The sequence below is a fragment of the Dactylosporangium sp. CA-233914 genome (genome assembly GCF_050942935.1).
Lineage (GTDB): Bacteria > Actinomycetota > Actinomycetes > Mycobacteriales > Micromonosporaceae > Dactylosporangium.
Genome location: NZ_CP192030.1, coordinates 3,751,177 through 3,808,361, shown reverse-complemented (window position 1 = coordinate 3,808,361; position 57,185 = coordinate 3,751,177). Strand labels below are relative to the sequence as shown.

51 protein-coding genes (2 of these 51 only partly in view) are annotated in these 57,185 nt (G+C 69.4%); 17 read left to right on the top strand and 34 right to left on the bottom strand.

Annotated features, from left to right (window positions below; all coding sequences use genetic code 11):
- The 3 genes from ACQPY0_RS17475 to ACQPY0_RS17465 all read right to left on the bottom strand — a co-directional run.
- Positions 1-1,290: the 5' portion of an ABC transporter substrate-binding protein gene (locus ACQPY0_RS17475; protein ID WP_432990032.1), read on the bottom strand. It extends 267 nt beyond the left edge of the window; 1,290 of the gene's 1,557 nt are visible here — the first part of the coding sequence; its start codon is at positions 1,288-1,290; its stop codon lies beyond the left edge, outside the window.
- Positions 1,291-1,383: 93 nt separating this feature from the next.
- Positions 1,384-2,751, bottom strand: coding sequence for a serine hydrolase domain-containing protein (locus ACQPY0_RS17470; RefSeq protein ID WP_432990030.1), 1,368 nt, complete (start codon positions 2,749-2,751; stop codon positions 1,384-1,386).
- Positions 2,748-3,689, bottom strand: a complete 942-nt coding sequence (locus ACQPY0_RS17465) for a dipeptidase (RefSeq protein WP_432990027.1) — start codon at positions 3,687-3,689, stop codon at positions 2,748-2,750. The genes ACQPY0_RS17470 and ACQPY0_RS17465 overlap by 4 nt, the downstream gene beginning before the upstream one ends.
- Before the next feature lie 208 nt (positions 3,690-3,897).
- On the opposite strand from ACQPY0_RS17465, the gene ACQPY0_RS17460 reads away from it, so the two are divergent.
- From ACQPY0_RS17460 to ACQPY0_RS17435, 6 genes are all read left to right on the top strand, one after another.
- Entirely contained in the window at positions 3,898-4,788 is an 891-nt protein-coding gene (locus ACQPY0_RS17460) for a N(4)-(beta-N-acetylglucosaminyl)-L-asparaginase (protein ID WP_432990025.1), read from the top strand.
- Between the two features lie 20 nt (positions 4,789-4,808).
- On the top strand, positions 4,809-5,609 hold the full coding sequence (locus ACQPY0_RS17455) for a M55 family metallopeptidase (RefSeq protein ID WP_432995283.1): 801 nt from the start codon (positions 4,809-4,811) through the stop codon (positions 5,607-5,609).
- Positions 5,610-5,635: 26 nt separating this feature from the next.
- Positions 5,636-6,442: an SDR family NAD(P)-dependent oxidoreductase gene (locus ACQPY0_RS17450; protein ID WP_432990022.1), complete on the top strand. Its 807-nt coding sequence runs from the start codon at positions 5,636-5,638 to the stop codon at positions 6,440-6,442.
- 83 nt (positions 6,443-6,525) lie between these two features.
- A complete protein-coding gene (locus tag ACQPY0_RS17445) occupies positions 6,526-7,206 on the top strand; it encodes a GntR family transcriptional regulator (RefSeq protein WP_432990019.1) in 681 nt (226 codons plus the stop codon).
- Complete coding sequence (locus ACQPY0_RS17440; protein ID WP_432990017.1) at positions 7,203-8,195, top strand: ornithine cyclodeaminase family protein; 993 nt, start codon at positions 7,203-7,205, stop codon at positions 8,193-8,195. The genes ACQPY0_RS17445 and ACQPY0_RS17440 overlap by 4 nt, the downstream gene beginning before the upstream one ends.
- Entirely contained in the window at positions 8,185-8,391 is a 207-nt protein-coding gene (locus ACQPY0_RS17435; protein ID WP_432990014.1) for an FAD-dependent oxidoreductase, read from the top strand. Before ACQPY0_RS17440 ends, ACQPY0_RS17435 begins: the two co-directional genes overlap by 11 nt.
- On the opposite strand, the gene ACQPY0_RS17430 is transcribed toward ACQPY0_RS17435, so the two are convergent.
- The 3 genes from ACQPY0_RS17430 to ACQPY0_RS17420 are packed head-to-tail and all read right to left on the bottom strand — an operon-like array spanning position 8,319 to position 12,928.
- On the bottom strand, positions 8,319-9,494 hold the full coding sequence (locus tag ACQPY0_RS17430) for an acyl-CoA dehydrogenase family protein (protein ID WP_432990011.1): 1,176 nt from the start codon (positions 9,492-9,494) through the stop codon (positions 8,319-8,321). The genes ACQPY0_RS17435 and ACQPY0_RS17430 overlap by 73 nt on opposite strands.
- Positions 9,491-11,707, bottom strand: a complete 2,217-nt coding sequence (locus ACQPY0_RS17425; RefSeq protein ID WP_432990008.1) for a thiamine pyrophosphate-dependent enzyme — start codon at positions 11,705-11,707, stop codon at positions 9,491-9,493. Before ACQPY0_RS17425 ends, ACQPY0_RS17430 begins: the two co-directional genes overlap by 4 nt.
- Positions 11,708-11,755: 48 nt before the next feature.
- Positions 11,756-12,928 carry a Glu/Leu/Phe/Val family dehydrogenase gene (locus tag ACQPY0_RS17420; RefSeq protein ID WP_432990006.1) on the bottom strand — a complete coding sequence of 391 codons (1,173 nt, stop codon included), beginning with the start codon at positions 12,926-12,928 and terminating at the stop codon, positions 11,756-11,758.
- A 108-nt stretch (positions 12,929-13,036) separates the two neighbouring features.
- On the opposite strand from ACQPY0_RS17420, the gene ACQPY0_RS17415 reads away from it, so the two are divergent.
- A complete protein-coding gene (locus tag ACQPY0_RS17415; RefSeq protein WP_432990003.1) occupies positions 13,037-13,948 on the top strand; it encodes a LysR family transcriptional regulator in 912 nt (303 codons plus the stop codon).
- Between the two features lie 90 nt (positions 13,949-14,038).
- Here ACQPY0_RS17415 and ACQPY0_RS17410 read toward each other — a convergent pair whose 3' ends face one another.
- The 3 genes from ACQPY0_RS17410 to hutH form a co-directional block, all read right to left on the bottom strand.
- On the bottom strand, positions 14,039-15,241 hold the full coding sequence (locus tag ACQPY0_RS17410) for an allantoate amidohydrolase (protein WP_432990001.1): 1,203 nt from the start codon (positions 15,239-15,241) through the stop codon (positions 14,039-14,041).
- A gap of 9 nt (positions 15,242-15,250) precedes the next feature.
- Positions 15,251-16,906, bottom strand: a complete 1,656-nt coding sequence (gene hutU / locus ACQPY0_RS17405) for a urocanate hydratase (RefSeq protein ID WP_432989999.1) — start codon at positions 16,904-16,906, stop codon at positions 15,251-15,253.
- Positions 16,907-17,013: 107 nt separating this feature from the next.
- On the bottom strand, positions 17,014-18,579 hold the full coding sequence (hutH, locus tag ACQPY0_RS17400) for a histidine ammonia-lyase (RefSeq protein ID WP_432989997.1): 1,566 nt from the start codon (positions 18,577-18,579) through the stop codon (positions 17,014-17,016).
- 79 nt (positions 18,580-18,658) lie between these two features.
- Here hutH and ACQPY0_RS17395 point away from each other — a divergent pair, with 79 nt between their 5' ends.
- On the top strand, positions 18,659-19,420 hold the full coding sequence (locus ACQPY0_RS17395; protein WP_432989995.1) for an IclR family transcriptional regulator: 762 nt from the start codon (positions 18,659-18,661) through the stop codon (positions 19,418-19,420).
- 63 nt (positions 19,421-19,483) lie between these two features.
- Here the strand turns inward: ACQPY0_RS17395 and ACQPY0_RS17390 are convergent, their stop codons facing one another.
- Genes ACQPY0_RS17390 through ACQPY0_RS17380 form a run of 3 tightly spaced genes read right to left on the bottom strand, consistent with a single transcriptional unit; the run spans position 19,484 to position 24,077 of the window.
- Entirely contained in the window at positions 19,484-21,466 is a 1,983-nt protein-coding gene (locus ACQPY0_RS17390; RefSeq protein WP_432989993.1) for an acetyl/propionyl/methylcrotonyl-CoA carboxylase subunit alpha, read from the bottom strand.
- A 5-nt stretch (positions 21,467-21,471) separates the two neighbouring features.
- Positions 21,472-23,052 (bottom strand): carboxyl transferase domain-containing protein, encoded by a 1,581-nt coding sequence (locus ACQPY0_RS17385; protein ID WP_432989991.1) that lies wholly within the window; start codon positions 23,050-23,052, stop codon positions 21,472-21,474.
- On the bottom strand, positions 23,049-24,077 hold the full coding sequence (locus ACQPY0_RS17380) for a hydroxymethylglutaryl-CoA lyase (protein ID WP_432989988.1): 1,029 nt from the start codon (positions 24,075-24,077) through the stop codon (positions 23,049-23,051). Before ACQPY0_RS17380 ends, ACQPY0_RS17385 begins: the two co-directional genes overlap by 4 nt.
- A gap of 104 nt (positions 24,078-24,181) precedes the next feature.
- On the opposite strand from ACQPY0_RS17380, the gene ACQPY0_RS17375 reads away from it, so the two are divergent.
- Positions 24,182-24,820 carry a PaaI family thioesterase gene (locus ACQPY0_RS17375; RefSeq protein ID WP_432989986.1) on the top strand — a complete coding sequence of 213 codons (639 nt, stop codon included), beginning with the start codon at positions 24,182-24,184 and terminating at the stop codon, positions 24,818-24,820.
- A gap of 3 nt (positions 24,821-24,823) precedes the next feature.
- On the opposite strand, the gene ACQPY0_RS17370 is transcribed toward ACQPY0_RS17375, so the two are convergent.
- Both ACQPY0_RS17370 and ACQPY0_RS17365 read right to left on the bottom strand, forming a co-directional pair.
- The gene (locus tag ACQPY0_RS17370; protein ID WP_432995280.1) at positions 24,824-26,032 is read right to left on the bottom strand and encodes a CaiB/BaiF CoA transferase family protein; all 1,209 of its coding nucleotides are present in this window, start codon (positions 26,030-26,032) and stop codon (positions 24,824-24,826) included.
- Positions 26,033-26,034: 2 nt separating this feature from the next.
- On the bottom strand, positions 26,035-27,249 hold the full coding sequence (locus tag ACQPY0_RS17365) for a CaiB/BaiF CoA transferase family protein (protein WP_432989984.1): 1,215 nt from the start codon (positions 27,247-27,249) through the stop codon (positions 26,035-26,037).
- 249 nt (positions 27,250-27,498) lie between these two features.
- Between ACQPY0_RS17365 and ACQPY0_RS17360 the strand changes: the two genes are divergently transcribed.
- Positions 27,499-27,696 carry a ferredoxin gene (locus tag ACQPY0_RS17360; protein WP_432989981.1) on the top strand — a complete coding sequence of 66 codons (198 nt, stop codon included), beginning with the start codon at positions 27,499-27,501 and terminating at the stop codon, positions 27,694-27,696.
- Positions 27,697-27,734: 38 nt separating this feature from the next.
- On the opposite strand, the gene ACQPY0_RS17355 is transcribed toward ACQPY0_RS17360, so the two are convergent.
- The 4 genes from ACQPY0_RS17355 to ACQPY0_RS17340 form a co-directional block, all read right to left on the bottom strand.
- A complete protein-coding gene (locus tag ACQPY0_RS17355; protein WP_432989979.1) occupies positions 27,735-28,856 on the bottom strand; it encodes a hypothetical protein in 1,122 nt (373 codons plus the stop codon).
- Positions 28,857-28,899: 43 nt separating this feature from the next.
- Entirely contained in the window at positions 28,900-29,937 is a 1,038-nt protein-coding gene (locus ACQPY0_RS17350) for a zinc-dependent alcohol dehydrogenase (protein WP_432989976.1), read from the bottom strand.
- 28 nt (positions 29,938-29,965) lie between these two features.
- Positions 29,966-31,129 (bottom strand): FAS1-like dehydratase domain-containing protein, encoded by a 1,164-nt coding sequence (locus ACQPY0_RS17345; protein WP_432989974.1) that lies wholly within the window; start codon positions 31,127-31,129, stop codon positions 29,966-29,968.
- 71 nt (positions 31,130-31,200) lie between these two features.
- Positions 31,201-33,234 carry an acetate--CoA ligase family protein gene (locus tag ACQPY0_RS17340; RefSeq protein WP_432989972.1) on the bottom strand — a complete coding sequence of 678 codons (2,034 nt, stop codon included), beginning with the start codon at positions 33,232-33,234 and terminating at the stop codon, positions 31,201-31,203.
- A gap of 239 nt (positions 33,235-33,473) precedes the next feature.
- Here ACQPY0_RS17340 and ACQPY0_RS17335 point away from each other — a divergent pair, with 239 nt between their 5' ends.
- A complete protein-coding gene (locus tag ACQPY0_RS17335) occupies positions 33,474-34,724 on the top strand; it encodes a cytochrome P450 (RefSeq protein WP_432989970.1) in 1,251 nt (416 codons plus the stop codon).
- 12 nt (positions 34,725-34,736) lie between these two features.
- On the opposite strand, the gene ACQPY0_RS17330 is transcribed toward ACQPY0_RS17335, so the two are convergent.
- The 4 genes from ACQPY0_RS17330 to ACQPY0_RS17315 form a co-directional block, all read right to left on the bottom strand.
- A complete protein-coding gene (locus tag ACQPY0_RS17330; protein WP_432989968.1) occupies positions 34,737-35,249 on the bottom strand; it encodes a helix-turn-helix domain-containing protein in 513 nt (170 codons plus the stop codon).
- 359 nt (positions 35,250-35,608) lie between these two features.
- A complete protein-coding gene (locus tag ACQPY0_RS17325; protein WP_432989965.1) occupies positions 35,609-36,646 on the bottom strand; it encodes an MBL fold metallo-hydrolase in 1,038 nt (345 codons plus the stop codon).
- Between the two features lie 16 nt (positions 36,647-36,662).
- Positions 36,663-37,928, bottom strand: a complete 1,266-nt coding sequence (locus ACQPY0_RS17320) for a M24 family metallopeptidase (protein WP_432989962.1) — start codon at positions 37,926-37,928, stop codon at positions 36,663-36,665.
- 58 nt (positions 37,929-37,986) lie between these two features.
- A complete protein-coding gene (locus ACQPY0_RS17315; protein WP_432989960.1) occupies positions 37,987-39,207 on the bottom strand; it encodes an aromatic ring-hydroxylating oxygenase subunit alpha in 1,221 nt (406 codons plus the stop codon).
- 159 nt (positions 39,208-39,366) lie between these two features.
- Here ACQPY0_RS17315 and ACQPY0_RS17310 point away from each other — a divergent pair, with 159 nt between their 5' ends.
- Positions 39,367-40,560, top strand: a complete 1,194-nt coding sequence (locus ACQPY0_RS17310) for an NAD(P)/FAD-dependent oxidoreductase (RefSeq protein WP_432989957.1) — start codon at positions 39,367-39,369, stop codon at positions 40,558-40,560.
- 4 nt (positions 40,561-40,564) lie between these two features.
- Here ACQPY0_RS17310 and ACQPY0_RS17305 read toward each other — a convergent pair whose 3' ends face one another.
- The 8 genes from ACQPY0_RS17305 to ACQPY0_RS17270 are packed head-to-tail and all read right to left on the bottom strand — an operon-like array spanning position 40,565 to position 50,399.
- Positions 40,565-42,139 (bottom strand): AMP-binding protein, encoded by a 1,575-nt coding sequence (locus ACQPY0_RS17305; protein WP_432989954.1) that lies wholly within the window; start codon positions 42,137-42,139, stop codon positions 40,565-40,567.
- A gap of 8 nt (positions 42,140-42,147) precedes the next feature.
- The gene (locus ACQPY0_RS17300; RefSeq protein WP_432989951.1) at positions 42,148-44,118 is read right to left on the bottom strand and encodes an acetoacetate--CoA ligase; all 1,971 of its coding nucleotides are present in this window, start codon (positions 44,116-44,118) and stop codon (positions 42,148-42,150) included.
- Between the two features lie 48 nt (positions 44,119-44,166).
- Entirely contained in the window at positions 44,167-45,804 is a 1,638-nt protein-coding gene (locus ACQPY0_RS17295; protein ID WP_432989949.1) for an AMP-binding protein, read from the bottom strand.
- 18 nt (positions 45,805-45,822) lie between these two features.
- Positions 45,823-46,635 (bottom strand): ABC transporter ATP-binding protein, encoded by an 813-nt coding sequence (locus ACQPY0_RS17290; protein WP_432989946.1) that lies wholly within the window; start codon positions 46,633-46,635, stop codon positions 45,823-45,825.
- Positions 46,632-47,393 carry an ABC transporter ATP-binding protein gene (locus ACQPY0_RS17285; RefSeq protein WP_432989943.1) on the bottom strand — a complete coding sequence of 254 codons (762 nt, stop codon included), beginning with the start codon at positions 47,391-47,393 and terminating at the stop codon, positions 46,632-46,634. Before ACQPY0_RS17285 ends, ACQPY0_RS17290 begins: the two co-directional genes overlap by 4 nt.
- A gap of 4 nt (positions 47,394-47,397) precedes the next feature.
- Positions 47,398-48,459, bottom strand: a complete 1,062-nt coding sequence (locus ACQPY0_RS17280; RefSeq protein ID WP_432989940.1) for a branched-chain amino acid ABC transporter permease — start codon at positions 48,457-48,459, stop codon at positions 47,398-47,400.
- Complete coding sequence (locus tag ACQPY0_RS17275; protein ID WP_432989938.1) at positions 48,456-49,322, bottom strand: branched-chain amino acid ABC transporter permease; 867 nt, start codon at positions 49,320-49,322, stop codon at positions 48,456-48,458. The genes ACQPY0_RS17280 and ACQPY0_RS17275 overlap by 4 nt, the downstream gene beginning before the upstream one ends.
- Positions 49,323-49,325: 3 nt before the next feature.
- Positions 49,326-50,399 carry an ABC transporter substrate-binding protein gene (locus ACQPY0_RS17270; RefSeq protein WP_432989936.1) on the bottom strand — a complete coding sequence of 358 codons (1,074 nt, stop codon included), beginning with the start codon at positions 50,397-50,399 and terminating at the stop codon, positions 49,326-49,328.
- Positions 50,400-50,651: 252 nt separating this feature from the next.
- On the opposite strand from ACQPY0_RS17270, the gene ACQPY0_RS17265 reads away from it, so the two are divergent.
- Positions 50,652-50,891 carry a hypothetical protein gene (locus ACQPY0_RS17265; RefSeq protein WP_432989934.1) on the top strand — a complete coding sequence of 80 codons (240 nt, stop codon included), beginning with the start codon at positions 50,652-50,654 and terminating at the stop codon, positions 50,889-50,891.
- A 342-nt stretch (positions 50,892-51,233) separates the two neighbouring features.
- On the opposite strand, the gene ACQPY0_RS17260 is transcribed toward ACQPY0_RS17265, so the two are convergent.
- The 3 genes from ACQPY0_RS17260 to ACQPY0_RS17250 are packed head-to-tail and all read right to left on the bottom strand — an operon-like array spanning position 51,234 to position 54,192.
- Positions 51,234-51,965, bottom strand: a complete 732-nt coding sequence (locus tag ACQPY0_RS17260; RefSeq protein ID WP_432989932.1) for an SDR family NAD(P)-dependent oxidoreductase — start codon at positions 51,963-51,965, stop codon at positions 51,234-51,236.
- Complete coding sequence (locus ACQPY0_RS17255; RefSeq protein WP_432989930.1) at positions 51,962-53,005, bottom strand: phosphotransferase family protein; 1,044 nt, start codon at positions 53,003-53,005, stop codon at positions 51,962-51,964. Before ACQPY0_RS17255 ends, ACQPY0_RS17260 begins: the two co-directional genes overlap by 4 nt.
- Positions 53,002-54,192 (bottom strand): acyl-CoA dehydrogenase family protein, encoded by a 1,191-nt coding sequence (locus ACQPY0_RS17250; RefSeq protein ID WP_432989928.1) that lies wholly within the window; start codon positions 54,190-54,192, stop codon positions 53,002-53,004. The genes ACQPY0_RS17255 and ACQPY0_RS17250 overlap by 4 nt, the downstream gene beginning before the upstream one ends.
- Positions 54,193-54,362: 170 nt before the next feature.
- Between ACQPY0_RS17250 and ACQPY0_RS17245 the strand changes: the two genes are divergently transcribed.
- A complete protein-coding gene (locus tag ACQPY0_RS17245) occupies positions 54,363-54,962 on the top strand; it encodes a TetR family transcriptional regulator (RefSeq protein ID WP_432989926.1) in 600 nt (199 codons plus the stop codon).
- Positions 54,963-55,096: 134 nt separating this feature from the next.
- Here the strand turns inward: ACQPY0_RS17245 and ACQPY0_RS17240 are convergent, their stop codons facing one another.
- Positions 55,097-55,576 (bottom strand): pyridoxamine 5'-phosphate oxidase family protein, encoded by a 480-nt coding sequence (locus tag ACQPY0_RS17240; RefSeq protein ID WP_432989924.1) that lies wholly within the window; start codon positions 55,574-55,576, stop codon positions 55,097-55,099.
- Positions 55,577-55,723: 147 nt separating this feature from the next.
- On the opposite strand from ACQPY0_RS17240, the gene ACQPY0_RS17235 reads away from it, so the two are divergent.
- The 3 genes from ACQPY0_RS17235 to ACQPY0_RS17225 all read left to right on the top strand — a co-directional run.
- Entirely contained in the window at positions 55,724-56,191 is a 468-nt protein-coding gene (locus tag ACQPY0_RS17235; RefSeq protein WP_432989922.1) for a CBS domain-containing protein, read from the top strand.
- 160 nt (positions 56,192-56,351) lie between these two features.
- Entirely contained in the window at positions 56,352-56,762 is a 411-nt protein-coding gene (locus ACQPY0_RS17230) for an Hsp20/alpha crystallin family protein (protein ID WP_432989920.1), read from the top strand.
- Positions 56,763-56,800: 38 nt separating this feature from the next.
- Positions 56,801-57,185 carry the 5' portion of a hypothetical protein gene (locus ACQPY0_RS17225; RefSeq protein ID WP_432989918.1) on the top strand. Its footprint extends 38 nt past the window's final position, so only the first 385 of its 423 coding nucleotides appear in the window; it begins with the start codon at positions 56,801-56,803; its stop codon lies off the right edge, out of view.

The window sequence follows — 57,185 nt, the reverse complement described above, 5'->3', positions numbered from 1 at the left end:
GGCACTGCCGATGCTGTAGCCGAACGCCTCACCCGGATCGGCGGACACGGCACCCCATACGCTGAAACCGGCTCGAATCGCCTTGCGGTCCGCACCGGTGACCTCGGCGGAGTTGGCTGCCGACGTCTGCACGTCGAGCTTCACGCGGATCCCGATCTCCTTGAGCTGTGCGGCGATCGCCTGGCTCGTCGTCGCGAAGGTCTGACCCGAGTCCGAGACCGACAGGGTCGCGTCTGCTCCGTTCGGATACTTCGACTGCGCCATCTCGGCCTTTGCCTTGCCGAGATCGAACGGGTAGTCCGTCAGCTTCGCGAGCGTGGCGTCGACGTCGTTCTTGCTCCCGAGCTGTGCGAGCAGCCCGGGCGAGATCAGCGTGTCCAGCGGCTGGGCGTACCCGCCGTACGCCTTGATCAAGGACTCCTTGTCCAAGGCGTAGGCCACCGCGCGCCGCACGTGGACGTCGTCCCAGGGTGCCTGGAGGACGTTCATGCTGAAGTTGCCCTGGTCGCCGGGGCCGGGAGCCGTCAGGATCTTGGTTCCGGCGGTGGATGCGAACGAGCGGTTGTCGAACGGGAAGGCCATGTCGATCTCGTGTGCGCGGAACGCGATCGCCTGGCTCGTCTCATTCGAGAAGAACTTGACAGCGATCCGGTCGATGTTGACGGGCCCGCCCCAATAGGTCGCGTTCTTCGACAGCTCGGCGCCTGCCGTCGGATTGAACGAGTCGACCTTCCACGGTCCGGTCCCGACGACCGCCGTTCCGGGATTCCCGAACGTTTCCTTGTGCGCCTCGAAATGGCTCTGCTCGAAGATGCCCATGGCCGCCCGAGTGGGCGCCGACGCCCATGCGGCGTTCGGCTCACTGAACTTGATCGTCAGCGTGTAGGGCTCGGTTGCCGTGATGCTCGTCAGCGTCGAGGGAAAGTTGTAGGCGTTGGTCGAACCGGGCTGGCGGTAGTAGTTGAGCGAGAACGCCGCATCGCTCGCCTTCAGCTCGTTGCCGTCGGTGAACTTCACGCCCTTGCGGAGCTGGTAGACGTACGTCGTGGCATCGGGCTGGCTCCACGACTCCGCGAGCCACGGCTTGATCTTGCCGTCGGTGCCCAGCACCAGCAGTGGTTCAAGCGCCAGACTGCCCACGCCCGATCCGTATCCCGCATTGTTCTTGGTGTAGTCGAGGGTCGACACCGGGGTCGATCCGAGGGTCAGCTTGGCGATGGGCCGAGACTTCGACGCTCCATCACCCGGCGCGCCGTCGTCGTTCGAACAGCCTGCCGCGAGGACAGCCACGGCTATGGCGGCGGCGGTGATGCCAGATCGCTTTGTCATGTGTTTCTGCCTTCTTCTTGAAAAGTGGGTACCGCACCGCGTGATGGACATCGGTCAGCCCGCCTGGTGGACGCGGAGCACCGCGCGGCGGTGAAGTCGTAACCAGCCGACGGTGCCGTCGCTGCGTCGCAGCAGGCTCGCCTCCTGCTCGGAAGCGGTCCCGGGCGACATGAGCAGCGTGTCGCCGGCGGCTCGCTCGATCGCAACGACCCAGGGCTCTGCGGAAGTCGGTGGGTCCATGTCCTCCAGCCAGTCCCCCAGCACGCTTCCGCGCAGGGTCCGGCCACTGTCGTCCTCGCGGATCTCATAGCGGTCGAGCATGGTCTCGTACACGCCGGTGCAATCCTCGATCGAACTGTCCGGCAATCGTGTGGCGTGCGCATCCTCGATGCCGAAGTACGCCTGCTTGACCCACGCGAGCAGTTCGTGCGCAGCCAGCCAGCCGCCGCTGCCGTTGGTGAGTACGGCGATCGCGAAGGAGCGCCCCGGCAGCATCGCGAGCAGGGCCGGCTGGCCGTTCGCGCCCCCGCCGTGCTCGACCACCCGGTCCGCACCGTCTCCGGCGAGCCACCACCCCAGTCCGACGCTCGCAGTGTCCGCCGCCGGACCGCTGGGCCGCTGGGCCGCGAGGCGAAGGCTGTCACCGAGGATGGTGCCGCCTTCGAGCTGGAAACGCGCGTAGGACAACACGTGTTCGACGCTGGCGACGATCCCGCCGACCGGATTCGAGCTGCGTGGCATCGCCCAGGGACGCGCGATCATCGTGCGCCCGTCACGGCGGGTATGACCTACGGCGAAGCTGCGGTGCAGGAGCTCATGGGCGAAGAAGCATGCGCCATCCAGACCGAGCGGTTCCAGGATCGAGCGACGGATCACCTGCTCGAAAGGCGCTCCTTCCACGACCTCGAGCACGCGACCCAGCGGATAGAACGCGGCATTGTTGTAGGACCACATCTGCCCGATCGGCGTCGTCTGGGGCAGCTCGGACATGCGGCCGACCATCGCGGCCAGCGCATCGTCGCCCCAGCCCGTGTTGGCGAAGAACTCCCCCTCCCATCCGCACGAGTGGGTCATGCAGTCGCGCAGAGTGACCTTTGCTGACACGTCGGCGTCTCGGACGGCGAAGTCGGGAATGAACCGGCGGATGGGATCGTCCAGATCGATGCGTCCCTGCTCGAGCTGCTGAAGCAGGGCCGTGACGGTGAAGGTCTTGGTGATCGAGCCGATCTGGAACAGCGTGTCGCCGGTGACGGGAAGGGGATGCTCGATGTTGGTGACCCCGAGTCCGACGCTCGCGGCGGCACCGTCGTGCAGGACACCGATCGCCATGCCCGGGACGTCGCCGCGCGACATGGCAAGCCGTGCCTGCTCGATCAGGTCGGGATCCAGCTCACCGCCGGCGTGCACGGGACGGCCGCTCATGGGAACGCCAACTCGAACACGCGCATCCAGTTCGCTCCGAGGATGCCGTTGATCTCCTGCTCGGCATACCCTCGCGCACTCATCCGCCGGGCGAGCGCATCGATCGACCGCGGATTCTCGATGCCTTGCGGGTAGTTCCACGGCGGTGGCGGGTAGTCGTCGGTGGTCCAGTCCCCGCTGTCGATCATCTCCTCGTAGTCGGCCGAGGTGATCGTGCAGTAGTCCAGCCCCAGGCCGACATGACCAGGGCCGACGAGGCTGTCGACGTGGACCATGTGGTCGATGAACTGATCGAGCGTGGGTGCGGCGTCGCTGGAGACGAAAGCGGGGAACCCGTTCATTCCCACGATTCCCCCTGATGCCGCGATGCCCTTGATGACCGAGTCGGGCAGGTTGCGCGGGTGGGCGTGCACGGCATGCGCGTTCGAGTGCGACGCGACGCAAGGCCCCGATGACAGCTCCAGCGCCTGGGCGCAGGAGCGCCAGCCGGTGTGGGCGAAATCAACCAGGATGCCCAGTCGGTTCATCTCGGCGATCATGCGCCGCCCGACTGTGCTCAAGCCTTCGTCGACCGGGTCGAGCGCCCCACCGGCGACCGGGCTGGTCCGGTTGTACGCCAGACCGAACATCCGCACCCCGAGTCGCCAGAACACCTCCACCAGATCGGGGTTCTCGCCCAGCAGGTGCGTGGTCTGGAAGTGCAGGAGGACCGCGAGCTGTCGTCGCGCGGCCGCGTGACGCATCTCAGCCGCGGTCAGCACCAGCTGGAGGCGGTCAGTCTCGCGGAGGCGTCGGTGGACCTCGCCCAGCGCCGCGACCGCGGAGTCCGGCGCGCTTCCACCGCCGACGCTCAGCACGCAGGCAGTGAAGCCGCCCTCGATCCAGTCCTGGTAGCCGGACCACCACTGGTCCGGCGTGCAGGTTCCGTCGACGATCACAGCGGCTCCCTCTTCCTGTGTTCTCCACCACGCTGTTGCTTCGAGGCCTAAGGTGTAATACCTTACTGGCACCACGTCAAGGGTTCTGCGAATACCGGCTACCGAGGCATCGCGAGGATCCGCCGGCGCAACACCGAGGACGACAAGGAATCCCGTGCAACCGGTAGTGATCGGCAGCGAGCGCAGTGAGGTCGGACTCCCACGCGCGATGGAGATCCTCGCCGCGGGCGGATCGGCGCTCGATGCTGTTGAGGCGGGCCTGATCCTGTGCGAGGACAATCTCGCGGACCACTACGTCGGCACCGGCGGCCTGCCCAATGCCATGGGCATCGTCGAGCTGGACGCCTCGATCATGGTCGGCTCCACGCGCCGGTTCGGTGCCGTCGGTGCCGTGCGTTCCTACCCCAACCCCATCTCGATCGCCCGACGCGTGTTGGAGCGCTTACCGCAGCACTGCCTCCTGGTGGGCGAAGGCGCCGAGCGGTTCGCTGACGAGAACGGCTTTCAGAAGGCCGAGCTGCTCACCGAGGAAGCCAAAGCCCTCTTCGTCTCCGGACTGAAGCCCTCGACCGACTCGGTCGAGGGCGAGGCCACCCCGGCGCAGAAGGGCGACGCCCAGTATCGACAGACGGCTCTGCAGCTCGTGCACAGACTCAACCCGCCCGACGGCCCCTGGGGAACCATCGACATCCTGGCACTGGACCGCGCCGGAGAACTGGTTGTCGGCGTCTCGACCAGTGGATACCCGTGGAAGTACCCGGGACGCGTCGGGGATTCGGCGCTCCCCGGCGCCGGCAACTACGCCGACATCCGGTACGGCGGAGCGGCCTGCACCGGCCGTGGCGAGCTGAGCATGCGTGCCGTGGGCGCTCACACTGTCGTGAGCGCGCTGGCGCGTGGCCTGGACCCCGACAAGGCCTGTCGCCACATGCTCGAGGATGCCGCGACACTGCCCGATGACTTCCGAGCGGAGCTGCGCTGCCTGGCGCTTACGCCGGACGGTCGCCACGGAGCCGCGGCGGGCAAGGCCGGCGGGTACTACGCCGTCATGACCGAGTCCTCCACCGGACCCGAGCTCCATCCCAGGACAATGCTGTGAAGGTGTTCGTTTCCTCCGACATGGAGGGGGTGGCCGGGGTGGTCGACTGGGAACAGGTCAGTGCCGGCGGCCCCCGATACGAGTACTTCACGCAGTTGCTGACCGGCGAGATCAACGCCGCGATCGAAGGCGCGATGGCGGCGGGTGCCACGGAGTTTGTCGTCAACGACGCCCACTCCAAGATGAGCAACATCAAACCGGACTCGCTCGCCGGCAACGCTCGGTACCTCTCCGGTCGATACAAGCCTATGTACATGATGGAAGGGCTCGACGCTTCCTTCGACGCGGTGTTCCTGATCGCTTACCACGGCTCCATGAGCGCGACCGGGTCGGCCCTGTCACACACCTACTTCCGGCCGGCGATCGCGGAGGTGCGCATCAACGGAGTCATCGCGGGCGAGTCGGGAGTCAACGCGCTGGTCGCTGCGGCGCACGGCGTGCCGATCGTTCTCGTGACGGGGGACGAGGCCACCGCCGTGGAGACCGCTTCCTTCGCGCCGGGGGTGCGGGCGGCGGTCGTGAAACGGTCGGTGAGTCGCTTCGCGGCCGAGTCCCTGCACCCCGAGTCGGCTCGAGACCTCATCCGCGAGGCCGCATATCGCGCCGTGTCCGATGCTGAGGCGGCAACACCACCGCAGTTCACGGCTCCTTTGACAATCGACATCGCCTTCCACACCTCCGACTACTGCGAGCTCGCGGCCCGCGTGGCGGGGGTCGAACGCACGGGTTCGCACACAGCGATCCTGCGCGCCGAGGATCCCCTCACGCTCTACCGCTGCTTCGTCACGGTAGTGCTGCTCTGTCGCGGGTTGGTCGAATGACGCCGGCCCGCTCCGAAAGGATCGTGATGACGCAACTCGCCGGACGCACCGCGATGGTCACCGGGGCCGGCAACGGGATCGGCAGGGCGATCGCGACCACGCTGGGCCGGGCTGGAGCGAACGTGGTCGTGGTCGACGTCCTCGGTGACGACGCGGAGCGCACCGCACGTGAGATCGCGGCCGGCGGCGGCGCCGCCATCTTCGATCAGGTGAACATCGCCGAACCCAAGCAGGTGGAGGGAATCGTCGAACGCGCAGTGGGCAGCTTCGGCGGGATGGACATCATCGTCAACAATGCGGGCGTCGGCGGCACCAAGGCGCGATTGCACGAGGTCGAGCCTGAAGACTTCGCGCGCGTGCTCGCGGTCAACATCGGTGGCACATTCAACTGCACGAAGTACGCCTTGCCTCATCTGATGTCCTCGAAGCACGGCGGCGCCGTTGTCAACATCGCATCGACGTACGGCCTGGTCGGGGCTCCGCTGGCGGCGGCCTACTGCTCCTCGAAGGCCGCGATCATCAACCTGACCCGTCAACTGGCTGTCGATTACGGCCCTGAGGGCGTGCGTGTGAACGCGATCTGTCCCGGATACATCGACACCGGGCTGGGCCGGCGTGGACCCACCCTGACCCCGGAGCAGTTCACGCTCGCCACTGAGATCCGGGAACGGGCGGCCGCACGACAACCGCTCGGGCGGCAGGGCACCGTGCAGGAGGTAGCCGACGTCGCATTGTTCCTCGCGTCGGACTCGTCCACATTCATGACCGGATCGATCCTTGCCGTAGATGGCGGCTGCCTGACAACGTTCAACTATGGCGATGCGAGCAACTGAACGGCGGGAGCCATGACATCGCTCAGGTTGAGCCGGCGGCAACCTGCACTCGGCCACAGACCATCGATTCAGAGAGGCTTGGCATGACCACACGTTCGATCCCGGGGCTGTCCGAGGTCGCCCGCATTCCCCTTCGGGACCAGTGCGGCCAGGCCCTCCGAGCGTTGATCATCTCCGGCGCGCTGCGCGCGGGCGACCTCCACTCGATCGGGTCCGTCGCAAACCAGCTCGCCGTCTCGATCACGCCGGTTCGCGAAGCACTGCTGGACCTCGCCCGGGACGAACTCGTCGAGATGGTGCGCAACCGGGGATTCCGTGTCGTGACGCTCACCGACGCCGACCTCGACGAGCTGATGGAGTTGCGCATGATGCTGGAGCTGCCCGGAGTCGCGCGGGTCGCGGCGATGGACCCGACACCGGACCTGACGGCGCTACGGGAGATAGCCGCGGAGACCACCGAGTTCGCGGTGCAGGGCGACATGGTCAACTTCGTCGCGCGGGACCGTGACCTTCACCTGGGGATCCTGGAGCTCACCGGCAACGCACGACTCGTCAAGACCGTGGGCCTGCTGCGCGACCAGGTGCGCCTCTACGGTCTTCAACAGGTCGCCGGTTCACCCGCGTTCCTGCACTCCGCTCATGAGCACCCGGAGCTCCTCGATCTCATCGAGGCCGGCAAACCCGATGCAGCCTCGGATCTGATGAGGAGGCACTTGATGCACACGCGTGGCCTCTGGGCGGGCCGTGACGAGAGCCCGCAGTGAAAGAAGGCAGTGCTATCAGCAACGTTCAGGCGATCGGTCAGCCAGCCACCCTTGCGTTCCTCACGTCGCCCTCCGTACGAGCGCAGGTCTCGCTCAGTGCGGCCTGCGCGGCCGTACGCGAGGCGGTGATGGCCAGCGCGGACGGCGTCATCGAACAGCCCCTGCGCCTGTCCCTGGGAGACGGACGGCTCCTCGTGATGGCCGCCCGGAGCTCCGTCGACGGACACGCGATAGTGAAGGTGCTGCGGATCAGCGCGCACGCCGACACCGAATCGGCCCGGCTGCCGACTGTCGACGGCCTCATCCTCTGGCTCGACGGCTCGGGCAAAGCGGTCTGGAGTGCTGACGCGGCCGGGCTCACCCTCCTGCGCACCGCCGCCATGGTCAGTCTCGCGACAGACGTGCTCGCGCCCCCCGGCGCGACCAGACTCACGATCCTGGGCGCCGGCCACCAGGCCGGCGAGCAGCTGGCGGCGATCCGCCTGGTGCGCCCGATCAGCGAGGTGCGTATCTGGAATCGCACGATCGAGCGCGCTGAGCGCATGGCCGCTGATCTCAGCGCGAGCACTCCCGGTGTCACCTTCGAGGTGATCCGCGACGCCGACGAGGCCGTGTCGACCGCGCAGGTCGTCTGCTGTGCGACGGCGTCCACGAGGCCGCTGTTCGACGCCGCGTCCTTGGCGAGCGAGGTCCACGTCAACGCTATCGGGTCCTACCGTGCCGACATGGCCGAGCTGCCCACTGATCTGCTCGCCCGAGCGACCGACATCGTCGTCGACGACGTACGCGGTTGCCTCGCCGAGGCCGGCGAGATCATCGCCGCGATCCGCGTCGGCGCCCTCCGCCCCGACCAGCTGCGCTCGCTGGCGGCCGCGCTCGCCCAGCCGCAGCAGCGTTGCGGACAGACGGTGTTCAAGTCGGTAGGCATGGCGGTGTCCGATCTCGCCGTCGCGCAGTTGCTCGACCCGGGCCTCGGCGATGACCGATAGCCGGGGCGTCGTCGTGGGAGGCGGGATCGTCGGGCTCTGCACGGCCTGGTTCCTCCAGCCGGCCGGTTTCGAGGTGACCGTGCTGGAGAAGGAGACAGTGGGCGCTGGGAGCTCCTGGGCGAATCACCGGAACGCGCTGTGTCCGGTCAGAGCCCGTCCGATCGTCAGCTGGTGGATTTCCGCGGTGCCCTCGTAGGTCAGTACGGACTCCAGGTTGTTCGCGTGCCGCATGATCGGGAACTCGTGCGTGATTCCCGCCGCGCCGAGGATGGTGCGGCACTCGCGGGCGATGGCGATGGCCTCGCGGACGTTGTTGAGCTTGCCGAGACTGACCTGCTCGGCCCGGAGGTCTCCGGAGTCCTTGAGCCGGCCGAGGTGCAGCGCGAGCAGCATGCCCTTGCCCAGCTCGAGGGTCATGTCGGCGAGCTTGAGCTGCGTCGCCTGGAAGGCGGCCAGGGGACGACCGAAGATCTCCCGGTCGCCGGCGTAGGCGAGGGCCGTCTCGAGGCAGTCCCGTGCGGCGCCGAGCGCGCCGAAGACGATGCCGTACCTGGCCTCGTTGAGGCATGACAAAGGCCCGGACAGGCCCCGGGCGCCGGGCAGCATCGCGGAGGCGGGCAGCCGCACCTCGTCCAGCACGAGCTCGCTGGTCACCGACGCGCGTAGCGACATCTTCCGCCTGATCTCCGGCGCCGAGAATCCGGGCGTGCCGGTCGGTATCACGAACCCGCGGATGCCGTCCGGCGTCTTCGCCCACACGACGGCCACGTCCGCGATGCTGCCGTTGGTGATCCACATCTTGTTTCCGTTCAGCACCCAGTCCGCGCCTTCCTGCGGCCCGGCCCGGCGAGCCGTGGTACGCATGCCGGCGGGGTTCGAGCCGAAGTCGGGTTCCGTGAGGCCGAAGCAGCCGACGGCCTCGCCGGCCGCCATGCGGGGCAGCCAGGCGTCCTTCTGCTCCGGCGAGCCGAACCGGTGGATGGCGAACATCGCGAGCGAGCCCTGCACCGACACGAGCGAGCGCAGGCCGGAGTCGCCGGCCTCGAGCTCGAGGCAGGCGAGCCCGTACGCGGTGGCGCTGGTGCCGGCGCAGCCGTAGCCCTCGAGGTGCATGCCGAGCACGCCCAGGGTGCCGAGCTCCTTGGCGAGCTCGCGGGCCGGCAGGGCGCCGGCCTCGTACCAATCGGCGATCCCCGGGCGGATGCGGTCGGCGACGAACTGCCGTACGACATCCCGAATGGCCGCGTCTTCGGGGGAGATCAGCGTCTCGGCGCCGAACAGCGCGAGTGGGCTCGTCATGTCGTGTTCCTCTCGACCAGAAGCGTGTTCGGGGACTCGGCACACAGGCTGCGGGCCGCCGCGAGGATCTGCGGTTCGGACAGCAGGACCGCATTGGCCGCTGGTCCGAGGGGGATGAAGGAGTCGTCGCTGTTGACCCGGGCGACGCGGCCCTGGTACCCGTTGTCGTTGAGCTCGGCGACCACGGCCTCGGACACGCCACCGGCGCGGCGCGTTTCGTCGACGACCAGCACCCGGGTGAACCGCCGTGCTTCCGCCACGATGTCGGCGGCCGGCAGCGGTGCCAGCCAACGCAGGTCGAGGACGGTGCAGTGGATCGACTGCTCCGCGAGGCGCCCCGCGACCCGCAGGCTCATCGGCAGGCCGTTGCCGAAGGTGACGATCAGCAGGTCGCGGCCCGAGCCGTGCAGACTGACCCGGCCGAACGCGTCGCCGCCCGGCGAGACCGGCGCCGCCGAGCGCGCCACGGTCCAGCGGTTGTCGCCGGGCCGATGCAGGTCGCGGGTGTGATAGAGGGCGATCGGTTCGAGGAAGACGCACACCCGGCCCTCGTCGCGAGCCAGGGCGACGCAGGTGCGCAGGAGTTCCCCGGCCTCGGAAGGATGGCTTGCCACGGCGATCACGACGCCCGGGATGTCGCGCAGGACGGCGACGGAGTTGTCGTTGTGGAAGTGACCGCCGAACCCGCGCTGGTAGGCGAGCCCGGCGATCCGCACGACCAGACCGTTGCGGAACTGACCGTTGGAGAAGAAGGCCAGGCTGGCCGCCTCACCGCGCAGCTGGTCCTCCGCGTTGTGCAGGTACGCCAGGTACTGGATCTCCGGTATCGGCAGCAGGCCCGACAGCGCGGCGCCGAGCGCGGCGCCGAGAATGCTCTGCTCGTCCAGGATGGTGTCGAAGACCCGGCCGCTGCCGAAGCGTTTCCGTAAGCCCCGGGTAATCCCGTAGACGCCGCCCTTCGCGGCGACGTCCTCACCGAAGACCACCGCCTCGGCCCGCTCGGTGAGCACGTCGGCGAGGGCCGCGTTGATGGCCTGGGCCAGCGTCGCGGTCGGCTCGCCGTCGGGCGCCGGCGCGTCGAGCGGCCGGCGGGGCGGCGCGGTGGCGGCGACGGGCGGGAACGCGATCGGGGCCATGACCTGCGCCGCGTCGTCCAGCCGTTTCCCACCGAGCAGCGCACTGGCTTGGGACATCACCTCGGCGCGGGTGGCCTCGTACCGCTCCAGGATGCCGGTCGGCGTTGCGAGCCGGCGCTGAACGAGACGGCGAGCCGTGGCCAGCAGCGGGTCACGGGCGTAGTCGTGGACGATCTCGGTTCGCGACCGGTAGGCAAGCTCTGCGTCGGAGCCGGCGTGTCCCATGTACCGCACCGTCTTCAGGTGGAGGATCGCCGGGCGCCGCTCGGCCCGAACCGCCGCGGAGACGTCGCGGGCCATGGCCAGCGTCAGCTCCGGCTCGGTCCCGTCGACACTGGCGTACCGGATGCCCGGGTAGCGGGCCAGCGCGTGCTCCATCCAGCCGGGCGGCGACTTGGTGCTGATGCCGATGCCGTTGTCCTCGCAGACGATCAGCAGGGGCACGGGCAGTCCCTGGTGCGTGCACCAGGCCGCCGCGTTCAGCGCACCGACCGTGGTCGAATGGTTGGCCGAGGCGTCACCGAAGCTGGTGACGACGACCGAGTCGGCCGGCCACCGAGGCGTGACGCCGAGCGCCGCGGCCCGGCAGATCGAGAACGCCAGCCCGACGGCCCGCGGCAGGTGCGAGCCGATCGTCGAGGTCTGGGGGATGATGCCGTAGGCGGGATGGCCGAAGACCTTGTGCCGCCCACCGGAGATCGGATCGTCGGCCACCGCCATCAGGCCGCGCAGCACGTCGGCGATCGGCGTCGATCCCGGAACCTGACGGGCCCTGGCCGCGAAGAACCCGCCGGACCGGTAGTGCAGCAGAGCCGGGTCGGTGGGGCGCAACGCCATGGCGACCGCGGCGTTGCTCTCGTGCCCGGCCGAGCCGATGGTGTAGAAGCCCTCGCCCTGCTCCTGCAACCAGCGCGCCGCGAAGTCGAGATGGCGGCTCTGCACCTGCGCATCGAAGTAGGCCCACAGCACGTCGGGCGACGCGGCCGCACGGTCGCCGTCCGGGCGGTCGGCGCCGTCCGGCTCGCTCGTCCACGACGTGACCTGCCGGACGAAGTGCTCGTCAACAGAGTCGGTCATCGATGGGCTCCGGGTGCCTCAGGCCAGCCGGCGCGAAGCCGGTCCTCGTCAGCCGACATCAGCGCCCGCCCGGATCCGTCCCTTCAGGACCATCGCCCGGCGGACCCGGCTCTGCGCGAGATTGCGCGCGGCCTGGTGCGGCGTGATCGCCTGCTCTGCCGCCAGGTCGAGCACCAGTTCGGTGTTCGCCCGGATCTTCTGCGCCGCCATGGTGTGCGCGACCCGCGGGTCGGGCGGGAAGGACGACGTCCGTGCGTCCATGGCATACGCGGCGGCGATAGCGCCGCCGGCGTTGGCGATCATGTCCGGAACGACGGTGACGCCGCGCCGGGCCAGTTCGGCTTGCGCCTGCGCGGTGGTGGGGAGGTTGGCCCCCTCGACCACCAGCGTGGCCTGTACCCGTTCGGCGTCCCGGCCGTGCAGGACATCCTGTACCGCGGCCGGGATGAGCACGTCGGTGGCGACGTAGAGCACGTCCTGCGCGGGCAGCGGCGTGGCATCGGCCCGGCCGTCCACGCAGGCGTCGCCCAGCTTGGCGGCGTCGGCCAGCAATGCGGCCACGTCCAGTCCGTCGGCGCGATACACGCCGCCCCGGACGGTGGAGACGGCCACCACGGCGGCGCCCAGTTCGACCAGACGGCGCGCCGCGGCCCGGCCGACCGCGCCGAAGCCCTGGATGGCGACCCGGGCACCGGCGAGCGGGCGGCCCAGCCGCGTACAGGCGGCGTCGGCGGCCTCGGCCACGCCGTAGCCGGTGATGCCCAGCTCGTCGTAGGGCAGGCCGCCGAGCTCGGCCGGGGTCCCGACGGCCGCCGCCCGGCCCAGCTCGTCGGCCACGATCGCGGCGTCGTTCTCGGTCAGGCCCATGTCGAGTCCGAACACGTACTCCCGCGGAACCTCGTTGTGCAGGCGCCGCACGAATGAGCGGAGGATCTGCTCCTTGTCCGCCGACGCCGGATCGGCCCGGATGCCGGCCTTGGCCCCGCCGAACAGCAGGTCCACGGCGGCCCACTTCCACGTCATCGTGCGGGCCAGGCGGGCCACCTCGGTGACGGTGAGCGTCGGGCTCATCCGGGTGCCCCCCTTGCCCATCCCCCGCGCGGTGTTGTCGATGACCAGCACCCCGCGCATGCCCAGCCGCTGATCCTGAACGCAGACCACCTTCTCCGGGCCCCACTCGTCCATCTCGGCGAGCATGTCGCCGGTACTTCCGTCGCGCATCGTCCAGCCTCCAACGGTACTGCTCGTCCGGCCACGCTCTCAGTCTCCGGCGGGTTCGGGGAAGACTCGGAGCCGACGATCTCGACCTGGTGAGCGTAAGGTGTGCTTATGCTGAACGTGCACCATCTGCGCACGCTCGCGGAGGTGGTGCAGAGTGGGTCCTTCGCCGCGGCCGCGGAGTCGCTGGGATACACGGCCTCGGCCGTGTCGCAGCAGATGAGCGCCTTGGAACGGGCGGCGGGCGTGGCGCTGTTCGAGCGGGGACCGCACAGCGCCCGTCCCACAGCGGCCGCCCATCGGCTGGCCGGGCGCAGCGCCGGCCTGCTGAGCCAACTGGAGTCCGTGGAACGCGATGCCCGGGCGCTCGCCGCGGGGGCGGCGGGCGTCATCCACCTCGGGAGCTTCCCCACCGCCGGTGCCAGCATCGTCCCGGGGGCGCTGGCCCGGCTGCTGCGCCGCCACCCCGAGGTGGCGGTCCTGCTGGACGAGGGTGAGCCGGACGAGCTGCTGCCCGCGCTGCTCAGCGGGGCGATCGACATCGCCGTCGTGTACCAGTACCCGCTCGTCCCGCGGTCGTGGCCGGCCGGGCTCACGGCGGTACCGCTGCAGGACGACCCGCTCATGATCATGATCAGCCGGGCGCACCCGGTCGCGGCCCACGCCGATTGGGGCCTCGCCGATCTCGGCGACGAGCAGTGGATCGCGAGCAAGGAAGGCTCCGCCGGCTCGCGCAACCTGGTGCGCCTTTGCGCCGATGCCGGGTTCAGTCCGCGCATCGCCTTCCGCAGCAACGACTACAACGTGGTTCGCGAACTCGTGCGGGCGGGCCTCGGGGTCGCGGTCGTGCCGGCGCTCGCCCGCGGCGTCAACGACGGCCTTGAGCTACGCCAGGTCCTCGGGCCGGCCGCCGAGCCCGCCTCGCGCCAGGTGTTGGCCCTGTACCGGTCCGACCGCCGCGACCCGGTGGTGGAGCCGGCCGTCACGGCGCTCCGGCAGTCCGCACGATCCCGGCGTCGCTGACATCGCGGTTCGACGCGCACCGGAACCATGCCGGCTCATCACCAACCCGATCGATCACAGCGCTGCCTCCGGGGCAGCGCTGTGTCGCGGTCATCCGGCCAGCTCCCGCACGGCGCGGGCCAGCGCGGCCACTCCGGCGTGGCAGTCGTCGCGTTCGGCGAACTCCTCCGGTGAGTGTGAGACGCCGGTAGGGTTGCGCACGAACAGCATCGCGGTCGGAATACCGGCCGTGGCGAGGATGCCGGCGTCGTGACCGGCGCCGGTCCCCAGGCGTGGGACGTGCTCGCCGAGCAGTTTCGACAGCCGGTCGGACAGGGCCGCGTCGAACGCCGTGGTCGGGGTCCAGGACTCCTCGGTGAGCGTGGCCCCGTGTCCCGCCGCCACCCTGGCGATGTCCTCGACGGTGCCGCGCACCGCCGCCTCGACCGGCCCGCGGGCGTCGAGCCATCCGGTCACGTGACTCGCTATGGCGTTGACGCCGCCGGGTCGCACGGTCACCTTCCCAATCGTCGCGACGCATCCGTGCCGGGCCGCGGCGCTGCGGGCGGTGAGCACCGCCTCCGCGTACCCGAGCATCGCGTCATGGCGGTCCTCGAGCCGGGTGGTGCCGGCGTGGTTGGCGGTGCCGGGGAAGTCGAGGCGCCAGCGGCCGTGCGGCCAGATATCGGTGGCGACGGCGATCGGCTGACCCAGGTCGACCAGGCCGCGGCCCTGTTCCACGTGCAGTTCGATGAACGCCCCGATCCGGCGAAGCGCCTCGGCGTCCGGCCCGAGTGCCGCAGGGTCACGACCCGCCCGGCGCATCGCCTCGGCCATGGTCACGCCATCCGCGTCGGTCAGCCCGCGCGCCCGGTCGGCGTCGAGGGCCCCGGTGATGACCCGCGAACCGGCACACGCGACCCCGAAGCGGGCCCCCTCCTCGTCGACGAAGTTGACCACGCCGATGGGCCGGGCGGGCTGGAAGCCCTGTGCCCGCAGGGCGTCGGCCGCGGCCAACGCGCTGACCACGCCGAGCGGCCCGTCGAAGGCGCCCCCGTCGGGCACCGAGTCCAGATGCGACCCGATGACGATACCGGGATCGCCGGCGGCGACGGCCGCGTCCGGATCGCCCCACCACGCCCACTGGTTGCCCATCCGGTCGGTGGTGAGGTCCAGCCCCCGGGCCCGGCACTCCTGGCCGAACCACTCGCGCAGCTCATGATCACAAGCGGTCCAGGCGTACCGGCGGTAGCCGCCGGTGCCCGCGTCGCGGCCCAGCGGCTCGATCGCCGCCCACATGCTCTCGAAGGTCATCGCGTCGGCTCAGCTCTCCCGCATCGGGATCCGCACGCCGCGCTCCTCGGCGATCTGCTCGGCACGCTCGTAGCCGGCGTCGACGTGGCGGATCACACCCATGCCCGGGTCGTTGGTCAGCACGCGCGAGAGTTTCTCCGCCGCCAGGGTGGTTCCGTCGGCCACCGAGACCTGGCCGGCATGGATCGACCGGCCGATACCGACGCCGCCGCCGTGGTGGATCGACACCCACGAGGCACCCGATGCGGTGTTGACGAGGGCGTTGAGCAGCGGCCAGTCGGCGATCGCATCCGAGCCGTCGAGCATCGACTCCGTCTCCCGGTACGGCGAGGCCACCGAGCCGGCGTCCAGGTGGTCGCGCCCGATGACGATCGGCGCCTCCAGCGCTCCCGAGGCCACCATCTCATTGAACTTCAGGCCGGCCCGGTCCCGTTCACCGTAGCCCAGCCAGCAGATGCGCGCGGGCAGGCCCTGGAACGCGATCTTCTCCTGGGCGCCGCGCATCCACCGCTGCAGCCGGTCGTTGTCGGGGAACAGGTCCATCACGGCACGGTCGGTGGCATGGATGTCGGCCGGGTTGCCCGACAGCGCGGCCCAGCGAAACGGGCCTTTGCCCTCGCAGAACAGCGGGCGGATGTAGGCAGGCACGAAACCCGGGAAGGCGAACGCGCGGTCGTACCCGCCCAGCCGTGCCTCGTCGCGGATCGAGTTGCCGTAGTCGAAGACCTCGGCGCCGGCATCCTGGAACTCCACCATGGCCTGGACGTGCTTGGCCATGGACGCGCGAGCCCGGGCGGTGAACTCCTCGGGCTCAGCCACCGCGTAGTCGCGCCACTCCTCGACCGACACGCCCTCAGGCAGGTACGACAGCGGGTCGTGAGCGCTCGTCTGGTCGGTGACGATGTCGACGTCGACACCCCGGCGCAGCAGTTCCGGGAACACCTCGGCGCAGTTGCCGACGAGACCGACCGAGAGCGCCCGGCGCTCCGCCTTGGCCCGCAATACCTTCTCGATCGCGTCGCCGATGTCCTCGGCGACCTCGTCGAGGTACCGGTGCTGGACGCGGCGGTCGAGCCTTTCGCGGTCCACGTCGACAATGAGGCAGACGCCGCCGTTGAGGGTCACCGCGAGCGGCTGCGCACCGCCCATGCCCCCACAGCCGCCGGTCAGGGTCAGCGTGCCGGCCAGGGTACCGTTGAAGCGTTTCGCGGCCACGGCCGAGAACGTCTCGTACGTGCCCTGCACGATGCCCTGGGTTCCGATGTAGATCCACGAGCCCGCCGTCATCTGGCCGTACATCGTGAGACCGAGGCGCTCGAGGCGGCGGAACTCCGGCCAGGTGGCCCAGTCCCCCACGAGGTTGGAGTTGGCCAGGATCACCCGCGGCGCCCACTCATGGGTGCGCATGACGCCGACCGGCCGGCCGGACTGCACCAGCAGGGTCTCGTCCCGGTCCAACGTGGTCAACGTGCGGACCATCGCCTCGAAGGACTTCCAGTCCCGGGCCGCCCGGCCGGTGCCGCCGTAGACCACCAGGTCGTCGGGGCGCTCGGCGTTCTCCGGATCCAGGTTGTTCATCAGCATCCGCAGTGGGCCCTCCGTGGCCCACGACTTCGCGGTGAGGGTCGTGCCGCGCGCCGCACGGACCGGGCGTGCACCTTCCATGACGATTCTCCTCGGTGTGATGGGCGATCAACTGCAGCGGCCCGAGCGCGGCAGAACGTTCGCGACGGCGGAGGTCACCGACGCGGGATGTGACAGGCGTGCGGTGGCTACCGGAACGCGCCGGTTACCGCCTCGGCGGCGCGCAGGGCGGCACCCGTCGCGACGAACTGCACGGCGGCTTCGATCTCCGGAGCGAGGAAACGGTCCACGCCGGGACCGGCTACCACCTGCCGCAGGGCGTCGATGACCGCGCCGGTGGCGGGTGCGGGCGCAAGCGGCGCCCGCAGCTCGATGCCCCGGGCGGCCGTCAGCAGTTCGATGGCGAGCACGCGGGTCAGGGCGTCCACGGCGCGGCGCAGCTTGCGGGCGCCGGACCAGCCCATCGACACGTGGTCCTCCTGCATCGCCGAGCTGGGGATCGAGTCGACGCTGGCAGGCGCGGCGAGGCGCTTGAGTTCGGAGACGAGGGCTGCCTGGGTGTACTGGGCGATCATGTAACCGGAGTCGACGCCGGGGTCGCCGGCGAGGAAGGCGTTGAGCCCGTGGTTGCGGGCCACGTCGAGGAACCGGTCGGTGCGGCGCTCCGCCATCGAGGCGACATCGGCGGCGACGATGGCCAGGAAATCGATGACGTACGCGATCGGCGCGCCGTGGAAGTTGCCGTTGGAGGACACCCGCCCGTCGAGGGTAACGACGGGGTTGTCCACCGCAGCGGCGAGTTCACGGGACGCGACCAGGGCCGCGTGCACGATCGTGTCGCGGGCGCCGCCGGCGACCTGGGGAGCGCAGCGCAGCGAGTACGCGTCCTGCACCCGGGTGCAGCCGGGGTCGCGGTGACTTGCCATGATCGGGCTTTCGGCGAGCACCGCCCGCAGGTTGGCCGCCGATGCGGCCTGACCGGGGTGGGGACGCAGCGCCTGCAATTGCGGGGCGAACACCGCGTCGGTTCCCAGTAGGCCTTCCACGCTCATCGCCGCGGTCAGGTCGGCGACCTTGAGCAGGTGTCGCAGGTCGGTGATCGCGAGCACCAACATTCCGAGCATGCCGTCGGTGCCATTGATCAGAGCCAGGCCCTCCTTCTCGGCCAGCGTGACCGGGGTGATGCCGGCCTCGCGCAGCGCGTCGGCGGCGTCGCGCGGCTCCCCCGAGGCGTCGCGCACGGTGCCCTCCCCCATCACGGCGAGGGCACAGTGCGCCAGCGGCGCCAGGTCGCCGGAGCAGCCGAGGCTGCCGTACTCGTGGACGACGGGGGTAATGCCGGCGTTGAGCAGTTGGGCGTACGCCATGGCGGTCTCCTCGCGTACCCCGGTGCGGCCCGTCGCCAAAGTGGACAGTCGCAGCAGCATGAGGGCACGGACGACCTCGCGCTCCACCTCGGGGCCGGAACCGGCCGCGTGGCTGCGGACCAGGCTGGACTGCAGCTGCGTGCGGAGCTCGACGGGGATGTGCCGGGTAGCCAGCGCGCCGAAGCCGGTGGATACGCCGTAGTGCGGCACGACGTCGTCGGCCAGCGCCTCGATCACCTCGCGACTCTTGCGGATCTCGGCCAGGGCGGCGGCTGAGATCTCGACGGGTGCGTCGTGGCGGGCGACGGCGACGACGTCGACGATGCTCAGTGCGTCGATGCCCACGGTGACGACGTCGCCGGCGTGGACCTGGTGGTCTGCGTCCATGCACCTATTGGACCGGACAACCGGCCCTGGTCATACGACCCTTGATAGGGTTCCGTCTCGCATCTGAGACACTTGACCCGTGCCCAACGTCCCCGCCGCCGCGCATGCCATCAGCCTGCTCAAGCTGCTGGCTCGGCACGCCGGCCCACTGCCGGCGGCGTCGATCGCCCGGGAGCTCGGTCTCCCGCGGTCCACCGTCTACCACCTGCTGGCGGTGCTACGTGACGAGGGGTTCGTCATGCACCTGGCCGAGGAGCGGCGCTACGGGCTGGGCGTCGAGGCATTCGCCCTCGGCTCGGCGTACTCACGTCAGGCGCCGTTGCAGCGGGTCGCCCGGCCACTGCTCACCCGACTCGTCGAGACCAGCTCGCACAACGCGCATCTGGCCATCCTCCACGGCCGCGAGGTCTTCTACGTGATCGAGGAACGCGCACCGGGCCGCCCCCCACTCGTCACCGACGTCGGCGTCCGGCTGCCGGCTTCGTTGACCGCAACGGGCCTGGCGATGCTGGCGGCACTTCCGTCCGCCCAGGTGCGTGCCCTGTTCCCGAACCGGGACGCGTTCGTGCAGCGACACGACGTCGGGGTCACCAGCCTGACCCGGCTGCGCGCGGAGCTGATCCGCGTCCGGCAGCGCACCTACGCCATCGAGGAAGGGCTCGTCACGCCGGAGTTCTCGTCGGTGGCGACGGCGGTGGTCGACCACACCGGCCACCCGGTCGCCGCCGTGGCCGTCACCTACCCCGCCGATGACGTCGACGACGACCAACGCCGTGAGCTGGCGCGCCTGGTGACCCGTACCGCCGCAGACCTGACCCGGCGCATCGGCGGCCGGGCGTAACACTGCAACGACAGATTGTTACATGAGCCAGCGACGTGGTAAGCGATTGACCGGTCGGCAGGATCAGGATCCTCCCGGATCAGGAGTCACCACAAACAGCCGCTTCCCGAGGGATACCTGATCACCGACGGCCGCGTTGACCAGCGTGACGATTCCGTCGAACGGCGCCCTGAGCGCCAGCTCCATCTTCATCGCCTCCAAGATGCCGAGGATCTCCCCCGTGGCGACGACCGCGGTCTCGGCGACGTTGACGACGCTGATCGAGCCGGGCATCGGGGCGACAACGTGCCCGTCGGAGATGGCCTGGATCGGCGCGGCGGCTCGATCGGAGCATCGCAACGCGGTGACGGACGCATTGTGCGTGACCGTGACAACCGGCGGCGCGGTGCTCAGAATGAATCGTTCGACCACGCCATCGATCTGCAGCACGAGGTCGGTGAGTCCGTCGTGGTCCGGCCCGCAGCGTTGCATCTCGAGCACCGACCAGCTGTGCTCCCCGGCCGTGACCATGCCGTTGGTGCGGTCGACGATGGCCAGCCTGGTTGATGTTCCGTGCTCGAACGAGACGACGACCGGGGCCGCCGTACCGCCGATGCGCCAGCCGTCGGGCACGTCGAACGGGCCGCTTCCGGAACGTGCGGGTGGTCCACCGATCAGCGACCATGCGGCGGCGCAGATCGCGAGCGCGGAGTCGCTCGTCGGCAGCGCGTCGATATTGCGGTCGAGCCAACCAGTGTCTATCTCGGCGTCCCGGAAGGCGTCGGAGCCGGCCAGCCGACGGAGAAAGCCGACGTTGGTGGTGAGTCCGAGGATGACGGTCTCGTCGAGGGCGGCCATCAGCGCGGTTCGGGCAGCCTCCCGAGTGTGGCCGTGGACGATGATTTTGCCGAGCATCGGGTCGTAGAAGGTGCCGACTGCTTGTCCTGAGACCAGCCCGGCGTCGACACGGGCCCTCGCCGGCCAGCGGACGGCGGTCGCGGTACCGGCTTGTGGCAGAAAGCCGTTGTCGGGGTCTTCTGCGTAGACGCGTACCTCAATGGCATGTCCGGTCGCGGTCACGTCGTTCTGCGTGAAGGGTAGGGGGTCACCTTGCGCGACGCGGAGTTGCAGGTCGACCAGGTCACGTCCGGTAATGAGCTCCGTCACCGGGTGTTCGACCTGAAGGCGGGTGTTCATTTCGAGCAGGTAGGCCGCTTCCCCGTCGACCAGGAACTCGACGGTGCCGGCGTTGGTGTAGCCGGCTTGTCGTGCCAGTGCGATCGCCGCAGCGGTGACCGTGTCGCGCACCTGCCGGGAGATCTTCGGCGCGGGGGCTTCTTCGAGCACTTTCTGGTGGCGGCGTTGGCTGGAGCAGTCGCGTTCGAACAGGTGCAAGACACTGCCGTGGTGGTCGGCAATGATCTGCACCTCGACGTGGCGTCCGCGTTCGACGTACCGCTCGATCAGGACCGTGTCGTCGCCGAAGGCCGCGGCGGCCTCTCGTTTCGCCGCCGCCAGGGCGTCGGGCAACTCGGCGGCCGTACGGACGATCCGCATCCCCTTGCCTCCGCCCCCGGCCGCGGCCTTCACCAGCAGCGGGAGTCCGATCTCGTCCAGGGCACGCCGCGCGAGGCCGGGGCCGCCGCTGGCCTCGACCGCGGGGATGACCGGCACGCCGGCGGCGATGGCGACCCGGCGAGCGGAGTCCTTGCGGCCGAGCAGGTCGATCACGTCAGCAGGCGGACCGACGAAGGTGAGGCCCGCATCGGTGCAGGCGCGCGCGAACGCTGATCGTTCGGACAGGAACCCATAGCCCGGGTGTACGGCGTCTGCTCCGGATCTTCTGGCGGCCTCGAGCAGTGCCGCGATGTTGAGGTATGACTCGGCGGCCGGCGCGGGACCGATCCGCACGGCCGTATCGGCCGCGAGCACGTGTTGCGCCTGGGCGTCGGCATCGGAGTAGACGGCAACCGTGCGGAGGCCTGACGCGCGCGCGGCGCGGATGACGCGCAGCGCAATCTCCCCGCGGTTGGCCACCAGCAGCGTCTGAAAGTGCGGTGTCGGCATCTGGGTCACATCCGGAACACGCCGTAGGACGGCTGGGACATGGGCGCGTTGGCGGCTACGGACAGGGCCATACCCAGGACCCGCCGGGTGTCGATCGGGTCGATGATGCCGTCGTCCCAGAGCCGTGCGCTCGAGTAGTAGGGCGAGCCCTGTTGCTCATACTGGTCACGGACCTCGGCTCGAAACCGCTCCTCTTCGGCCGCGGGCCATCGGCCGCCCCGTGACTCGAGGCCTTCTCGCCGTAGGGTGGCCAGCACCGCGGCGGCCTGGTCCCCGCCCATGATGGAGATCCGTGCGTTCGGCCACATCCACAGGAACCGCGGATCATATGCGCGGCCGCACATGCCGTAGTTGCCCGCGCCGAAGGAACCGCCGATGACGACGGTCAGCTTCGGTACGACCGAGCAGGCGACGGCGGTGACCAGTTTCGCGCCATCTTTGGCTATTCCTCGGTGCTCGTACTCGCGGCCGACCATGAAGCCGGCGATGTTCTGCAGGAAGAGCAGTGGTACGCCGCGCTGGTTGCACAACTCGATGAAGTGCGCGCCCTTGACGGCGGACTCGCTGAACAGGATGCCGTTGTTGGCCAGTATCCCGATCGGGTAGCCCCAGATGCGAGCAAAACCGCAGACCAGCGTGTCGCCGTAGAGCGGTTTGAACTCCTGGAGGCGGGAGGCGTCGACGATGCGTCGAATCACCTCGCGCACGTCGTACTGGGTACGGAGGTCGCCGGGCACGACGTCGTAGAGGCCGTCCGGATCTTCGAACGGGTCCTGGCTCGGGGCCGGATGCAGCGACGGCGCGTCCGAACGTTCGATGGTCCCGACGATGCCCCGCAGCGTCATCAACGCGTCCGTATCGTCGGCGGCAAGGTGATCGGCCACACCCGACCTACGGGCATGCACGTCGCCCCCGCCCAGGTCTTCGGCGGTGACGACCTCTCCGGTCGCCGCCCTCACCAGCGGCGGTCCGCCGAGGAAGATCGTGCCCTGCTCGCGGACGATCACCGTCTCATCGGACATCGCCGGGATGTAGGCACCACCCGCGGTGCACGACCCCATGACTGCCGACAGCTGGGGAATGCCGGCCGCCGACATGGTCGCCTGGTTGTAGAAGATCCGTCCGAAATGCTCCCGGTCCGGGAACACCTCATCCTGCAGCGGCAGGAACCCGCCGCCGGAGTCGACCAGATACAGGCACGGCAGCCTGTTCGCGGCGGCGACCGCCTGCGCCCGCAGGTGCTTCTTCACCGTCATCGGGTAATAGGTACCGCCCTTGACGGTGGCGTCGTTGGCGATCACGAGACACTCGCGGCCGGCAACCCGGCCGATGCCGGTCACGAGGCCCGCCGACGGGACCGCACCGTCGTACATGCCGTAGGCCGCCAGTGGCGCGATTTCCAGGAACGGCGAACCGATGTCGAGCAGCCGGTCGATCCGTTCCCGTGGCAACAGCTTTCCCCGCGCGACATGCCTCGCTCGCGAGCGCTCATCACCGCCCTGCCGCACCGTTGCCAGGCGCTGCCGAAGGTCGGCCGCCAGCTCGCGCAGCGTGGCGTCGGGCGAAGCCGGCGCATCGCCGTTCAACGGGCGCTCACCGGTCGTGCCGGCATCGCCTCAAGCAGTTGCGGCGCGAAGGCGGCGACCACCCTGGAACTGCTGGGGCGGCCGAGGCGTCCGGCCATCCACCGCGACGTACGCACGAGTGCCGGAAGGTCGAGGCCGGTATCGATGCCCATGCCGTGCAGCATCCATACGAGGTCCTCGGTGGCGAGGTTTCCGGTGGCGTTGCGGGCGAAGGGGCAGCCTCCCAGGCCACCGGCGGAGGCGTCGAATGTCGTCACGCCGGCCTCGAGTGCGGTGGCCGCGTTGGCCAGCGCCTGACCGTAGGTGTCGTGGAAATGGACCGCGAGCCGGGACATGGGGATGCCGGCGGCGGCGAAGGCCTGCAGCAGGGCCACGACATGGCCGGGCGTGGCGACACCGATCGTGTCGCCGAGCGACAGTTGATAACAGCCCATGGCGATGAGTTGCTGCCCTGTTCGTACGACCTGCTCGATCGGTGTCGGTCCTTCCCAGGGGTCGGCGAAGCACATCGAGACGTATCCGCGGACGCGGCGGCCGTCGGCGAGGGCTGCGGCGGCGACGGTCTCGGCGTCCGCGAGGGATTTCGCGATGCTCGTGTTGAGGTTTCTGGCCGAGAAGCTCTCGGTGGCGCTCACGAACAGTGCGATCGTGTCGATGTCGGAACGGTCGCGGGCCCGCTCGTAGCCGCGTAGGTTCGGGACCAGCACGGGGAGCGATACACCGCGCGTGGCGTCGCCGGCGGCGAGGTGATCGAGCACCGCCTCGGCATCGGCGAGCTGCGGCACCCATTCTGGACGCACGAAGCTCGTCGCCTCGATCGTTCGCGCTCCCGCCGCGGCCAGCCGCCGAATGAACTCGGCCTTGGTGGCGGTGTCGACCGTCACCGGTTCGTTCTGCAGCCCATCCCGCGCACCGACCTCGTACAGGGTGACCGCCGTCGGTCGTCCGGCAGCGGGGACGGCGAACGGAATCGGCGCCCAGGCCGGCTCCGTGTCTGTCGGTGGGACGCTCGCGACCGTGTCCATGGTGGGGAGCCTGCCTGGTCGAGATCGAAAATGCAACACTAGTGGTTCAACTTCTACACTGGTAGTTTATTCACACTGCTGGGCGCCTGGAAGGACGGTCAGACGTGGCGTTGCCGGACGGTGGGGTTGAGCACCCTGCCAAACTGAATATCTGGCTCGGCCGGCAAGGCATCGCCGGCTACGACGCCGAGGCCGAGTTCGTGCGGCTGACCGACGCACTGCGACTGGTGCAGGATCATGCCGCCGCCGCGCGCCCGACGCCGGCCGCCGCCGCGAATGCCGCATCGATGCTCGAACACGTCGCGGCGATACTGCGCGAGTTCGAGGTCGGCGAGGCCGATCAAGTGGCGGCGCGCATCCACGACAACGCCGGCCGCGGACAAACCTTGCTGCCACCGTTTCACGTCGACTCGTGGGGGCCGACGTGGATCGAAGGCCGGGTCCGGTTCACGCGATTCCACCTCGGCAGCAACGGCGCCGCCCACGGCGGATCGATCTCGCTGCTGTTCGACGACCTTCTCGGACAGCTGGCCAACGCTCCCGGGAACGATCGCGCTCGCACGGCCCGCATCGAGGTCAGCTTCCGTCAGATCACCCCTTTGGACCGCGACCTCACGGTGTCGGTTCGTGCCGCGCGCCGGGACGGCCGCAAGCTGGTGGTCACCGGCGAGCTGCGGGACGCCGCCACCGTTCTCGCGACGGCCGAAGGGCTGTTCATCGCGCTGCGCCCGGGCCAGCCCTGACGCTCAGGCGGTATGCCCGGCCTCGCCGGTCCCGGCCGGACCGGGCATCCCCACGGCGCCGCTCGCGCTCAGCCACCGCCGCCGCTGCTCGTCGTAACCGAGCTCGCGCAGCACCGCGTCGGTGTGGTCACCGGGCTGCGGCATCCAGTCCGCCGTCGGAATCCGGCCGTCCACGCGGATGGGTGTACCCAGTTGTTCGATCTCACCGAGCGTCGGGTGCATGACCCCGGTCACCATCCCGCGTCCTGTGACATGCGGATCGTCGAGCAACTCGGCGAAATCCAGGACCGGGGAGATCCCGAGATCGCGTGCCCGGTTCAACTCGTGCCATTCGTCCCGGGTGCGGGTCGCGAACACCGTCGCCAGGCGGGCACGGATCGACGCCGCCTCAGCCGCCGTGACCTCGTACGCCTCAGCCAGATCGTCGAGGCCGACAGCCCGGCACAGCGCCGCCCAGGCCCACGGCTCCACCGCGCTGACCTGCACCGACCGGCCATCGGCGGTGCGATAGACCCCCACGCCGGGATGCCCTCCGAACTCGCGCACCGCCCGGGGATCACGGACCCCGGTGCGCCACAGGTACTGCGCGTTGTAACCGAACAGCGACAGCACCGAGTCCTGGACGGAGATGTCGAGGTAGGCTCCGCGTCCGGCCGCCTGCCGTTGCCGCAGCGCCGCCAGCACCCCGATCACCGAATACAGGCTCGACACCGAATCGCTGACCGGCAGCGGCGTGATGTCGGGATCCCGGCCGGCGCCGCCCGCGGCTGCGGTCAGACCGCCCATGGCCTGGTAGTTCTGTTCGTGTCCACCGAGCGAGGCGTTGGACCCGGTCTGTCCGTAGCCCGAGACGCTGGCGTAGACGATGTCGGGTCTGCGGCCACGCACCGTCTCGTAGTCGATGCCCAGCCGCTTGGCCACGCCCACGGCGAACCCCTCGATGATGGCGTCCGCGGTCTCGACCAGGTCGTAGAACACCTCACGGCCCGCGGCCTGCTTCAGGTCGAGCACGACGCTGCGCTTGTTGCGGCTGTGCCAGAGCCACCGCGGGTGTTCGGTGGAATCCAGCAGCGCCAGGTCGCGCCGAGCTGAGGCAGGCTTGTCGATCTGAATGACGTCCGCGCCGAGATCGGCCAGCACCATCGTGCCGAACTTCACCGGCGAGAACGCTGCGACGTCGAGAATCCGCACGCCGGCGAGCAGCGTCTCCATCGTCACGTCCCCATTTCTGTTGTCGGTCCAGGTCGATCAGCGACGATGACCGCTCCGTCGCGTACCAATTCCTCGATGCGGCCGTCGTGGATTCCCCAGTCGCGGAGGGCGGTGCGTGAGTCGGCGCCCGGAGCCGGCGGCGGGAACGACAGTCTCGCCGGGGTTCGGCTGAAGCGCGGGGCCGGCGCCGGCTGGAGCAGTCCGTGGTGGCGCAGGAAGGTTCCGCGGGACGCCAGGTGCGGGTTGGATTCGACCTCGTCCACTTCGAGAACCGCCGCGACGCACGCCTCGCGGCCTTCGGCCAGCGCGCACCAGGCGTCGCGGGTCCGCGTGCGGATGACCGCCGCGAAGCGTTGCTTGAGCGCGGGCCAGGCCGCACGGTCCTCCTGGTCGGGCAACGGCTCGTCGGCCAGCCCCAGGATGTCGAGCAGGGTCCGGTAGAACCGCGGTTCGACCGCGGCCACGCTGAGCCACCGACCGTCCGCGGTCTCGTAGGCGTCGTAGTACGGCGCTCCACTGTCGATCATGTTCGTGCCGCGCTCCCCGGACCATTGGCCGGTTGCGGCCCAGGCGAAGAACGGTGCCGCGAGCACCGCGGCACCGTCGACCATCGCGGCGTCGATGACCTGTCCCTCTCCGGTGCGCTCGCGGCTCAGCAGGGCCGCCAGGATCCCGTACGCGAGGATGAGCCCGCCGCCGCCGATGTCGGCGACAAGGTTGAGCGGCGGCGTCGGCGGCTGTCCGTACCGCCCGATCAGGGACAGCACGCCGCTCGCTGCCAGGTAGTTCAGGTCGTGTCCGACCATGCGAGCCGACGGACCGTCCTGCCCGTATCCGGTCATGCGGCCATAGATCAGTCGCGGGTTGCGCTCGAGGCACGGCTCCGGGCCGATACCGAGCCGCTCCACGACCCCCGGACGGAAGCCCTCGACCAACGCATCCGCGCGTGAAACGAGGTCCAGCACCACTGCGACGGCGTCCGGACGTTTGAGATCGAGGCCGACCGATCGCCGTCCCCGGTTCAGCAGTTCGGTGGCGTGATCCGCGCCCGGACCGACCGGAGCGCTGTGGACGCCCGGGGTGACGCGATCGATGCGGATCACGTCGGCACCCAGGTCCGCGAGCATCATGCAGCAGAACGGCCCAGGCCCCAGAGATCCGATTTCGAGGACCCGGATGCCGGCCAGCGGGCCGGTTCGCGCCGACACCGCGCTCACACCGCCACCTCCTCAGGAAGCCACCCGGAACGCGTGGCTCTACACTCACAGTGCACGTTCGCACAGCCAGTCGACGGAGTCAATGACGCACCACCGGTCGCTCGCAACGACTTTAATCTCGGTGTTTTCCGGCGATCGACCGCCATGGGCACCGCTCGGAACCCCTCACTCAGGTCGCAGATATTGCACCACCAGTACAAGCACTGATATCGTCGCGGCATCCGCAACGCCGAGGTGGACAGGAGACACATGCCGACACTGAAGGTTGATCGCGGCCTCTGCGAGGGATACGGCAACTGCGTCGTCCAGGCCCCCGACGTCTTCGATCTCGGTGATGACGACATCGTCACGCTGCTGCGCATCGACGTGCCTCCGAGCGACCGGACGCGGATCGACGAAGCGGTCCAGAGCTGCCCGGTCGCGGCGCTCGCGATCGTCGACGAATAGCAAAGGCGGCCAGTCGGCCGCCTTTGTCGTACCGTGCCCTAGAACTGGCGTGGGTCGGCGCGGTCGCCCCGCAACAAGGCTCCGCCGGCCGCGATCTGCGCGTGCAGGGCCGCGATGCCGGCCGAGTAGATGGTGGCGTCGCGGCGCTCGACCAGCGTGACACCCTGCTGATGGTGGCTCCCGTCGATGATGCCCCCGTGCACCAGGAAAGGCTTGAGCACCCGGTCCTGCGGCGGCACGATGACGAATACCACGCCCCTTCCGCCGCCGACGGCAACGGCGTCGACAACGAGGCCGTCCGGCGGCGGAAAGACGCACCGCGCGATCGCCTCGACGATCCGCTCGGCCGAATCACCGACGACGAACGGGGTCACGCCGGCGACCCGGCCATGGTGCTCGGCCAACCCCAGGACGAGCAGTCCACCGTGCACCGCGTTGGCGAACGCGCAGACGTCGAGCACCACGGCATGCCATGGCGAGCCGGCGGTGACGTCGAGCCCCGGCCGGGGCTGGAACACGGCCGTGACCGGTGTCCCGGCCAAACCTTCGACGTCGCCCGCCCGCACCATGGTGACGAGCTGGTCGACGGATTCGCCGTTGTAGCGGTGCGTCTCGGCCACACGCGCGGCCCGGCGGGCGAACTCCACGGCATCGGCCACCGCCAGAGCCGCACTGTCCCGGACGAAACGCGCGTTCCACACGTCGGGCAGGGATCGGCCACGGTCGTTGTACAACCCGGCCAGCTTCCAGCCGCGGGCCCCAGCCCACTCCGAGAGCACCGCGCTGACAGCGTCGCCGGCACGCGGGTCGGCGCGCACATCCGCCCCGACGAACTCGATCTCCACGGCGAACGTCCCGTCCGGCCAGACTTGGAGCTCGAACGGCTCGCGCATGGACAGTTCCGAGTCGAACCGGTCCGGCGGATCCGTCGACACGACGAACTGTGCCGCCGGATATGCCCCGCCCCTCCACTCGGCCGCCCCGATCTGGGTGGCGGGAACCGGCGGGCGGCCGACGGCGAGGACGGCGTCCACCAGTTGCCGCGCGGTCAGTTCCGTGAGCGAGCCGACCGAGGCGAAGTACAGGCGCGGGTACAGCGCATCCACGTCGATCGCATCGTTGAGTATCAGCCGGTCGTGTCGTTCGTCCTCGTCGGCCATGTGCTGTCTTCTCCTGCCTGCGGGTCCTCGGGTGCGCGGGGTCTCAGGGTAGGGCGACAACGCGGCGGACCGGCTCGCTCTTGTCCCTGAGCATGCGCAAGGCGGCGTCGACGTCCTCGAGGGCGACGCGGTGCGAGACCGACGACCCGAGATCGAGGCGGCCCGATGCGACAAGTTCGAGCAGCCGTTCGATGGTGTTCTTGCTGAACCCACCCGAGCCCATCAACGACATCTGGCGCATCGCGAACGAGCCGGACGGTGGCAGGGTGATCGGCTCGTCGCCAAGTCCGACGACCACGGCGCGCCCGCCTTTGGTCAGCGACGCGAACGCCGCCTCGATGGTTGCGGCCCGGCCGATGAACTCACCGGCCACGTCGACCCCGCGTCCGCCGTTGGCCCGGCGGACGGCGGCGGCGACGTCGCCCGCGGTGGCGTCGACGGTCCGATCGGCCCCGAGGCGGCGGGCCAGGTCGAGCTGATCGGCGCGCACGTCCACGGCGATGATCGGCGAGGCCCCGGCCAGGCGCGCGAGCTGGATCGCGTGCTGGCCCAGACCGCCGACGCCGAAGATCGCCACCGACTCCCCCGGTACGAGCCGGGCCCGTTCCAGCAGCGCGTGGTAGGGCGTCGCGACGGCATCGGTGACGAGCGCGCCAATCTCGGCCGGGACGCCGGAGGGCAGCCGCACCAGCGCCCCGGCCGGCGCCGTGACGTACTCCGCCAGCGCCCCGTCGCGGCCCAGCCCGAAGACGGTCGCCGCGTTGCAGTTCTCACTCGCGCCGCGGTCGCAATACCGGCAGTGCCCGCAGGTGATGATCGGCGAGGCGACGACGCGGTCGCCCGGCTGCCAGCCCGAGACTCCGGGGCCCACCGCGGCGATCGTGCCCGCGGTCTCATGCCCCAGCGTCAGCACGTCCTGCGACACCATCCGGTCGCCGGCTCCGTAGGCGATGCTCACGTCGGTGCCGCACAGCCCGGCCGCCTCCACTCGGACCAGCACCTCACCCACGGCCGCCTCGGGGGCCGGCACGTCCTCGCACCGCACCCCCTGCGTACCCCGCCGGTAGCGGACCGCTCTCACCTCGCCGGACCTCCCATGCGGCAGTGCCTCACGCGGCGGCCTCGCCGCCGCTGAGACGACCGTAGTCGTCGAGCAGGATCTCGGCGAGCGCATCGGCGGTTCGCTCGCCGAGCTGATTCACGGCCGACAGCGTGACGTGGACGCGCGGGCTGTCACCGACCTCGTCGACCGCGGTGACCACGCCGCCGATGCGCACGACATCACCGAAGATCTCCGGCCGGCGCAGCCGGACATCGAGCCGGGACAGGAACGCGCTGTCGCCCATCCAGTTGGTCAGGCAGTGGGCGAACCAGCCGACCCGCTGCGGCCCGTTGTTGTACGCCCCCGGCATACCCAGTTCCCGCGCCGCGTCATGATCCTGGTGCCCGATGCTCGGCAGGACCCGCTCGCCGAAGTAGCTCGGGTCGTAGTTGGTGGGCAGCCGGTCGATGTCGGTGAATGCCCACTTGCGGTACTTCCACGCCATCTCCACCGACTTGTAGCCTGGGCTGCCCGGGCATCCGGCGTAGTACGCCGTCATGTCGATCCGGCCGATCGGACCTTTGACGACCGGCGGGATCGCCTCGCCGACCCGGGGCGCGGTCAGGACGCCGGCGCCCCGGCGGTACTCCGACACGGCTTCGTCGCGGATGGCGTCGAGTTCGGCGTCGGTGAAGCGGTGGGCCGCCCGCGGTGCATACGCCAGTCCGGTCGAGGCGCGTCGGCGGGGCACGCGGAATGTCCGTGCGTCGGCTTCGGCCAGCAACCGGCCGTCCTGGTCCTCGTAGCGGCACAACGCGGACTGGATCGCCATGTCCTGCGCGTTCTCCCCCGCGAGCCGGCGAACCGGACCGAACGTGGCCGAGGCGCGGATCCCGTCGCCCCGCCGGACCCTCCGGTGAAACCGCCAGTTCGTGCCGGCGTACATCGGCTGCACACCCGGCAGGCCGGCGCCGACCGCACCGTCGAACGCGGTGTACAGAAACGTCGGCGGCGCGATGAGCGTGCCGTAGGGCGTCGCCGTGCCGTAGGCCGGGTCGCAGAACAGCGGGTTGTCGTCGCCCAGACCGAGCGCGTAGTGGCGCACACTGTCCCAGCTGGCCTCGTGGTTCCACTGCTCGACCCGGATCGGGGTACCGTCGAGCGCCTCGATCGAGGCGTAGCCCTCCGCGTCGATGTCGCCGGCAAGCTCAAACGTTAGTTCGGTGTCCATTGCCGCTGATGGCTCCTGTTCTGTTCCGGCTGTGCCTATGCGGCAGCCGAGCTGGTCGGGTGAGATGCGCGCTATTCGCGCGCGATGAGGTCGACGACACGAACTCCCGATGTCCCGATGATCACCGGATTCATCTCCACGAATGAGATGTCCGCGGCGACCGCACCGAGCGCGGTCGCGATCAGATCACCGAACGCCGCGAGGTCGTATGCGGTGCCGCCACGGTATCCGTCGAGGAGTGCGCCGATGCTGCTCTCGCGCAGTACCCGGTCCCGCTGGGCGCGCGGCCAGCCGCCCCACACGACGGCCTGCCCGGACATCGACTCGACATACGTTCCCCCTGGCCGCACGTAGGCGACCGGCCCGTATTCCCGGTCCCGCACGGCGGAAACGAGCACCTCGAAGCCCCCGGGCACGAACTGCTGGGCAAGCACCGCATCACCGGCGGGGTCACAGATGGCCCGCAATTCCTCGAGGACGCGCGCGGCGGCGGCGCTGTCGCGCACGATCCGGACCGCCCCGAACTCCGTGCGGTGAGCGATCGTACGACCCGCCGCCTTGAGCACGATCGGCAGGCCAAGTTCCGTCATGGCCAGGTCGAGCTCGGCAGCGTTCGCGACCACCCGCCAGGGCGCCCACGGGAAATCGGCGGGCAACCGGGTGGCGGCCCACTCCAGGCCGAGGCTCGCGTCGTCGTGCTCGCCGACCGGCCGCGCGGGCGGCAGGCCAGCATCGACACACGCTGCCACCGCGTCGACCGCCCGCTCCACCGTCGGCAGGTACGCGATGCCCGCCAGGGCCAGCGTCGCGGCGATGTCGGAGGGGATCTGGTCGTCCTCCGACAGCGATGTGAGCACCACCGCCGTCTCGTGCTGGGCCGAGATGAGCTTGGCCGACAACTCCTGCCGGTCGTGGGCCAGGCCGGACTCGACCGCGAGCACGACATCCGCGACGTCGGATACGGCGTAGGCGGTGACCGCCCCAGCGAAGGCCGCCGTGTCGTCGATGAACGGGACGTCCAAGGGATTGGCCGGATGCAGCCGGGCGTCGAGGCGGCTGGCGAGCCGCGTGGCCGCGGCCGGACCGATCGGCGCCATCGTCAGCTGGCGGTGCCGAGCCACCCGGTCCGACCCGATCACGCCGGCGGCGCCGGAGATCGACACCAATGCCGCTCGCGACTGCGGCGTACGGACCAGCGTCGGACAGGTGCCCGCCACCACCAGCGCATCGGCCAGCGCCGAGAGCGACGACACCTCGCGGGCGCCCACCTCACGCAGGATCGCCTGCGAAGCGGCAGCCGATCCGACGATCCGCCCGGTATGGCCGGCGGCGGCCTGCCGCCCGGCCGAGGTGTTGGCCGCCTTGAGGACGAACAGCCGCTTGCCGCCGCCCCGCAGCACGTCCTCCAGGCGCGGTAGCCAATCCAGGTCGCTGATGCCCTCCAGGAACAGCCCCACCGCGTCGGTGCCGTCCTGGCTCAGCAGGCCGACGGTCAGTTCCAGGGCGCCGACGTCCACCTCGTCGCCCGAGCTGATCCACTGCGACAGACCGACGTGACGACGGATCAACGTCTGCAGCAGGCTGTTGCCCAGCGCGCCGCTCTGGGTCACCAGCCCGACCCGGCCTGGCCGCGGCTGCTCGGCCCGCAGCACCGAGGAGAACGTCAGGAATGCGGCGTGGTGGGCGCCGACGGTGCCGACGCAGTTGGGGCCGACCACCCGCATCCGGCTGTCAGCGACGAACCGCTCGAGGTCCCTGCGCTCGGGCGAGGCACGGTCCTCGAAACCGCTGCCGATGACCACCGCGACCTCGACGCCGATCTGCTCGGCGTCGGCCAGCGCGGCGACAACCGAGGCGGCCGGAACGGCGATCAGGGCGGCGTCGACGCTGCCGGGCTCGACCTCGCTCAGCCGGGCGACCGCGGGGATCCCGCCGATCACGCGGTGACGCGCGTTCACCGGAACGATGCCACCACCGAACCCGTACCGTCTCAGGTACTCCACCGGCCGGCCCGATATCCGGTCCGGATCGGCGGAGGCACCCACCACGGCAACACAACGCGGCTGCGCGAGCACAGCGACGAGATCCGATCCGAGCAACCTCATGGTGTCAGTGCCACCTCTCAGCCGTCACGTCGGTGCACCTCTCGCGCCACCGACGTGCAGCGACAGTATCAGCGATTGTATTGTCAGTACAAGCAGCACTGGCGACCCGGTACGGCAGATGGCGCCAATACTGGTGGCGTGAACGGGTCCGGCCGGTCCTTGACAGTACCCGGCCCCACTGCGAGTCTGAACCCACAGTTCACGTCCCTGACACCACCCCTGCCGAAGGACGGACCGCCATGACGGAGCCGACACGATCGACCCGCCATGCGCCGGTCAAATCCCTGCCGACCGCTTGGGCGCGCGACTACGACCTCTACGACCCGGCGTACCTCGAGAACCCGGCCGCGGTGTGGGACGGGATGCGCGGACAATGCCCGGTGGCACACACCGAACGCCGCGGCGGCGGATACCTGCTCTCACGCCACCAGGACATCACCGCCGTGGCTCTGGACCCCGCGACGTTCTCCTCCCGCGCCGGCGAGGTCACCGGCCCGGTTCCCGAGCCCGGGCGTGAGCTCAGCCTGCCGCCGGTGACCTCGGATCCGCCCGCCCACGCGGCGGATCGCCGGCTGCTCATGCCGCTGTTCACCAAGCCCGCGGTGGCCCGCTACGAACAGCTCACCCGCGACACCGCGGCCGAACTCATCGCCGGCTTCGGGGAGCGCACCCTGATCGACGGCGCCGGCGAGTACGCCCGCGACATCCCGGTCGTGGTCACGTCCCGCATGCTCGGCCTGCCACCGCAAGACCAGGCGCGCTTCCACACCTGGACGGTGCGCATGCTCAAGGACGGCGCCGAGGACCACAAGGTTCGCGCCGAGGCGGTCCGCGCCATCCGCGACTACCTCACCGACCTCGTCCGCAGCGGGAGCCTGGCCGGGAGTGACGGCGTGATCGGCCACCTACTGGCCCGGCAGCCGGACGATCCCACACTCAGCCACGAGCGGATCGTCGGCATGTCGTTCCTCATGCTGATCGCCGGCATCGACACGACGTGGAGTGCCCTCGGATCGATCCTGTGGCATCTCGCAACACACCAGGAGCACCGCGCCGCGATCGCGGCCGACCCGGGGTCCGTCCCCGCAGCCGTCGACGAGTTCCTGCGCCTCTACGCACCGGTCACGATCGGCCGGATCGTCACCGCGCCCGCATCGATCGGCGAGACCCGCGTCTGCCCCGGCGACCGGATCGTGCTGCCCTGGGCCGCCGCCAACCACGACCCGGACGTCTGCGACCGGCCCGGCGAATTCATCGCCGACCGGCCGCGCAACCGGCATCTCGCCTTCGGCGTCGGAATTCACCGATGCCTCGGCGCGCACCTGGCCCACATGGAGTTGCGGGTTTCGCTGACCGAATGGCTGCGCCGGATTCCCGACTTCGCGCTCGCGCCGGGCGCCGTCGTCGAATGGACCGGCGGCAACACGCGCGGACCGAAGGCGCTTCCGCTGGTCATCCACCGGGCAACCCACACCGGCACCGGCGGCTGAGGCCCAGGCCGATCAGAACGTGGGCGGCGTGATGATCCAGATCGCGACGAGCGGCTCGGAGCCACGATTTTCCCACTGGTGCGGGATGTGGCTGGAGAAGTAGATCGAGTCCCTCGGGCCGAGCACGCACTCGGTGTCGCCGACCTTGAAGTTCATCTCGCCCGAGATCACGACGCCGCACTCCTCGCCCTCATGCATGTGCGGGTGCCCGCCGCTGCTGGCGCCGGGCGCGGCCTCGACCCAGATGATCTCCATCTTGCGTTGCAGGCTCGGTGACAGCAGCTCGTTGGCGATCGACGAGCCGGGATAGACGATGCGGCGACGCTGGCCGGCCCGCAACACGGCGATGTCGTTGTCGACGCGGACCACCTCCGCGGTGCCGTCCGCTGCCTCGTCCTCCAGCAGCGATCCCACGCTCGATCCGACCGCCTCGAGCAGCGACTTCAAGGTCGACAGCGTCGGATTGGCCACGCCCCGCTCGACCTGGCTGACAAAGCTCGTCGACACACCGGCGACCTCGGCCACCTGCGCCAGACTCAGCTTCTGGGCCATCCGCCGGGTGCGGATCATCTCGCCCAGGTCATTGGCGTCCAGCTCCGGCCTCCTCGGGTGATTGTGCGGCATTCGCGGCCAGGTGTATCCGCAGCATGCCCTGGCCGACCTCGCTCGACCGCCAAATCTACACTGTCAGTTCACCAGTTGCATTTCGGGAGTGAGTCACCACTGCTACTGCATCCCGACGGTTCGGTTGCGCATCCTCGTGCAATGGTCCCACCGGCCACGGAAGACAGAAGCCACTGTCCAGAGTCAGATACCGGCTGCCCTCAACCAGCCGACGCCCCCAGAGCCGCAGGCGGGCGGCGGGCAGGCCGTGGCCTCGGGCATCAGCCGGTGCTGGGCGCATAGCGGACGATCTCACCGTCCTCGGTCGCGACGACCCGCCGCTGGTCCGTGAGCAGACGCAGATGCCACACCGTCTCGACGACCGCGAGCATCTGATGGAACGGCGGCAGCTCCTCGAAGCGACGCTCCCGGCCGGTCCATCGCAGCAGGTTGCTGACCTCGAACGCGGTGCTCGCACCGCGTTCGATCGCCGCGGCGGTGAGACTCAGCCGGGTGTCGTGGTGCTCGAACAGCTCGTCGATCCGCGCGTGCGTGCTCGCGGTCACCGGTCCGTGCGCCGGGAGCAGACGGGCATCCGGAAGTGCCCGCACCGCGTGCAGCGAGCTCAGGTAGTCCCCGAGCGGGGACCGACCGGGTGCCGGCTCGAGGCCGATCGACGGCGTGATGTGCGGCAGCACATGATCGCCGGCGAACAGCATCGCACCGGCCCGGTCGAGGTACACCAGGTGCCCCTGCGTGTGCCCGGGCGTCGCCCGCGCCTCCAGACGCCGCCCCCCGGCGTGCAGCAGCGTGCCCGGCTCGATCCACTCGTCCGGCGCCTCCCATGCCTCGTGCGGCAGAGCCTCCTCGGGCAGCACCGACAGCACCGCTTCGGCGACCGCCGCCGCCCCGTTGGCCCGCAGATCCTCGAGCTGCCGGCGGTAGGCCTGCGTCGACGGGTCCGACATCACGGCGAGCGACGCCCGCTCGCCGACGCCCAGGCCCAGGTGTGCGCCAAAGTCCCGGCGGAGCGCCACCGCCTGGGTGTAGTGATCCCGATGCACGTGCGTGACCAGGAACCGTCGCACGTCGCCCAGGCCCGCGCCGAGTTCCTTCAGGGCCTGGGCGAGCCGATCCCGGACGCCGTCAAGGACCACACCCGAGTCGATCAGGGTGAAGCCGTCGTCATCGGCAAGGGCATACGCGTTGACCGCCCGAAGTTCGTCGGGCAGCGGCAGCGGGATGCGGAAGACGCCTTCCGCCAGGGTGAACACGCCCGGCTCGTACCACGGCCGGGCCGGATCGTCGTCAACAGGCACCGTGGTCCGCCGCCGATCAGAACGATCCGGCGACGATGATCTCGTCTCGCGGGAAATGGTCGATCAGCTCCGGACCGTTCTCGGTCACGACCACCATCGATTCGGTGCGGACGCCGGCCTTGCGGTGCACGCCCTCGATGCCCTCGATCGCGATCACCATGCCGGCCTCGATCTCCTCCGGGTACTGCAGCGACCACTGACGGTTGATGATCGGGTAGTTGTAGTGCACGAACCGCGAGCCGACGTTGACCAGCCCGATGCCGTGCGCGTACTCGATGGTCAGCAGTTCGGCCTCGTCCCGGTAGCCGAACTTGCTCGCCGGCGCGAAATGGGCCGCCGCGTCGGCCGTGGTGCGCCCCGGACGCAGCTCACCGATCACCGCGTCCATGCGGTCGCGCAACTCGGTGTACCAGCTCGTCTCCTCCGCCGTCGGTTTGCGCCCCACCACGAATTGCCGGTAGAGGCAGGCGGTGTAGCCGAGGAACGACGTGCCGCAGGTGAGCACGTAGGCCAGGTCACCGTATTCGATGCGCCGGTCGCTGCCGCTGATCCCGCGTTCGAAGGCGAGCGGGCCGGCCATCACCTTCGACGCCCCGAACTCGGCGCCGGCGTCCTCGGTTGCCCGTTTGACGTCTTTGGCGACCTTGCTCTGCAGCACCCCGGGCCGCAGCGAATCCACCGCGGCCATGAACCCGCTCGTGCTGATCGAGGCGACCATCTTCAGGCAGCTGATCTCGTCGGGAGTCTTGAGCCGGGACGCCTCCATGAGCAGCGGCAGGCCCGGTCGCACCTCGACCCCGCTGGACCGCAGCGCCTCGATCGCCCGGTTGTCGAACTCGCTGACCGCGAGCGGCTCTCCGGTCAGGCCTCGCTCGGCCAGCTCGGTGACGATCCCGGCCGCGAACAGCTTGGCCTCGTCCGCGGCCGCGCCCTCCATGACGGTGCCGCCCATCCAGGACCGCGCGATCCGCCAGTGCGGGATCCAGGGCGCCTGGTCCGGCATCTGGTGGTACGAGCCGGCGGGCGCGAACACAACCGGATCGTGATCGGCGAAGAACAAGGCATAGGCCGCCTGCAACTGGAACTCCGACCACCAGAACCCCACCGCGTACCGAACGTTCTCGGCGCCGGTCACCAGCATGGCCGGGATGCCCTGCGCCTTGAGCACCGCGCGCAGCCGAGCGGCTCGGTCCGACCGCAGGCGCGCGAGGTCGATGCCCTCGTGCACGTCGTTCGAGGTCGGCCCGAAGTGGAGTTTGCTGGAGTACTGAATGTCTGCCATGGCTGGGTGTCTCGTCCCTTCGCTACATGCATGACTCGGCGGGCGGGCCGGTCAAACGTCAGAGTGCGCCGGCATGCCGCAGGGCGGCCTCGATGCTGCGGTGGTGGTGTTGCAGGGCGGGCTCATTCCGGCCGAACACCAGGGTCGGCAGGCCACCGGTCCGCAGATTGCGGTGGACTTCCTCCGCCATGGGGATGTCCTCCTCGGTGAGGATCCACTGCGTGTTCAGGAATCGCTTCGCGTGGACCTCCTCGACGTCCCACTCCGGGTACCGGAAGTACAGGTGGTTCATGATGTTCGTGTCGACCGTGGTCCCGGGCATGATCTGGGAGTACTCGACGTGGTCCTGCATGACGGACAGAATCACGTTCGGAAACAGCGTGTAGATGAGCTGCACGTGCCGCATCAGGGGCCAATCGGCCTCCGGGATCGACCCGAGCTCGTCAATCTTGCGGCCGAGGAACCCGCTCATCGCGTTCGGCCCGTAGGCATCGAACGTCGCCTGGTTGGAATTGTTGTAGCGGGCCACGGTCGTCTTGTGCAGCGACGCGAAATGGTACGGCTCCAGGTATCCGTCGACCGCGAGCTTCCAGTTGGACGCGGTGACCACCGGCTCGTGGATCGATGGGGCCGCCAGTCCCGTTTCGAAGCCCCATTCCTCGAATTGCGGCGCGAGCCCGCACAGCACCGCCTCGATGTCGATCGGCTCGGGATTCTGCCGCAGCGGCGTGGCGCGGACGTAGATCAACCCGTAGCGCTCCGCCACCGCGACCTCGGTGAGGCCGAAGCAGCCCGTTTCGAGATCGCCGAAGTTGTCGCCGCCGCGCACCTTGCGCAGGCTCCCGTCGAGGTCGTATGCCCAGCCGTGGTACTTGCAGACGAACGTGCGCGCCGACCCGGTGCCGTAGGCGACCGCCGCGCCGCGGTGCCGGCAGATGTTCAGGAAGGCCCGCAGCGAGCCGTCCTCCTGCCGCGAGACGACGACCGGGGCCTTGGGAATGTCGAGGGTCTTGAACGAGCCGGGCATCGGCACCTCGACGCTCAATCCCGCGAAGATCGGGGCCCGGCGGAACAGCACATCGATTTCGGCGTCATGGCGGGCGGCGTCGAGGTAGACCACCGCCGGTTGCTCGTAGATCGACGCGGCCCGCTCGTTCGACCGGGTGGTGACCAGGTGCAGACCCCGGCGGGCGACATCGAGCGCCTTCGAGTGCCGCTGGCGCGGTCCATACCGACGTCCGGCAGTTGTCGTCGCCGCTGGGTCAGGCGTATCGGACATCTTCTCTGAACCCCTTCCACCATTGCGCTCACAGCCGGGATTACACTGTCAGTGCAGCCTCGCAGACATCTGGAGGCGTGTCAACAGCGCACTTGTTCTGACAGTACAAACGCCCCTATCATCCGGGAGTCTTTACCGGCCGGTTGAACGGAGGCGTCCATGCTCGACACCGCCCTCATCATCGGGGCATCGGTCGCCGGTACGCGGGTGGCGACAGATCTGCGCCGGCACGGCTACCGCGGGCGGGTGCTGCTCGTCGACGCCCAGGACGAACTGCCCTACGACCGTCCGCCGTTGTCGAAGTCCGCGCTCACCGGTGACCGCATCGCACCGGTCCGCCTGCTCACCGCCGACGCCGCGGCGGCCGCCGGGATCGAGCTGCGCCTCGGGGCGGCCGCGGGAAAGCTCGACACCGACGCCGCGGTCGTGACCCTGACCGACGGAACCGAACTGCGCTTCGACGAGTTGGTCATCGCCACCGGCGCCCGAGCCCGCCCGACGCCCTGGCCCCGGCACGAGCGGATCGTGGAACTGCGCACGCTGGAACAGGCCCGGCACCTGCATACGGCGCTGCGCTCCAGCCGCCACATCGCGGTTGTGGGCGCGGGCTTCATCGGAGCCGAGGTCGCATCGGCCGCCCGGTCCCTCGGCCTGCGAGTCTCGCTCATCGACCCCGTCGAGGTGCCCGTCGGGCGGCTGTTCGGTGACGCGCTGGGCCGCCGGTTCCACGACCTGCACTCGGCGAACGGCGTGAGCTGCCACTTCGGCATCGGCGTCGAATCCCTCGAGCCGCACGACTCCCTCGTCGAGGTCACCCTCGGCGACGGCACACGGCTCACGGTCGACATCGTCGTGGTGGGCATCGGGGTCGAACCCGACATCGACTGGCTCGCCGGATCGGGAGTCGTGCTCGACGACGGCGTGCTCTGCGACAGCCGGTGCCGCGCGGTCGGTCACCGGAACATCCGCGCGGCCGGGGACGTGGCGCGCTGGTTCCATCCGCGGCACGGCAAACCGATCAGGGTTGAACACTGGACCAACGCGGTGGAGCAGGCGCAGTTCGTGGCCGCCGCGATCGCCCGGCCCGACGACGGCGACGAGTTCGCCCCGGTCGAATATGTCTGGAGCGATCAATACGACTGGAAGATCCAGATCGCCGGTGTACCGCAGCGGCAGCACGAGCCGATCGTGATCCCCTCCCCCCGTCCGGCGGCACTGTGCGCCCTCTGGTGCGACGGCCACGGGGTCGTCGTCGGCGGGCTGTCCGTCAACTGGCCGAAGGCCGCGATCCTGATGCGTCGGGCGATCGCCTCCGCCGGGTCGGCCGAGGCGATCCGAGCCGCACTCGCCTGAGCCCTCAGTTCTCCGTGCGGCGGTCCTGCTGGGCTTGCCGACGGAGCACGTGCTTCTGCAGCTTCCCGGTCGAGGTTTTCGGTATCTCGCCGAAGACGAAGCCCTTGGGCACCTTGAAGCCGGCGAGGCTGCCGCGCACGAGCATGGCGAGTTCGCCGGACGAGACGTCGCAGCCCGGCCGCAGGCAAACATAGGCCACCGGTACTTCGCCCCAGCGGTCGTCGGGGACCCCGATCACCGCGCTCTCGAGCACCGCGGGATGGCTGTCCAGGACGCGTTCGACCTCGACGGACGAGATGTTCTCGCCGCCCGAGATGATGACGTCCTTACGCCTGTCGGTGATCTCGATGTAGCTGTCGGGATGGCGAACCGCGAGATCACCGGTCAGGAACCAGCCGTCGACGACCGCGCCGGCCGTCGCCTGCTCGTCGTGGTAGTAACCGAGCATGACGTCGTTGCCCCGCACGGCGATCTCGCCCACGGTCTCGCCGTCGGCCGGGACATCGTCGCCCTGTGCATCGACGACCCGAACGGGCGTCGCGATGACGTTGCCGACGCCCTGACGCGCCTTGAGTCGCGCGACCTGGTGCGGCGGGTACGCGTCCCAGCGACGCTGCCAGTCGTTGACGACCACCGGCCCGAAGGTCTCGGTGAGCCCGTACAGATGCTGGACCGACATGTTGAGCCGCTGGAAACGTTCGAGGAGCGCGGGTGACGGTGGGGCACCTCCGGTGTCGACCCGCACGGTGGAGGGCAGCGGCGGCCCAGCGGCTTGCGCCGCTTCGGCGACGAGCCTCAGCACCACCGGCGCGCCGCTGAAATGTGTGATGCCGTCGGCGCGCAGGGAGCGCCAGATGAGCGCCGGGTCGACCGCGCGCAGGCACACGTGCGTCGCACCGGCCGCGGTGACCGCCCAGGTGAAACACCAGCCGTTGCAGTGGAACATCGGCAGGGTCCACAGGTAGCGGCTGTCCGAACGCAGGCCGGCGTGGAAGGCCATCGCCATCGCCTGCAGGTAGGCGCCGCGGTGGTGGTACATCACGCCCTTGGGCCGCCCTGTCGTGCCGCTGGTGTAGTTGATGGCGAGCAGCCCTCGCTCGTCCGCGAGCGGCACGGTCGCGGGCCTGGCGTCGGCCAGCACCGACTCGTAGGCGTCCTCGGTTCCCCCGGCCAGCAGCAGCCGGACCCCCGTGGAATCGGCCACCTCCCGGGCGAGCGCCGCGAGCTCGTGCGTCGCGACCAGCAGCCGGGCACCGCAGTGCCGGACGATGAAGATCAGCTCCTCGGCCGCGAGCCGGATGTTCAGGGGCACCAGGACCGCCCCGCGCATCGGGACGGCGTTGTGCAGTTCGAGCATCACGTGGCTGTTGGTGCACAAGGCCGCCACGCGATCACCAGGCCGGACGCCGTACGCCGCGAGGACTCCGGTCAGCGCAAGGCTGCGCGCCCCGAAGTCGGCGTAGCTGAACGCCCGGTCGCCGTCGATGATCGCCGTACAGTCGGCGAACACCTGCATCGAGCGCCGCAGGAACGAGGACGGGGTCAGCGCCTCGAAGCCGAGCTGCAGGTCTCGCGTCACCGCCGGCCTCACGCGGTCGTCGCGGCCGCGGTCCGCCGCCGAGCCAGTTCGACGAAGGACTCCAGCGCCTCGGGGTTGGCGAGCGTCCCGCGGCTCGTGACCGTGTCGGGATCGGCGCCTTCGAGGATCCGGCGCACGGGCACCTCGAGCCGCTTGCCGGTGAGGGTCTTGGGCAGGTCGGGGACGGCGTGGATGACGTCGGGGACGTGCCGGGGCGACAGACGCTTGGCGAGCTCGGCCTTGACCTTGCCCTCCAGCTCGGGGTCGAGCGGGGCCCCTTCCTCGAGGACCACGAACAAGAAGAGCTCTCCGTCCTTGCTGGATCCGGTCTGGACGTGCACGATGAGCCCCTCGCGGATCCCGGGCATGGCGTCGAGGACGGCGTAGTACTCCGACGGGCCCAGCCGCACGCCGGCCCTGTTCAAGGTGGCGTCCGAACGGCCGATCACCGAGCACGAGCCGTCCTCGTAGAAGATCGCCCAGTCCTGCTGGTCCCAGACGTCGGGGAAGGTGTGGTAATAGGTCTCCCGCAGCCTGGAGCCGTCGGGGTCTGCCCACAACGCCTTCGGCATCGACGGCAGCGGTGTGGTGACGACGAGCTCACCCGGCACGCCGATCACCGGCTTACCGGACTGGTCCCAGGCCTCGACACGAACGCCGAGGTAGACACAGGCCTGGCGGCCGGAACGCACCGGAACCAGCGGTGAGCCGCCGATGAAGGTCCCGGCGACGTCCGTCCCCCCGCTGGAGCAACCAACCAGGATGTCGTCGCGTACCTCCCGATAGAACCACTCCCAGCCCGCGGCCGGGAACGGCGATCCGCCGACCATCGCCACGCGCATCGGCGAGAGGTCGAAGTCGCGCCCGGGATGCATCCCCGCGTCCTTACAGGCCAGGACGAACGCCGTCGAAGCGCCGAAGTGCGTGATGCCCAGCTCGTGGATCATCCGCCATTGCTTGTCCAGGCCCGGGTGGGTCGGGCTGCCGTCCATCACGACGATCGAGGCGCCCGTCGTGAGTGCCGACACGCTGATGTTCCATACGACCCAGCCCGTGGTGGAGAACCAGAACAGCCGGTCGCCCTCGCCCAGATCGGCCTGGAGCCCCAGCCACTTGTGGTGCTCGAGCAGGGGCCCGCCGTGCGAGTGCGGAACCGCCTTGGGCAGGCCTGTCGTGCCAGAGGTGAACAGGACGTAGAGCGTGTGGTCGAACGGCACGGCGGCGAACGTGACCTCACCGGGTTCGGCGAACACCTCGTCCCACGACCTCGCCGTAGGCGGCCGCTCACCGGTGCCGAGATAGGGCAGCCACACGGCCGTCTCCACGCTGGGCAGCGCCTCCAGGATCTCCCGCAGCTGATCGCCGCGGTCGTAGTCCTTGCCGGCGAACCGGTACCCGTCCACCGCGATGAGCACCTTCGGCGCGACCTGGCTCAGCCGGTCGACCACGCTGTTCACGCCGAACTCGGGCGGGCAGACCGACCAGACCGCGCCGAGGCTGGCCACGGCGAGGAAGGCCGCGACGGTCTCCGGGATGTGCGGCAGATAGCCCGCGACCCGGTCACCCTTGCCCACGCCCAGCTCGACCAGCCCTCGCCGGATGCGACCCACCTGGTCGCGCAGCTCGGCGGCGCTCACGTCGTGATTCCCCCGGGTTTCCGAAACGGCGCGGATCACGATGTCTTGCGGCATGCACCGGAAGACGTGTTCGGCGTAGTTCAATGTGGCGCCGGGGAACCACTGCGCGTCGGGGACCCGCAGGCTCGTCAGCGCCGTCTGCGGCGGCGTGTCGAACCGGACCTCGGAGAAGTCCGCCAGCTCGGTGTAGAACGTCGCGACGTTCTCCACCGACCAGCGCCAGAACGAGTCGTAGTCGCCCAGCACGACGCTGTGGCGCTGCTCGATCCGCCGCATCAACCGGCCCATCTTGGTGCGCTCCACCGCATCCGCCGCCGGCGTCCACAGCACGTCACCATCCATCGGGCACCCCTTCGCTCCTCGTTGGGTCTGCTTGAGCAACGGTCCTGTTCACGCTTTCACCGCGGCGTCGCCGACGGTCCGGGTCTTGCCACTGAGACGGATGCCCGCCTTCTCCCGGTCCCAGCACCCTTCGGTCCCGGCTGACCGGATCTTCTCCTTCTGCATCTTGCCGCTCGGCGTGAACGGCAGCTCCGCGACGAACTGGACATACCGCGGAACGGCGAAGTACGGCATGTGCGCGATGCAATGCTCGATCAGGTCCAGGTAGTCCAGCGACATCCCGTCTTTCAGCACGATGCTCGCCTTCACCTCCTGCTCGGCCATGTCGCTCTCGACGCCGACCACCCCGACCTGCAGCACGGCTGGATGCCGGACGATCGCGGTCTCGACCTCGTAGGATGAGATGTTCTCGCCGCGACGGCGCAGGTAGTCGTCCTTGCGGTCCGCGAAGTAGAAGTAGTCATCCTCGTCTATGCTTCCGAGGTCCCCGGTGTGGAACCACAGGTTGCGGAACTTCTTCGCGGTCGCCTCCGGCTCCCCGAAGTATCCCTCGAAGATCGAGTGCGGCTGCATCGGCCGGATGACGACCTCGCCGATCTCGCCCCGGGGGAGCTCGAAGTCGTTGTCGTCGAAGATGCGCACGTCGAAGTACTCCCTGACGATCTTCCCGGACGATCCGGGACGCAGCGGGATGTCCGGACCGGTGCGGGACACCGGTGCGGCTTCGCTGAGCCCGTAGACGCTCTCGAACTTGCATTTCCAGCGCTCCTGCATCGCCGGCTGCAGTGCGGGCGGCGGAGCCGGTACGCCGACAACGGTGTCGATGCCCTCGTCGTCGGACGGCTCCCGGGTCCACAGCAGCATCGCGACCGACCCGAGCATCAACGTCGCGGTGCAGTGCTCCTGCCTGATCCGCCGCCAGAATCCCGAGACGCTCAACCGCTCGTCCTGCACGCAGCGCACGCCGCGCCTGATCGAGCCGAGCACGGCGATGCCCTTCGCTGCCAGGTGGAACAGCGGACCGCAGGAGTAGAAGGTGTCCTCGGGACCGCGGTACCAGATCTGAGCCTCGATCTCGGCGAAGTTGCACAGATAGTTCTGCGTCATGGTCGCACCCTTGGACGGACCCGTCGTGCCCGACGTGAAGGTGATCGTCGAAGGGTCCGTCCACACCGGGTCGACCAGGTCGCAAAGCGGTCCCGAGTCATGATCTCGCAGCGCCGCCATGGTGCTCACCGTCAACGCCGCGCCCCCCGAGGGGATCGAGTCCCCACGCACGACGAGGTGCCGAAGGGCCGGTACCTCGTCCAGCACCTCCAGGACGGTGTCGACCAGCGCCGGGTCGACCACGATCGCCTCGGCTCCGCTCACCCTGAGCTGGTGGGACAGGAACGCACGCCGGTAGGCGGTGTTGATCATGACCTCGACGGCGCGCAGGCGCGCCGTCGCGAACTGGATCGCCACCTGGTCCGCGCAGTTCTCGGTCAGCACGGCCACCACGCAGCCGCGGCCCACACCGAGCTGCCGCAAGCCTCGTGCCACGGCGTTGGACCGCGCCACGAGATCGGCGTACGTGACATCCTCGCCCACGATGGTCAGGGCCACCTTGTCGGGCACCCGCTCCGCCTGCTTGAGCAGCATGCCCGTCAGAGTCCGGTCGGTGAACAGGGACGACGAGTCGGTCAACGCAGTCTCCTTAGTCCGTCAAGCAGCATCGGATCGCGACAGATCGGTGTCGGGATCGTCGACGCCGAGATACGCGGCCAGCACACGCTCGTCGCTGGCGACCACCTCAGGGCGCTCGACCATCAGGCATTCACCCCAGTCGAGAACCGCGACCCGGTCACTCACCTCCATGACCAGGCCAACGTCGTGCTCGATCACGACGACCGAGCACGAGGCGTCCTGTTGCAGGTGCTTGATGATCCGTACGAGCGACGCGCGGTCCTCGTCGCTCGTACCCGCCGCCGGCTCGTCGAGCAGCAAAACTGTGGGCCGCAGCGCCAGCGCTCGGGCGATCTCGACGCGCTTCTGCACGCCATAAGGCAATGAGCCAGCCGGCTCATCGGCGGCGTCATCGAGACCGAGCAGCTCGAGGATGGGCTCCACCTCGTGACGCAACCGTCGTTCGGCCCGTCGCGCCGGTCCCACGCCGAGCGCCGCCTTGAACATGCCGTACCCCAGCCGGCGATGACATCCGAGCATGACGTTCTCGCGAACGGTCAGCTGGGCGCACAGCTGGTTGTGCTGGAACGTACGGGCGACGCCGATGGCCGCGATGGCCCCGGGCGAAAGACCGTTCAGACGGTTCCCCCGGAACGAAATCGTGCCTCCACTCGGACGGTAGATGCCGGTGATGGCGTTGACCAGGCTGGTCTTGCCGGCGCCGTTCGGCCCGATGACGCCGAGGACCTCGCCGGCCCGGTGCGTGAATGACACGTCCCGCAGGGCAACCACTCCACCGAAGCGGAGCGCTAGATTGTCGATCACCAGATCGTCGGCGCCCGGCGCGCTCATAGCAGCCCCTCCGATCGCTCGAGGTCGGCGATCCCGAGATAGCGAGCGGTCGTGTCGCCGGCCCTGCGCAGTTCCGCGCTGGTTCCCTGGGTGACCACCTTGCCCTGGTCGAGGACGTAGGCACGGTCGACGAACTGGAGAGACAGCACCGCCGCCTGCTCGATGAGCAGCACCGCAGTCCCTTCACCCGCCGCTCTCGCGCTGAGACCGTTCAGGATCTCCTTCACGACCTTGGGCGCCAGGCCCAGGGAGAGCTCGTCCGCGACGATCAGCCTCGGCCTGGCCAGCAGTGCGCGCGCGACCGCCAGCATCTGTTGCTCACCGCCGGACAGCAGGCCGGCCATGGCACGTCGACGCTCCCCCAGCACCGGGTACATCGAGAACGCCTCCGCAAGCGTGGACCGCTGTGCGCGAGGCAGACCCACGAGGACCAGACGCAGGTTGTCCTCGACGGTCATGTCGCTGATCACGCCGCGCCCCTCCGGGATGGTGACCACCCCTTCGCGCAGCACCTTCCAGGCCGGCCATCGGGTGATGTCCCGGCCCGACAGCGTGATCCGACCGCCGCGGATGGTTGCCCGAAAGGCCGAAGCCAGTCCGGTGATCGCCCGGGCGACCGTTGTCTTTCCCGCGCCGTTCGCGCCGATGATGCCGACCCGCTCGCCGATCCCCACGTTCAGCGCCAGCCCCCGCAAGGCGTGCGCTCCGCTTGCGTAGGCGACGTCGAGGCCTCGAACCGAGATCAATTCCTGTTCCACTGTGTCACCGACCCCGCAGAGCCCGAGTGGCCCAGTTCCTGGCCGATCGGACGAAGCCGACCAGGCCCTCGGGCTTGAGCACGACGAATGCGATGATGATGAGGCCGTAGACGACGGTCTGCAGCTCAAAGGGATGGGCGAGCACGCCGCCGTTCTTCGCGCCCACCTCACCGCCGTACTTGTCGGAGAGATGGTTCACCCCCACCGGCACGAGCGTGATGAAGCAGGCACCGAGGAACGTGCCACCCAGGCTGCCCAGTCCCCCCACGATGATCATCGCGATGTAGGTGATCGCGAGGTTGAGCGTGTAGAACTCCACGGCGGCGGCCCCCAGGAAATACGCCTGGAGCACTCCGCCGGCGGCGATCATCGCCGACGTGAGGGACCAGGCCGACAGCTTCATGCGGGAGACGGGGATTCCGCTGGCCGCCGCGGCCACATCACGGGTCTTCACCGCCTCGAGCGCCCGGCCGAAGCCGCTGCGCATGACGTTGAAGATGATCAGTCCGATGATCGCGGCGAACACGACGATGACGAAGTACATCGAGCGGGTACTGCTGAGGTCCGTACCGGCGATTCGCAGCGGCGGAAAGATCGCGCCCGCCGCGCCGAACTCGCCGGTCTGGAACTTCTGGGCGGCGAAGACCACGATGTAGTGCGCGGCGAGCGTCGACATCAGCAGGTAGGCACCGCGCAGCCGGAGCGAGGGCAGCCCGACGACGAATCCGGCGACCGCGCCGACGGCGGCGGCCGCCAGCATCGCCACGGGCAGCTCGAGGTCGAACTTGAGCGTGAGCGCGGCTCCCGTGTACGCACCGACGGCAAGGAATGCGCCGTTGCCGAGGGAGAACTGGCCGGCGTTGCCGATGAGCATGTTGAGGGGTGCCGCCACGGCGAAGGCGAGCACGGCGTTGGTGGCTACCAACGTCCAGTAGGACGAGACCAGGAACGGCAGGGCGATGGCGACCAGGATGCACAGCGCGGCGAATGCTGTACGCAGCGCGGCCAGCTTCGCCTGCGGGCTCCGCCCGCTCCGGTGCGCGGCGACAGTGCTCGGCTGGCTCATGGCCGGATCACCTCGGCGGTGCCGAACAGGCCGGCTGGGCGGATGAGCAGGAAGACCATGAGCACCGCCATGGTCGAGGGCAGGCGGTAGTCGTCCCCGAGATACGTCCCTGCCAGCAGTTCGATGACCCCGACCAGGATCCCTCCCAGCAGCGCTCCGCCCAGGCTGTCGACCCCGCCCACGATCATCGCGGCGAACGCGCGCAGCGCGAACGCCGCGATGGAGATGTCGGCGACGGTCAAGGATGCGAGCAGCGCTCCAGCCAGTGCCGCCAAGGCGCCCGCGACGGCCCAGGCGTAGGTGAAGATACGGCTGGGATTCGCTCCGAACATCGCCGCGACCTCCGGGCGCACGGCTGCCGCGCGGAGTTGGAGGCCTACGGCGGTCCTCTTGAACGCGAAACTCAGCAGGAGTGTGGCCGCGATCGACAGCACCACCGCGACCATCAGCGTGCTGGACATCGAGGTGCCCAACGGCAGCACGATCGTCGGGTTCGCGATCGGGTTCACCAGGAACTGCGACTGCGGCCCGAATACGATGCCGCTGGTGCCCTCCAGCACACTCGTCAGCCCGATGGTCACCATGACGCCCGGGAAGAGCCCCCTACCGAGCAGGGGACGCATCACGGTGACGTTGGCCAACGCCCCCGCCGCCGCGACGATCGCGACGGCAAGGGCGGCAGCGATCCAGAATCCGCTGCTGCCGAAACTGGCTGCCACGAGGCCACCAACGGCCATCAAGGCACCGGCCGAGAAGTTCAGGATCCCCGTGCTCTTGAACACCACGACCAGACCCAGAGCCACGAGACCGTAGAGGGAGCCGAAGCCGGCACCGCTGATGACCGCATTGAGAAAGTCGGTCACGGCTCAGGGATTCCTGACTTCGACGATCCGCTGGGTCTTCGGGTCGAACGTGAACGCCTTCACCGCCGAGGCGTCGGCCACCCCGTTGCCCTTGCTCCAGTTGATGTCGGCGCTGAAGCCGCCGGTGGCGAATCCCTGCGGTGACCGCAGCGCCTCGATGAAGGATGCCCGCGTGGGCTTCTCACCCGCTCGTTTGAGCGCCTCCACCATGATGCCGCCGATCACCCAGCCCTCGGCGTAGTTCTTCTCCTGCTTGAACTCGTCCCAGGCGCCCGCCTCCCGCATTGCGGCTTCGAGATCCGCACGGCCCGATACGTCGCTGTCCGGCGGAGCGAAGGCGTCGAAGGCATAGGTACTCGGCGCAAGCGTGCCGGCGCTCTTCCACAGGGTCGGCCCGTTCGCGCCGAACGTCGAGTAGACCGGGACGTTCAGGCCACCGCTCTGCATCGACTTCAACAAGGCGATCCCGCCGCTGCTGCCGGCGTGCAGCGTCACCGCGTTTACCCCGTCTCGCTTGAACTGTCCGACCTGGGCGGCGGCCTCGACCGCCGCGGGGTCGATCTTCTGCTGGCCGGTCGCCTTCGCGCCGACCCCGGGCAGCAGCTTCTGCATGAGATCGAACCATTCGTCGCCGGACGCGGTACTGATGCGGGCGACGCCGACCTTCGATTCCCTTCCGAGTTGCTTGGCCATGAACTGGGCGATGGCCTCGGCGGTCGTCGGCAGGTCCGCCTGTGCGTTGTAGATGTACGGGTTGGCGAGTGTCACCTGGGTGACCCCGGTCGGCCCGATGACGGGCACCTTCTCGGCGGATATCCGGGTGGTCAGCGCCTCGAACATCGACGAGACGTTGATGCCGAGCAAGGCAAGGGCGGGCTCCTCGCTCGTGTACTTCTTGAACAGGGTCACGGCCTGCGCCGTGTCGAACCGGGTGTCCCCGGCCACCAGGTTGATCTTGCGGCCGTTCACACCGCCACGCGCGTTGGCGCGGTCGATGGCAAGCTTGATCCCCTTGTAGTACGTGAGTTCCACGGCGGCGTCGGGGCCCGACAGGTCCCCGATGTACGCCAGCGTCACGGCCGAGGCGGTGACTCCGGTACCGCTGGCGTCACCGCCGCCGGCGCTGTCTCCGCCCGAGTTGGACTTTGCACCAGCAGAACATGCGGCAAGCACCACCGCCGCACACACACCCGCAATTGCCGCACTCGCCGAGCGATGCCTGGAAGGCAAACGCTTCCCACGGTTCAATACTGCTCTCAATCTACCGGCTCCTGTCCCAACGGCGGGCCCGTGAACTGTGGGTGCAACCTTTGCACCGAAGGTGCAGGTGTGTCAAGCGTCACGTTCGCTCCAGCGGCGCGCAATCGATCACCGTTACTGCTGGTCGATCGGCAACGCCAGGCATCGGAGCCGCGCCTGCCGCCACGGCCGACGCGAGCGCGCGGGTGGCCTACGGTCGCGGTGGTAGCGTCCGAAGACGGAAACGCGTCCGACGTGGCCGCGAACCGCTTCCTTCCCGATCCGCCGATCGACAGGACAGAAACGCCCGCCGTGCCCGACCAGATCTGATCTTCGGCACGCCTGGTCACGGCGCGTTCGGAACGGGTGCCGAGTAGCTCACGCCCGGCCGCCCGACCGCTCGATCCACTCGTCGCCGGTCACGACATCGTCGGCCGCAGTTGAGACCCCTGTTCAACGATGTGCGGAGACGGCGAACGTGTGGCACTTGACGGTGGGTGTCCTGGGACGGCCGGCGGCCGGGGGTTGAGTCGGCTCGGAGCGGCGCATGACCTGCATACCGCGCCGCGTCCGATGACCGACGAGCGAGAGGCCGGAACCATTGTCCTCTCGGCGTTCTGGTGGTGCGGTGCCGTGTCACGGCCGTAGGAGGCCGTGAACGGGACTGGGAGCCTACGCCTGGTATCCGCTGGTACCGCTACGCGCGAGGACGATTCGGGGGATGCTCGTGTTGCGACCCAGTTGGAGCAGCATGCGCACCACGGCGACGACATCGGAGACCGGGATCATGGCGGAAGGGTCGATGCGATCAGCAGCCCAGGCCGACATGTCAGTTGCGACGTAGGCAGGTGCGACTGCGGTCGCCAGCACGCCGTTGTGCCCCTCCTCTGCACTGAGGCTCTCGGCGAGTGAGAGGAGCGCGGCCTTGGTGGCACCGTAGACCGCGAGGCCCGGTTCGGCATAGGCGCCCGTGATCGACGACAGGACGATGACGCGGGCGCCGTGCGGGGACGCGGCCCCTGCCGCACGGAGCGCGGGGAGTGCCGCGCGAACCAGGGTGACTGCTGACATGAAGTTCACCGCTACCGTCTTGTCGGCTCGGCGAAGGTCGATCGAGTGGAGCGCGCCCGCGGTCCCGACTCCCCCACTGAGCACGAGTGCGTCCATCGAGCCGAAGCATTCGCGATGAAGGTCGGCCACGGCCAGAAGGCTCTCGCGGTCGGCCAGGTCGGCAGCGATGTGAGTGACCTCGGGAGCGCCTGCTGCCACAAGCTCTTCTGCGGCCTTGGCGAGGTCGGCTCGGCTGCGCGACGTGACGGTCAGCCCGAACCCGTCTCGAGCGAGCTGGAGGGCGATGCCGTGCCCGATCCCGCGGGAGGCTCCGGTGACAAGCGCGCTTCTCATCGGGCTCCTCCGAGGGACTCGGCTGCCAGTTGGAGGTAGGTCGCGATCGACTCTCCGGCCGTGTCGAAGCCGGACCCGGAGACTGCGCCCGCCCGGCTTCGGTAGTCGATCCCGGCGGCGATGACGCCGATCTTGAAATACGCCAGACCGAGATGGAAGGCCCAGTCGGCCAACTCCGCCCCGCCCGCCGCCTCGTAGGCGGTGGCGAGTGCCTCCACGTCGGGCAGACGCTGACTTGTCCAAGCGCTCGGGGCGCCGACAATGAGGTCGAAGGCTCGGTGCCGGTAGGCGCACATCATGGCCACGTCGGCGACGGGGTCGCCCACGGTGGACAGCTCCCAGTCGACGACCGCGGCGACGGATGTGCCCACGGGGTCGAGGATCGTGTTGTCGATGCGGTAGTCACCGTGGACGATACTCGTTGCTCGCTGTGGAGGAATCGACGCGCTGAGGCGGCCGATAATGCCGGCGGCCAAGGTCCCCAGGTCCGATGGCCCGACCAGTTGCCACTGACCGGCCCAGCGTTTGAGCTGCCGTTGCGCGTATCCGCTCGGTCGGCCGAACCTCTCGAGCCCCACCGTGACGTGATCCACGCGGTGTAGCGCAGCCAGTGTCTCGATGAGTTCGGTGCTTGTTGCGGCGACGGCCTCGTCGGAGAGCTGGTCGAGCTGGTCCTTTCTCTGGATCGTGCGGCCCGGAACGAAATCCCAGATGGCGAAGGCACCGCCGATCTTTCCCTCGTCCTCACACAAGGTGACCGGGCGTGGTACGGGAACCTGTGTCGCCCACAAGGCTTCTGTCACCCGGTATTCCCGGGCGATGTCGTGCGCTGACGGGGTGCGGCCCAGCCGTGGCGGTGTACGGATCACCCAAGCGCTACTTCCGTCGGTGAGCCGGAAGGTCAGGTTGGACCGGCCGCCTGCGATGAACTCAGCCTTGAGGGACCCCTGAAGCGCAACGCCCGCCGCCTGCATCACCTGTTGGATCGCGAGCAGATCGTGCTCGGAAAATCCGACGACCGCTGTGGCGTTCGAACTCAACGCTGCTCCCCCACGACCTCTCGCACAGCTCGGCGCGCCAACGCCCAGCGGTGAACCTCGGACGGGCCGTCGTAGATTCGGAAGGGACGCAGTTCGCGCGCAATCTTCGCCACCGGCAGATCGCTGGCGACGCCCGCACCGCCACACAGTTGCGTGGCTCGGTCCACCACCCGGCAGAGGGCTTCGGCAGCGAAAGTCTTGGCGATCGAGGTGATCTTGACTGCGTGTGCGCCCGTATCCAGCTCCGCGCACGCATCCCGAAGCAGGGCACGCGTCGCGGCTAGATCGATCTCGTTGTCGGCGATCATCTGCTGCGCCATACCAAGGTCGGCCAACCGCTGCCCGAACGCTTGGCGGGTGGCGGCATACCTTACCGCCACCTCATGTGCTCGTCTCGCGGCTCCGGTCCACCGCATCACGTGGGTCATGCGTGCGGGACCGAGCCTGACCTGGGCACAACGGAAACCTTCATCCACCCCGCCGAGCACATCGCCGTCAGGGACGAAGAGGTCGGCGAACCGCACCTCGCAGTGCCCACCAAGCATCGATCGGTCCATCGTGCGGATGTGCCGCACCACATCGATCCCCTCGGCGTCGCCCGGGGCCAGGAACATCGTGGCGCCGCCGTTGTCGCCGGGCTCGCCGCTCGTCCTCGCCATGATGATGAAGACGTCAGCACCGTCTGCACCAGTGATGAAGTGCTTGTGGCCATTGACCAGCCAGCCACCGGTCACCTTGACCGCCCTGGTCCGCAGAGCGGCCGGGTCTGACCCGGCGCCGGGCCCCGGCTCGGTCATCGCGAAAGCCGAACGGATCTTCCCCTCTACCAATGGCTTCAGGTACCGGTCGCGCTGACCGCTGGATGCCACGTAGTCGAGCAGATGGACGTTGCCCTCGTCGGGCGCGTTGACGTTCAGCGCGACGGGCCCGAAGAGCGAGTAGCCGGCCTCTTCGAAGACCGGCGCTCGCTGCGACATGGTCAGCCCGAGGCCTCCATACTCGACCGGGCCATTGGGGGCGAGCAGCCCCGCAACTCGGGCGGCCGACTGGAGCCGGGCTCGGACCTTGTCACCCCCTGCCGCCTCAATGTCACCGTCGAACTCGTCATCAATGGGGATTGCCTCGCGTCGGACGAATTCTCGGGTCCGGGCAACTAACGCCTGCACCTCGTTGCTCTGCTCGGGCATGGGCCACCTCTCCTCACTCCGCCGACCGGGGCGGCTCGACCCACCAGCTAGTTACTAAGCGCTTGGTAAGTACTACACTGACTCTAGTCACCCCGGCACGTCGTTCGTCAAGGCTGGCCGGCGGCACGACCGACCGCGACGGCACCTCGAACCAGACGAATGGAGTGGACATGGGGCAGGCCGAAGGCCCGACCCGAGCCGAGCGCACTCGAGCGCGGCTTCTCGAGGCCGCCGTCCAGACCTTCTCCGAACGCGGCTTCCACGGCACAACAACGCGAGACATCGCCACCGCGTCCGGACTGAGCTCAGCTGCGCTCTACGTCCACCACAAGTCCAAGGAAGAGCTGCTGTTCGAGATCTCCAAGGCCGGCCACGAGGAGACGCTCGAGATCGTGACCGCGGCAGTCGCGTCTACAGATCAAGTCGTCGAGCAGTTCCGCGCACTAGTCCGCGGTTATGTACTCTTTCATGTCCGCAAGCACACGATGGCCAGGGTCATCAACTACGAAATGGCGGCACTGAGCCCCGATCACCTGGCCGAGATCAAGCAGATCCGCCGCCGGATCGACCGCGTCATTTACGGCCTGGTCCGTGCGGGGGTGACTGCAGGCGTGTTCGACACCCCTGACTCGCGGATGACCGCAGTGGTGCTGGAGTCGATGGGCATCGACATAGCCCGGTGGTATTGCGATCACGGGAACTGGACACCGGCTCAGATCGCGAACAGGTACGTTGACATGGCCTTGCGGCTCGTGGGCTTTCGACCATGATCAGATAGCAGATCGCGGCCAACACCGCCCGATCGTCCGTGGCTGGGTCCAGGGATCGGTCGTGCTCGCCCTGGCGCCCGCCGACAGGCTCAGCGATACGGTTGGGTTGATGCGTTACGGCGGTCCGGTACGGGTCACTCGACCGGGAGCCGTCCTCGGGCCTGAGCCGGAGTGCGCATCTGTAGGAGGGGCACGCCCTCGCCGTACGTGACGAAGTGGCCCACCGGCCGGATCTCGATGACGCGGCATTCCGCCCGGCGCGCCGCCGGGGCGAGCCGCGCGAGCGGGCCGTCGCCGAGAGCGCCGGGCGGATGCACGATCGCGGTGGCGTGGAAGCTGATCGTCGCCGGCGGGATCGGCATGAGCAGCGACAGGGGGCCGCCGCGGCGCAACGGTACCGTCACCGCGACCTTGCCCGCCGCGGCGATGTGCCGGGCCTTCCAGCTGTCCACCGCGACCGCGACGTACATCCGGTGCCCGTCGAGCGCGTACACGACGCCGCTGGAACGCGGCTCGCCCGCCGGCGTGACGTAGCCGAGCACGGCGAACGACGCCTTCCCGAGGTCCTGCCAGATCAGGTCGGCGGTCAGGGCCTGGCTGGTGTGCACAGACATGGCGCGCTCCTTCCTCGATGCCTCAGCGAACACCGGCCGCCGGCCGGCCGGTAGGGGCGAACGACCCGTGCCGGCCGACCATCGACCCCTACCGGCGGGCGTTGGGCCGCGCCTACCGTCGGTCGCGACGAGGAGGTGCTACGAACCATGGTGCTGGCCGAGAACCCGGTGACTGCCCGGACCGCCGCCCGGCCGGTGGTCGCTCCGGCGCCGGCCGAGACGGTCACGGATCGGATGGCGCCCGCCGTCACCGTGGCCGCGGGTGCCGACGTGGGGCAGGTCGTCGACATCATGCTGCGACGGCGAGCGGCGGCGATAGCCGTGGTGGACGAGTACGGCCGCATCCTCGGTGCCATCGACTCGGGCGAGTACCCCGACCTGTTCGACACCACCGGCGCCCGGGTCGCCGGGACCGCGCGCCAGCGGCGCCGGCGCGAGCGGCGTGCCACCGCGACGGCCGAGGAGCTCATGGCGCCGGCGCTCGTCGTGCCCGCCGCCTGGCCGCCGGCGCGGGCGTGGGCCGCGCTGGCCGCCGCCGGCGCGAGGTTCGCCTTCGTCGTCGACGAGCTGGGCCGCGTCATCGGCGGCGTCACGGTGCGCGGTGAAGCGGTCTGAGTTTTCCGCCTGTTCGCCCGATCGGTGCCAAGCGCGTCTGAAAGCCCGCGGCGCCGCCTCGGCGGGGTCGATCGGCCTGCCGTCCCGGGCCGTGCGACCTGCACGAGGCCGACGAGGGCGGCGTCTGATGGAGGCGGACAACCTCGAAGGGAGGTGTGACATGAGCACCACCAGCAGGCTCTTCCCGCTCGACCTGACCCAGCTGCCGAACACGCTGTTCGGCGTGCAGGCCGTCCGCGTCGAGGAGTACACCGACGGCACCACCTACGTGGTGCGCGCGGAGGCACCCGGTCTCGACCCGGACAAGGACATCACGGTGTCCGTGGTCGGCAACCGGCTGCACATCCGCGTGGAGCGCACGGAGGAGCGCGTCGACAAGGCGCACTCCGAGTTCCACTACGGCACGTTCGTCCGCACCCTGCAACTGCCGCCGAACGCCCGCGAGGAGGGCATCACCGCCGCGTACGTGGCCGGCATCCTCGAGATCCGGGTGCCCCTCACCGGGGCGACGACGCCGGGCCGCGAGATCCCGGTGACCACCAAGCCGCCGCGTACCGCCAAGCAGCAGTGACGGCCGCCCTGGCGGCGGAGAAGGGAAGGTGACCTTCCATGAAGAGGCTGACGTGGCGCGACGGTGTGGCCACCGTGCTGGCGGCCGTCATCCTCGCGTCCTACGCGGCGTACACGCCCGGGCCGGCCGCCACCCGCGTCTTGGGCGCGGCGGTGCTGCTGGCCGGGATCGGCATGTGCATCGTCGGGGCGGCACCGGCGATGGCCCGACCGGCCGGCGCGACGGTGTACGTCGCCGGCGCGCTCGGGCTCGTCACGCTGGTCGCGGCCGTCGTGGCCGTGGCGGCGGCGAGCCAGGTCGCCCTTGCGCTGCAGGTCGGCGCGACGCTCACGCTCTGGCTGTTCACCACGGTGCGGCATGCGGCAACCCGATCCGGCGGCGGGCCGGTCGAGCCGCCACGCGCCGAGGTCCTCCTGGAGCTGC

Excerpts from the sequence above, each read along its gene's own strand:
- ACQPY0_RS17415 (WP_432990003.1), top strand. The coding sequence starts at position 13,037 with ATGCTGAACGTGCACCATCTGCGCACGCTCGCGGAGGTGGTGCAGAGT.
- ACQPY0_RS17290 (WP_432989946.1), bottom strand. The coding sequence starts at position 46,635 with ATGAGCGCGCCGGGCGCCGACGATCTGGTGATCGACAATCTAGCGCTC.
- ACQPY0_RS17335 (WP_432989970.1), top strand. The coding sequence starts at position 33,474 with ATGACGGAGCCGACACGATCGACCCGCCATGCGCCGGTCAAATCCCTG.
- ACQPY0_RS17425 (WP_432990008.1), bottom strand. The coding sequence starts at position 11,707 with ATGACCGACTCTGTTGACGAGCACTTCGTCCGGCAGGTCACGTCGTGG.
- ACQPY0_RS17245 (WP_432989926.1), top strand. The coding sequence starts at position 54,363 with ATGGGGCAGGCCGAAGGCCCGACCCGAGCCGAGCGCACTCGAGCGCGG.
- ACQPY0_RS17420 (WP_432990006.1), bottom strand. The coding sequence starts at position 12,928 with ATGCGCGACGGAAGTACCGGCGACATGCTCGCCGAGATGGACGAGTGG.
- ACQPY0_RS17370 (WP_432995280.1), bottom strand. The coding sequence starts at position 26,032 with ATGGAGACGCTGCTCGCCGGCGTGCGGATTCTCGACGTCGCAGCGTTC.
- hutU (WP_432989999.1), bottom strand. The coding sequence starts at position 16,906 with ATGGAAGGTGCACGCCCGGTCCGTGCGGCGCGCGGCACGACCCTCACC.
- ACQPY0_RS17445 (WP_432990019.1), top strand. The coding sequence starts at position 6,526 with ATGACCACACGTTCGATCCCGGGGCTGTCCGAGGTCGCCCGCATTCCC.
- ACQPY0_RS17460 (WP_432990025.1), top strand. The coding sequence starts at position 3,898 with ATGGAGATCCTCGCCGCGGGCGGATCGGCGCTCGATGCTGTTGAGGCG.
- ACQPY0_RS17390 (WP_432989993.1), bottom strand. The coding sequence starts at position 21,466 with ATGCCGACACCGCACTTTCAGACGCTGCTGGTGGCCAACCGCGGGGAG.
- ACQPY0_RS17310 (WP_432989957.1), top strand. The coding sequence starts at position 39,367 with ATGCTCGACACCGCCCTCATCATCGGGGCATCGGTCGCCGGTACGCGG.
- ACQPY0_RS17280 (WP_432989940.1), bottom strand. The coding sequence starts at position 48,459 with ATGAGCCAGCCGAGCACTGTCGCCGCGCACCGGAGCGGGCGGAGCCCG.
- ACQPY0_RS17450 (WP_432990022.1), top strand. The coding sequence starts at position 5,636 with ATGACGCAACTCGCCGGACGCACCGCGATGGTCACCGGGGCCGGCAAC.
- ACQPY0_RS17250 (WP_432989928.1), bottom strand. The coding sequence starts at position 54,192 with ATGCCCGAGCAGAGCAACGAGGTGCAGGCGTTAGTTGCCCGGACCCGA.
- ACQPY0_RS17430 (WP_432990011.1), bottom strand. The coding sequence starts at position 9,494 with ATGACGAGCCCACTCGCGCTGTTCGGCGCCGAGACGCTGATCTCCCCC.
- ACQPY0_RS17320 (WP_432989962.1), bottom strand. The coding sequence starts at position 37,928 with ATGGCAGACATTCAGTACTCCAGCAAACTCCACTTCGGGCCGACCTCG.
- ACQPY0_RS17410 (WP_432990001.1), bottom strand. The coding sequence starts at position 15,241 with ATGACCTTCGAGAGCATGTGGGCGGCGATCGAGCCGCTGGGCCGCGAC.
- ACQPY0_RS17230 (WP_432989920.1), top strand. The coding sequence starts at position 56,352 with ATGAGCACCACCAGCAGGCTCTTCCCGCTCGACCTGACCCAGCTGCCG.
- ACQPY0_RS17260 (WP_432989932.1), bottom strand. The coding sequence starts at position 51,965 with ATGAGAAGCGCGCTTGTCACCGGAGCCTCCCGCGGGATCGGGCACGGC.
- ACQPY0_RS17435 (WP_432990014.1), top strand. The coding sequence starts at position 8,185 with ATGACCGATAGCCGGGGCGTCGTCGTGGGAGGCGGGATCGTCGGGCTC.
- ACQPY0_RS17340 (WP_432989972.1), bottom strand. The coding sequence starts at position 33,234 with ATGAGGTTGCTCGGATCGGATCTCGTCGCTGTGCTCGCGCAGCCGCGT.
- ACQPY0_RS17470 (WP_432990030.1), bottom strand. The coding sequence starts at position 2,751 with ATGAGCGGCCGTCCCGTGCACGCCGGCGGTGAGCTGGATCCCGACCTG.
- ACQPY0_RS17235 (WP_432989922.1), top strand. The coding sequence starts at position 55,724 with ATGGTGCTGGCCGAGAACCCGGTGACTGCCCGGACCGCCGCCCGGCCG.
- ACQPY0_RS17355 (WP_432989979.1), bottom strand. The coding sequence starts at position 28,856 with ATGGCCGACGAGGACGAACGACACGACCGGCTGATACTCAACGATGCG.
- ACQPY0_RS17300 (WP_432989951.1), bottom strand. The coding sequence starts at position 44,118 with ATGGATGGTGACGTGCTGTGGACGCCGGCGGCGGATGCGGTGGAGCGC.
- ACQPY0_RS17345 (WP_432989974.1), bottom strand. The coding sequence starts at position 31,129 with ATGGACACCGAACTAACGTTTGAGCTTGCCGGCGACATCGACGCGGAG.
- ACQPY0_RS17240 (WP_432989924.1), bottom strand. The coding sequence starts at position 55,576 with ATGTCTGTGCACACCAGCCAGGCCCTGACCGCCGACCTGATCTGGCAG.
- ACQPY0_RS17315 (WP_432989960.1), bottom strand. The coding sequence starts at position 39,207 with ATGTCCGATACGCCTGACCCAGCGGCGACGACAACTGCCGGACGTCGG.
- hutH (WP_432989997.1), bottom strand. The coding sequence starts at position 18,579 with ATGGACGCAGACCACCAGGTCCACGCCGGCGACGTCGTCACCGTGGGC.
- ACQPY0_RS17360 (WP_432989981.1), top strand. The coding sequence starts at position 27,499 with ATGCCGACACTGAAGGTTGATCGCGGCCTCTGCGAGGGATACGGCAAC.
- ACQPY0_RS17455 (WP_432995283.1), top strand. The coding sequence starts at position 4,809 with ATGGAGGGGGTGGCCGGGGTGGTCGACTGGGAACAGGTCAGTGCCGGC.
- ACQPY0_RS17380 (WP_432989988.1), bottom strand. The coding sequence starts at position 24,077 with ATGGACACGGTCGCGAGCGTCCCACCGACAGACACGGAGCCGGCCTGG.